This window comes from Streptomyces fungicidicus, from assembly GCF_003665435.1.
Classification (GTDB): domain Bacteria; phylum Actinomycetota; class Actinomycetes; order Streptomycetales; family Streptomycetaceae; genus Streptomyces; species Streptomyces fungicidicus.
Genome location: NZ_CP023407.1, coordinates 2946700 through 3003819 on the forward strand (window position 1 = coordinate 2946700; position 57120 = coordinate 3003819).

The window sequence follows — 57120 nt, forward strand, 5'->3', positions numbered from 1 at the left end:
TCCGTCCCCGATCCGCCCGTCCCCCCAGTCGAAGGACACCGACCATGCGCCGCGCACTGATCGTCGTTGACGTGCAGAACGACTTCTGCGAGGGGGGCAGTCTCGCCGTGGCCGGCGGTGCGGACGTGGCCGCCGCCATCACCGAGCTGATCGGGCAGGCCCCGGCCGGGTACCGGCACGTGGTGGCCACCCGGGACCACCACATCGCGCCCGGCGGGCACTTCGCCGACAACCCCGACTTCGTACGGTCCTGGCCCGCGCACTGCGTCGCCGGGACGGAGGGTGTCGGGTTCCACCCGAACTTCGCGCCCGCGGTGACCTCCGGGTCGGTCGACGCCGTGTTCAGCAAGGGCGCGTACTCGGCGGCCTACAGCGGGTTCGAGGGGGCGGACGAGAACGGGACGCCGCTGGCGGAGTGGCTGCGGGAGCGGGAGGTCGACGAGGTGGACGTGGTGGGGATCGCCACGGACCACTGCGTGCGGGCCACCGCGCTGGACGCGGCGAAGGAGGGGTTCCGGACGCGGGTGCTGCTGGGGCTGACGGCGGGGGTGGCCGGGGCCACGACCGAGCGGGCGGTGGAGGAGATGCGGGGGGCCGGGGTGGAGCTGACGGGGGCGCCCGTCGTGCGGTGAGCCTCGCGGGGGTGGCCCGGGTGGGGTTTCGGCTAGCGGCGCCCTGCCGGTGCCGCTGCGCCCACCCGTGCCGCCCTGCGGCACGACTGCCCGCAGCTAGGCCGGTCTGAGGCGACTAGGCGGGTCTGAGGAGGGCTTTTATGGGGTGCCAGAGTTCTACCGTCAGGGGGGTGGACTCGGGGGTGGTGCGCCATATGAGGCCGTCGGGATGGTGGAGCACCGCGGTGATCTCGTCGGGGGTGGGCGGGGCGGAGTTGCCCCGCAGGTAGACCGCCCGCAGGCCCAGGTTGCGCAGCCTGGTCAGGGCTCGGGCGCGGTTCTGGGCGTGGACGAGGACGCGTACTCCGGCGGGTGCGTCGGCGGCGGGACTGGGCAGGTTCAGCGCCACCACCACCGTGCCGTTCGGCAGCTTGCAGAAACCTCCTGCGGCCATGCGGTCATACCCCCGGTTCGGCCTGCGCGGAGACAGGTGTCAATAAGTGAGTCACAGGAGGCACCTAAACACGGATCGGCGGTGACCCGCCAGGGGGTCACCGCCGATCATGTGTTGACCTGCGAAGATGCTGTTTACCTGCCCGCGGGGCCAACCTGCAGCTCGATGGTCGAGCCGTCCTTGGCCTCCTTGAGGATCTTGATCTTCGTGTTGGTGTCAGTGATCTTGACACCGCCGGTCGGGTTCGACTCGTCGTAGTAGGTGCTGGTGCGGTCGTTGAAGACCGACACACCCTTCGACGAGGGGATCCACGTCGCCACGTCCGCCTTGTGCAGCGTCATGCCGTCGGTGCGGTACCGGCTGAACGGCGAGTCGTAGGCCTGGACGCGGTTGCGCATCAGCGTGCCGTCGGACCACTTCAGCGCGGTCGGGTGGGAGTCGATCGGCAGGACCAGACCGGTACCCGGGTGCTGGCTGGTGTTGTTGTCCGCCTGGGAGGTGTCCCACTTCCAGATCAGCAGGCCGTTCTGGTAGGCGTAGTGCTCCACCCAGTCCGGACGGCTGTTCGCGAAGCCGAAGTTGTACGGGCCGGTCTTCAGCGTCTTGTCGTAGGACACGTACTGACGGTTCTCGGCGATGTAGTACTGCGCGTAGTCCTTGGTGAAGGACGCGCCGACGCGGGAGAAGCCCTTCGCCGTCCACGCCTCGTCCGCGGTCTCCGCGTTGTCCGTGAAGAGCGCGGTGCCGTCCGCCGTCACCGAGATCCGGTCGGCCGTGAAGCCCTTGAGGGCCACGCCGCCGTCGCTCTGGTAGCGGAAGCGGAGGTCGATCTTCTTGCCCGCGTAGGCGTCCAGCGGGTACACCAGCGGCTTGTAGCCGTCGACCGTGCCGTGCAGGGCCGGCTTGTCGCTGCCGTCACGCGGGATCGGCTGCCCGTCCACCGTGCCGTCGAGGGCGGTCCAGTTGGCGCCGCCGTCGGTCGAGACCTCGGTGTAGAGGAAGTCGTAGTCGGCCTCGATCTCGTACCAGCCGTCCAGGGTCAGCGCGGCCGAGGACTTGCCGGTGAGGTCGACGCTGCGGGTCAGCGTGTTGCGGAGGTCGTCACCGCTGCCGCTCCACCACTGGGTGGAGCCCTCGGCCGGGGCGACGATCTCGGTCGTGACCGCCTTCTTCGGCAGCTGGACGACGAGACCCTGCTTGTGCTTGGTGTTGAACTCGGCGAGGCCCAGCTTGTGCCAGGAGTCCACGCCCGCCTTGGCGGTGTCGTAGTTCAGCCAGCCGAGCTGGAGCTTGTCCCAGGCGGTCATGTCGCCGGGCAGGTCACCGATCTCGTTCTTGCCGGTGCCGAGCCAGGAACCCGAGGACATCAGCGTCCAGAACCCGGTGGAGTTCTCGCCGCCCTGGGTGTCGTAGTGGTCCGGCAGACCGAGGTCGTGGCCGTACTCGTGGGCGAAGACGCCGAGTCCGCCGTTCTCCGGCTGGATGGTGTAGTCGCCGACCCAGATGCCGGTGTTGCCGATCTGGGTGCCGCCGAGCTTGTTCTGCTCGGGGCCGGTGGCGCCGGCGTCGGTGCCGAAGGCGTACCAGCGGTGGGCCCAGATCGCGTCCTCGCCCTGGGCGCCGCCGCCGGCGGACTCGTCCTCACCGGCGTGCACGATCTGGAAGTGGTCGATGTAGCCGTCGGGCTCGTTGAAGTCGCCGTCGCCGTCGAAGTCGTAGCGGTCCCACTGGTCGTACTGGGCGAGCTGCGTCTTGATCTGCGCGTCGGTCTTGCCGGCGGCCTTCTGCTGCGCGGCCCACGCGGTGACGCCGTCCTGCACCGCGAACCAGGCGCAGTTGTCGGGGCTGCACGCGTTGGAGCCGTAACGGGCCTCGTTGTAGGGCACCTTGACCCAGTCGGAGACCTCGCCGTCGACCGAGTAGCGGCCCGAGGACTGCTTCTCGTAGTACGTCTTCAGCGAGTCGACGCCCTTGCCGGAACCGAAGTACAGGTCCTGGAAGTGCTGCTGGTTGTAGTCCGCCTGCCAGGCCGTGGAGTTGTCCTTCTTGCGGTCCGGCTTGGCGATCTGGTTGTGCAGCGGGCCCGGGGTGCCACCGTAGCGGCTGTCGATCTGGTCGCCGAACTCGACCAGGATGGTGAAGATCTTGTCGGTCTTCTCCCGGCCCAGCTCGACGTACTTGCTGTCGCCCTTCTTGCCCTTCAGCTGGACGACCTTCGAACCGCCACGGTTCTTGACCGAGGCTTTGCCGGAGATGACCTGGTTGAGGGCCTCCTCGCGCTGCGCCGCCTGCGTCTTGGAGAACGGGCCCTCGAGGTCGTGGTCGACGTGGTTGTTCGCCGCCGGGTCGTGCCGGTCCACAGCGTTGGGTCGGTCGGCCTTGTCGGCCGAGTCCGCCTGGGCCACGGTGAACGCAGAGCAGGTGGCGGTGGCCGCCGCGAGGGCGACGCCTATCGCGGCCGCTCTGAACGTCCAGGGTCTACTGGTCACTTGAGATTCCCTCCCGCGTGCGTACGCGCGGTCAAAGGAGGTTCCGTCTATGGAAGGTCCCGCGCGCAACGTGATCGACGCGTGTAGCCAAGTGACGACATTTGACTAGAGGTTCGCCAGAAAAAACAGACCTTGACTTGAACAGTTCAATGGCACTATGCGGAGTCGGCGTCCGCTTTCCGGACACACACGTGCGAAACCCAACGGGCGCGCACAACCGTCCACTTGATGGACGTCATGAATCCGTGCGCCCCCTGTGCACCGGCCCTGTCGGTTAGGTCACGCTTACTGTCCGTTCCCCTCGGGCACTCTCGCGGTTAGAGTCGCTTGGCGGAACCGCCCTGAACCGGCGGAAAGCCAGGCGGACAACCCCCGACTTCCGAGGACACGATGGCCATGCCCCGTCCGACTGTCGCTCAGCTCGTTTACGGTTCGTGCACCGTGATCTTCTCGACCCTCGCCATGCTGCTGTTGTCCGGAGCGAGTTCGGGCGCCGGCGTCGCGATCGTCGCCGTCTCGGCGCTCGCCCTCGGACTGCTGGTCGCCATGACGGTTCCGCTCCCCCGGTCGCGCGCGGCCGCGGCGGCGCGGCCCGCCGCGGTGTCCCGGCTCCAGGCCCCGCGGCCGGTACGGGCCACCGTCGCCCCGCCGGCCCGCGAGCCGGTGCGGGAGCGTGCCGCCTCCTGACGCCCCGCCCCGTCCCGGCGTCATCCGGTGCTGACCACCACCGTCTTGGCCGCCTTGTCGTGCAGACCCTGCTTGTAGGGCCGGTCGAAGAAGCTCCAGCCGCCCGCGATCGCGGTCCACAGACAGGCGCAGCAGAACGCGAACGGCAGCCACAGCACGGCGGCGCGGGCCAGCGAGGTCTGCACGGAGGGGGTCGCCCCGTTGTCCAGGTTGGCGACCCTCATGCGCAGCCACTTCTTGCCCAGGGTCTGGCCGGTGCGGGAGATCAGGACGGTGTCGTAGGCGATGAAGAGCACCGCCGCGACGGCGGACTGCCCGAAGGAGTTGCCGACGTTGACGTTGTCGCCGTTGACGTTGTACTCGCTGACCCCGAACGGCCAGGTGAGCAGCCAGACGACGATGCCGACGAGGATCATGTCGATGATGCGGGCGAGGGTGCGCCTGGCGCTGTCGGCGAGCGGGGGCATGCCGGCCAGGGGATCGGCGGAACCGGGGGCGCCGCCGTACGGACCGCCGCCACCGCCGTAGGGCCCTCCGCCACCGCCGTACGGGTCTCCGCCCTGGGGCGGCGGGGGCGCGCCTCCCGGGGTGTCGTACGGGGAGCCCGGGCCCGGGGTTTCGGGGCCACCCGGTGGGGGGTGCTTCTTGAACGGGTCGTCGTCCGGCGGCTGCTGACCGGAGCCGGGGGGCGGTTCGGTGGTCATGCCCCCGAGTCGACCGCGAACCTCCCGGCCCCGCATCCGGCGAGCGGCCGTCCGGAGTAGCGGCGCCCGGGGAGGCGCGGGTGACGCGGGCTCAGCCGGCCACGAACGTGTGCGCGGCCTTGTCGTGCCAGCACTGGCGCCAGGGCTTGTCGAAGACGCACCACAGGACGCCGACGACACCGACGACGAGCAGCCCGGGGACGCTGTAGACCAGCCAGCGGCGCAGGGCCGCGCCGAGCTGCGGCGCCTCGTGCCCCTCGATGTCCCGGACCTCGAGGCCCATCAGCTTCTTGCCCAGCGTGCGCCCCCACTTGACCGTGGGCAGCACCTCGTAGAGGACCCCGCCGAGGAGCAGGACGGCGAGGACGACGGCGAGGTGGACGGAGGTGGTGCCGTCGAGCAGCCAGACCGTGACGGTCTCGCCGGACTGCTTGGCCGCCTCGATCTTCGCGTCGACGTGGTCCAGGGCCTTCGTGCCGAGCGGCACCGCGGCCACGGCGGTGACGGCGCCGAGGACGACGGTGTCCAGCAGCCGGGCGGCCAGTCGTCTGCCGAGCCCGGCGGGGCGGGCGGCGGACTGGCGCCGGGCGGCGGCCTGGAACACGTCCTCGACCGGCGGCTTCCAGGGCGCGACGGGCGGTTCCTCGCCGCCGGCCAGCCGGTGCACCTGCTGCGCCCAGGAGGACTGGCCGCCGCCGGGACCGCTGGTCAGCGGCGCGGAGGCGGCTGCGGCTGCGGCGGGCGGAGCCGCCGGGCCACCGGTCTGCGGGGGCACGCCCGGGGCGGCGGCGGCCTGCTGGGGTCCGGACGGGGCCGTGGCGGCGGAGGAGGCGGCGCGGGCGGCCGCCGCCTTGCCGGCGCCGAAACCGGGCCGGCCGGAGGCCGCGGGGTCCGCTCCGGACTGCCCCGTGCGCGGTTTGACGGCGCGGAAGGTCATGGTGCCCTCGTCCGCGGGGGCGGCCTCCTGCCGCGGCTTCGGCGCCGGTCTGCGGAACACGAAGGTGTTGCCGGACTCGGCCGCGGCGTCCTCGTCCGGGGTGACGGCGGGTCCGGTCTCCGGCGCGGACGCCGCCGGGGTGTGCGGCACCCTCGGGTCGGCGCCCCAGGAGATCCTGCGGTCCTGGCCGCCGCCGAAGCCGGACTGGTGGGAGCGGTCGGCGCCCCACGCCGAGGCGGGTTCGGGACGGCTGCCGTGCTGGGCCTCGGACGGGGCCGCGGGCGCCGGTTCGCCGGCCGGGTCCTCGTCGAAGAAGTGCGGTCCGGTCTCCTCCACGGAGGGCAGCGCCGGGTCGGCGCCGGGCGGCGCGGCGAGCGACTCGCCGTCCTCGGGCGCCGGACGGCTCGTGCCCGGCACCCAGGAGGCGCCGTTCCAGTACCGGACGTATCCGGGGATGGAGGGGTCCGGGTAATACCCTTCGCGGGGCCTGTCTTCGCCGGGGGCCGGGGTTGGGGCGCTCATGTCCGTCGTCCCGTATCTGCTCGGTGGGTGGGTCGGGGGGAACCACATCTATCAGACGAGCGGCCCCCTGACCGCCCGTCCGGCCGGACCCCACCCTTTCCGGGCACCTTCCCGTTCAGAACAGCTTGCCCGGGTTGAGAATGCCCAGCGGGTCGAAGACCTGCTTGACGGCCCGCTGCATCTCCAGCCCCACCGGGCCGATCTCGCGCGCCAGCCACTCCTTCTTCAGCACGCCGACGCCGTGCTCGCCGGTGATGGTGCCGCCGAGTTCCAGGCCGAGCGCCATGATCTCGTCGAACGACTCGCGGGCCCGGCGCGACTCCTCCGGGTCCGCGGCGTCGAAGCAGACCGTCGGGTGGGTGTTGCCGTCGCCGGCGTGGGCGACGACGCCGATGGTGAGCCGGTACTTCTCGGAGATCCGCTCGACGCCCTCGATGAGCTCGCCGAGCCGGGAGCGGGGCACGCACACGTCGTCGATCATCGTGGTGCCCTTGACGGCTTCGAGCGCGACCAGGGACATCCGCCGTGCCTGGAGCAGCAGTTCGGACTCGGCGGCGTCCTCGGCCGGCACCACCTGGGTGGCTCCGGCCGCCTCGCACAGGGCGCCGACGGCGGCGAGGTCGGCCGCGGGGTCGGTGGTGTCGAACGCGGCCAGCAGCAGTGCCTCGGTGGACTCCGGGAGGCCCATGCGGGCCATGTCGTTGACGGCCTTGACCGTCGTACGGTCCATGAGTTCGAGGAGTGAGGGGACGTGGCCGCCGGCCATGATGCGGCACACGGCGTCGCAGGCGGCGGCGGAGGAGGCGAACTCGGCGGCCAGCACCAGCTGCCCGGGCGGCTTGGGCCTCAGGGCGAGGACCGCGCGGACGACGACGCCGAGGGAGCCCTCGGAGCCGACGAACAGCCGTGTCAGGTCGTATCCGGCGACGCCCTTGGCGGTGCGGCGGCCGGTGGACATCAGCCGGCCGTCGGCGAGGACGACGTCCAGGCCGAGGACGTACTCGGCCGTCACGCCGTACTTCACGCAGCACAGCCCGCCGGACGCGGTGCCGATGTTGCCGCCGATGGTGCACGTCTCCCAACTGGAGGGGTCCGGCGGGTAGTAGAGGCCGTGCTCGCCGACGGCGCGGGAGAGCGCGGCGTTGACGACGCCGGGTTCGACGACGGCGATCCGGTCGACCGGGCTGATCTCCAGGATGGCGTCCATCCTGGTCAGGGAGAGCACGATGCAGCCGTCGGTGGCGTTGGCGGCGCCCGACAGGCCGGTGCGGGCGCCCTGCGGGACGACGGGGACCCGCAGCTCGGTGGCGGTGCGCATGACGTGCTGCACCTGTTCGACCGTGCGCGGCAGTACCACCACCGCGGGGCTGCCGGCCGGGCAGAAGCTCGCCATGTCGTTGGCGTAGGAGGCCGTGACGTCGGGGTCGGTGAGGACGGCCTCGGGGGGCAGGCCGCCGAGCAGCCGGTCGACGAGAGGGCCGGCCGCCACCGTGTCTTCATCGCGTCGCGCTTCGATACGGCTCATGATCACAGCGTCGCACCCGGGGCCATCGGTGTGAACCCCGTGGACCCGGCCGCGTCACACCGGGGTGTGATGATCGTACGAGCGGGGGGCGTGCCGCACAGTGTGCGCCATGGACGACAAGCCATGTGAGCCCCGCGGGCGGGTGCGCCGGCGGGCGCTGCTCGCCTCGGCGGCCGGGTGCGCGGTGCTGGGCGGGGTGCTGGTGCTGGTGCCCTGGGGGCGTCCGGCGCCGCCCCCGCCGGGGCCCGGGGGGCGGGCGCTGGCGGCGGTCACCGGCGGGGTGCCGGCCGCGCTGCCCGACCTGACGGTGCTGGCCGGGGAGCGCGAGCGCCGGGTGCGCGCGCGTCCGGGGGACGCGGAGGCCTGGGCGGTGCTCGGGGCGGCCCGGGTGGAGCTGGGGCTGCGGCTGGCGGACCCGGCGTACTGGACGCGGGCCGAGGAGGCGCTGCGCACCTCGCTGAAGCTGCGGGCGAAGGGCAACGCGCCGGCGCTGCGGGGGCTGGCGGCGCTGGCGAACGCGCGGCGGGACTTCGCCGGGGCCCGGAAGTGGGGCGAGGCGGCGCGCAAGGCGGAGCCGGAGCGGTGGACGACGTATCCGCTGCTGATCGAGGCGTCGGCGGGGCTCGGGGACGACGAGCGGACGGGGAAGCTGCTGGAGAAGCTGACCGGGCTGCGGTCGGGTCCCGCGGTGATGGCGCGGGCGGCGGCCGTGTACCGGGACCGGGGCTGGCGGGAGGACGCGGCGGCCAAGCTGGCGGACGCGGCGTCGGCCGCCGGGGAACCCGCCGAGCGGGCGGCGTATCTGGAACGGGCCGGGCAGCTGGCCTGGGAACGGGGCGACCGTCAGGACGCGCTGCGGCACTTCCAGGAGGCGGTGCGCACCGACCCCGACCAGCGGGCGGCGCAGGCCGGGCAGGGCAGGGCGCTGGCGGCGCTGGGACGGATGACGGAGGCGCTGAGCGCGTACCGGGTGGCGCTGGCGAAGCAGCCCCGGCCGGAGTACGCGCTGGAACTGGGCGAGCTGTACGAGTCGCTGAGGCTGGAGCAGGCGGCCGGGGTGCAGTACGGGGTGCTGCGCGAGCGGGTGCGGGTGGCCGCGGCGCACGGGGCGGACGAGGGGCTGGTGCTGGGGCGGTACGAGGCGGATCACGGGGACCCGGAGGCGGCCGTGCGGCGGCTCCGGCGGGAGTGGGAGCGGCGGCCGTCGACGGAGGTGGCGGACGCGCTGGGGTGGGCGTTGCACCGGGCCGGGGAGGACGAGGAGGCGCTGCCGCTCGCCGTGCGGGCGACCGAGGGGACGCACGGGGGCGGGGTGCGCAGCGCGCTGTACGTGTTCCACCGGGGGATGATCGAGCGGTCGCTGGAGCGGTACGGGGCGGCTCGGCGGCATCTGGAGGAGGCGCTGCGGATCAACCCGTACTTCTCGCCGGTGCGGGTGCCGCAGGCGAAGGCCGCGCTGGCCCGCCTGGGTGAGCCGTCTGTCCAGGCGGGGCCCGCGTCGTCCTGACAGGGTTTTACAGGTTGCCGCGCTTTTCCTGTTCGCGTTCGATGGCCTCGAAGAGGGCCTTGAAGTTGCCCTTGCCGAAGCCCATCGAGCCGTGGCGTTCGATGAGTTCGAAGAAGACCGTCGGACGGTCCTGGACCGGCTTGGTGAAGATCTGCAGCAGGTAGCCGTCCTCGTCCCGGTCGACGAGGATCTTCAGCTCGCGCAGGATCTCGACCGGCACCCGGGTCTCGCCCGCCCACTCGCCGAGCGTGTCGTAGTACGAGTCGGGCGTGTCCAGGAACTGCACGCCGGACGCGCGCATCTGGCGGACCGTGCGCACGATGTCGTTGGTGTTCAGCGCGATGTGCTGGACGCCCGCGCCGCCGTAGAACTCCAGGTACTCGTCGATCTGGGACTTCTTCTTGGCGATGGCGGGCTCGTTGATCGGGAACTTCACCTTGAGCGTGCCGTCGGCCACCACCTTCGACATCAGCGCGCTGTACTCGGTCGCGATGTCGTCGCCCACGAACTCCTTCATGTTCGTGAAGCCCATGACCTTGTTGTAGAACTCCACCCACTCGTTCATCCGGCCGAGCTCGACGTTGCCGACGCAGTGGTCGATGGCCTGGAAGGAGCGCTGCGCCGCGGGCTCGACGATCGGGTCGGCGGCGACGTAGCCGGGCAGGTAGGGGCCGTCGTAGCCGCCGCGCTCGACCAGGGTGTGGCGGGTCTTGCCGTAGGTGGCGATCGCGGCGAGGACGACGGTGCCGTGCTCGTCCTTCACCTCGTACGGCTCGGCGAGCGGGCGGGCGCCGTGCTCGACGGCGTAGGCGTACGCGGCGCGGGCGTCCGGGACCTCGATGGCGAGGTCGACGACGCCGTCGCCGTGCTCCGCCACGTGGCCGGCGAGGAAGGCGCCCCACTCCGTGGACTGCTTGATCACCGAGGTGAGCACGAAGCGGGCGGAGCCGCTCTCCAGGACGTAGCTCGCGGTCTCGCGGCTGCCGTTCTCCGGTCCGGAGTAGGCGACCAGCTTCATGCCGAAGGCGGTGGAGTAGTAGTGCGCCGCCTGCTTGGCGTTGCCCACGGCGAAGACGACCGCGTCCATTCCCTTGACCGGGAAGGGATCGGCCTGCTAGGCGGTCACGTCGGGAGTGTGGTGAGTGGTCTGCGTCATAGGGGCAGCGTGGGCCAGCTTCGCAAGGTGCGCAATGCTTTGCCTTATCACTGGGCAATATGTTTAGCCGTACGCGCCCTTCAAGGGGCTTTCTGTACAGGATGACCATCGGGGAGGCCGGTATGGCGATCGATCATCTGGACGGGCGGATCATCCTGCTGCTGGCGCGGGAGCCGCGGATCGGGGTGCTGGAGATGTCCCGGCGGCTGGGGGTGGCGCGGGGCACCGTGCAGGCCCGGCTGGACCGCCTTCAGTCGAACGGAGTCATCCGCGGATTCGGTCCCCAGGTGGATCCGGCGGCCCTCGGCTACCCGGTCACGGCGTTCGCCACGCTGCAGATCCGGCAGGGTCAAGGAGCCGACGTACGAGCCCACTTGGCGACCGTGCCGGAGGTGCTGGAGCTGCACACCACCACCGGTACCGGGGACATGATGTGCCGCCTCGTGGCGCGCTCCAACGCCGATCTCCAGCGGGTGATCGACCGCGTCGTCGGTTTTGATGGCATCGTCCGGGCCTCCACGGCGATCGTCATGGAGAACCCCGTTCCGCTGCGGATCATCCCGCTGGTGGAGCAGGCCGCGCTCGGGGAGTGAATCGACCTGGCCGAGCTGGGGTGAGCGGACGTGAACTTCTGGGAGTACCTGCAGAGCCGGCACCAGCAAATCCTCACCGACGCGTACCAGCACGCCAGCGTCGTCTTCCAGTGCATGGTGGTGGCGACCCTGCTCGGTGTGCTGATCGGTGTGGTCACCTACCGCAGCGAGTGGGCGGGCAACCTCGCCACGACCACCACCGCGGCCCTGCTGACCATCCCCTCGCTGGCCATGATCGGTCTGCTGATCCCGCTCGTGGGGCTCGGGGTGCCGCCGACGGTGATCGCCCTGACGCTGTACGGGCTGCTGCCGATCGTGCGGAACTCGATCGTGGGCCTGCGAGGGGTCGACCCCTCGCTGGTGGACGCGGCCAAGGGGATCGGGATGTCGCGCTCGGCCCGGCTGGCGCGGGTGGAGCTGCCGCTGGCCTGGCCGCCGATCCTGACCGGGATCCGGGTCTCCACGCAGATGCTGATGGGCATCGCCGCCATCGCCGCGTACGCCTCCGGGCCCGGCCTCGGCAACCTGATCTTCCGCGGGATCGCCTCCCTGGGCAGCAAGAACGCGCTGAACCAGGTCCTCGCGGGCACGCTCGGGATCATCATCCTCGCCCTGCTGTTCGACGCCGCGTACGTCCTGATCGGACGGCTGACCATCCCCGGGGGGATCCGTGCCTGATGCGTCCGCGTCCGCGCCGTCCGCGCCCGGCCCCTCCGCGCCCGGCCCGGAGACATCCGGGGGCGACTCCCCGTCGGTCGGGGCGACCATCGAGCTGGAGGGCCTCACCAAGCAGTACCCCGGCAGCGCGCTGCCGGCCGTCGACAACGTCACGATGGACTTCAAGGAGGGCGAGACGGTGATCCTCGTCGGCCCGTCCGGCTGCGGGAAGTCCACCCTCCTGAAGATGATCAACCGGCTGATCGAGCCGACGGCCGGCCGGATCCGGATCGGCGGCGAGGACGTCACCGACATGGACCCGGTGCGGCTGCGCCGCAAGATCGGGTACGCGATCCAGGCCAGCGGGCTGTTCCCGCACATGACGGTGGCGCAGAACATCGCGCTGGTGCCGAAGATGCTGCGCTGGCCCTCGGCCCGGGTGCGGGCCCGGGTGGAGGAGATGCTGGACCTGGTCGGACTGGACCCCGGCGAGTTCCACGGCCGCTACCCGCGCCAGCTGTCCGGCGGCCAGCAGCAGCGGGTGGGGGTGGCGCGGGCCCTGGCGGCGGATCCGCCGGTGCTGCTGATGGACGAGCCGTTCGGGGCGGTCGACCCGATCACCCGGGACCATCTCCAGGACGAGCTGATCCGGCTCCAGCGGGAGCTGCACAAGACGATCGTCTTCGTCACCCACGACTTCGACGAGGCGATCAAGCTGGGCGACCGGATCGCGGTGCTGCGCGAACGCTCCCACATCGCCCAGTTCGACACCCCGGAGGCGATCCTCACCAACCCCTCCGACGACTTCGTGTCCGGGTTCGTGGGCGCCGGGGCGGCGCTGAAACGGCTCAACCTCAGCCGGGTCCGGGACGTGGAGATCACCGAGTACCCCACGGTGAACGTCGACGACCCGCTGCAGGACATCTTCGACCGGCTCCGCAGCGGCGGCACCAACGAGGTCCTGGTGCTCGACAAGCAGGGGCGCCCCTACAAGTGGCTGCGGCGCGGCGACATGATGCGCGCCAAGGGGTCGCTGGCCCGCGCGGGCACCCTGGTGAACGACACGGTGACCAGGGACGCGACGCTGCGGGACGCGCTGGAGGCGGTGCTCACCGACAACACCGGGCGGGTCGCCGTCACCGGGCGGCGCGGCGCGTACGAAGGGGTCGTGGACGTGGAGACGCTGATGAACTCCGTGCACGAACTGCTGGAGGCGGACCGGCTGGAGGCCAGGGAGGCGCAGCACGATCTGCAGGAGCAGCGGGCCTCGCAGACGCACGCCGAGCAGGAGGGCTTCGGCGGGGAGGCGAAGGCGTGAGCACCTCCGCCTCCGGCTCCTTCGGACGGCGTCCCGGGAGCGGGCGCGAGGTGGAGGAGCCGCCGTACCGGGACGAGGGCGGTGAACCGCCGGAGGAGACCGCGGCCCCTCCCCCGTACCCGGGTGTGAAGCCGCCCCGGGTGACCTGGCGGAAACTGACGTTCCTGCCGGTGGCGCTGATCGTCCTGCTGCTCGCGACCTGGATCTGGTTCGAGCAGGCCGACCTGGACGCGCTGACCCGGAACGCGCTGTCCAACGGGCAGGTGTCCAAGGCGCTGTGGCAACACATCGAGCTGACCGTGATCTCGACGTTCTTCGTGCTGATCATCGCGATCCCGCTGGGCATCCTGCTGACCCGCCGGACGTTCCGCGGGGCCACCCCGGCGGCCATGGCGTTCGCCAACATGGGTCAGGCGACCCCGGCGATCGGTCTGCTGGCGCTGCTGGTGATCTGGCTGGGCATCGGCCGCAGGGCGGCCCTGATCGGCATCATCGCCTACGCCGTGCTGCCGGTGCTGGCCAACACCATCGCGGGCCTGAAGGCCAACGACCCGACGCTGCTGGAGGCGGCGCGCGGCATCGGCATGTCCCCGATGGGCGTGCTGACGCGGGTGGAGCTGCCGCTGGCCGTCCCGCTCATCCTCGCCGGTGTGCGCACGGCGCTCGTGCTGAACGTCGGCACGGCGACGCTGGCCACGTTCGGCGGGGGCGGGGGCCTGGGCGTACTGATCACGACCGGGATCACCAGTCAGCGGATGCCGGTGCTGGTGCTGGGCTCGGTCCTGACCGTGGCCCTCGCCCTGCTGGTGGACTGGCTGGCCTCGCTGGCGGAACTGCTGCTGCGGCCCCGGGGTCTGGAGGCGGGGCCATGAGGAATCCCCGGCGGCGGACGGGTCCGCTCCTGGCCGCGGTGCTGCTGGCGGCGGCGTCGGCCTGCGGGCTGACCAGCGGCTCCCCCATGGTCGACGACGTGAAGCCCGGCTCGATCGGCGAGGGGAAACCGCTGGAGGGCGCGAAGCTCACCGTGACCTCCAAGGAGTTCACCGAGCAGCTCATCCTCGGCGCGATCATGGGCATCGCCTTCCAGGCGGCCGGCGCGGAGGTCATCGACCGCACGGGCATCCAGGGCTCGGTCGGCTCCCGGGAGGCGGTCGTCAACGGGGACGCGGACGCCGCGTACGAGTACACCGGCACGGCGTGGATCACGTACCAGGGCAACAGCAAGCCGATCCCGGACCCGCGCGAGCAGTGGCGGGCGGTGCGGGACGCGGACCTCAGGAACGGGGTGACCTGGCTGGCGCCGTCCGCCCTGAACAACACCTACGCGCTCGCCATGAACCAGGCGAACTACGAGAAGTACCGCACGCGGACGCTGTCCGAGGTGGCCGCGCTGGCGAAGTCCGACCCGGGCGCGGTGACGCTGTGCGTGGAGGGCGAGTTCGCCAACCGCGCGGACGGGCTGCCGGGCATGGAGAAGGCGTACGGCATGAACATCCCGGCGGCGGACGTCACACAGATGGACACCGGGATCATCTACACCCAGACCGCCAAGGGCGCCTGCACCTACGGCGAGGTCTTCACCACCGACGGGCGGATCAAGTCCATGAACCTGGTGGTGATGAAGGACGACAAGAAGTTCTTCCCGAACTACAACGCGGCGCCGACGGTCAACACCGACACGCTCAAGAAGTGGCCGGCCATCGCGGAGGTCCTCGACCCGGTGACGGCGAAGCTCGACAACACCGTGGCGCAGGACCTCAACGCGAAGGTGGACGTCGACGGGGAGGACCCCCACCAGGTGGCGCTGGACTGGATGGTGGACGAGGGGTTCGTCAAGAAGGGCTAGCAGCCCGGCACCTCGCCGGTGCCCTTCTCCAGGGCCACGAGGGCGTCGACGGCGCTCTTGAGGGTGGTGACCGGGACCAGCCGCAGGCCGTCGGGCAGCTCGGCCCGGGCGTCGGAGCACTCGTCCTTCGGCACCAGGAAGACGGTGGCGCCGTCGCGCTTGGCGGCCTGCGTCTTCAGGGGCACGCCGCCGACCGCGCCGACGGCGCCGTTCGCGTCGATCGTGCCCGTGCCGGCGATGACCCGGCCGCCGGTGAGGTCGCCGCCGCTGCCGTCGCCGTCCAGCTTGTCGATGATGCCGAGGGAGAACAGCAGGCCGGCGCTGGGGCCGCCGACGTCGGCGAGCTCGAGGGTGACCCCGATGTTCTCGTCCTCGCGGTTCAGGTAGTCCAGTGCGGCCCGGGTGGCCTCGTCCTGGGACTCCTTCATCTGCTTGCGGTTGTACTGCTCGATCTCCTTGACGCTGTCCCCGCTGGGGTAGACGGAGTCGCGGGGCATGACCGCCTGTTCGGTGCTGAACCAGCTGTCGATCACGTCCGGGAGGCCGACGCGGGTGTCCGGCGAGGTCGCCTCGATGGTGGTCATCCGGAGCTGCCCGCTGGTCTCGCGGACCGGTGCGCCGGTGATCGTGATGACCTGGGTGCCCTTGTTCTCACCGAGCACGTTCGCGGTCAGCCCGGGCTGCGCCACGGAGAAGGGCAGCGGCGCGGCCACGGCCGTGGCGAGCAGGGCCACGACGGGGGCGGACAGGACGGCGAGGGCTTGGGGACGCGTGAGGCGGGAGAGCACAGAGCAAATCTAACGCGCCCCGGCATGGCGCCGTCCCGCCCCGGGGGGGGCGACGCAGCAGCGCGGCTACTGAGCAGCACCGCAGCTGCGGGCAGTCGTGCCGCTGGGGCGGCACGGGTGGGCGCAGCGGCACCCGGCTGTCGCCGGCGGAGCAACCCACCCCCGGCAGCGCGACGGTGCTGGTGCCGGTCGGGGGGGAGGTCACGCAGCCCGGCGTTCACGGGGTGCCGTCGCGCCCACCCGTGCCGCCCTGCGGCACGACTGCCCGCGGAGAGCGGAGGGCGTGCCCGCGGCGGGCGCGGAGGGGGTTAGCGGAGGGCTTCTGCTACTTCTCGGGCTGCGTCCATGACGCGGGTGCCGATGCGTTCCGGGACGACCTCCGCCAGCATGACGACGCCCACGCTGCCCTCGACCCCCGTGACCCCCAGCAGCGGCGCCGCCGCCCCGCACGCCCCCGCCTCCAGCTCACCGTGCGTCAGCGTGTACCCGGGATCGTCGGCCGCCCGCTGCCGCGCGGCGAGGATCGCCTTCCCCGCGGCCCCTCGGTCCAGCGGATGCCGGAACCCCGCCCGGTACGCCACGTGGTAGTCCGTCCACGACGGCTCCACCACCGCCACGGCCAGCGCCTCCGCCCCGTCCACCAGCGTCAGGTGCGCGGTCGCGCCGATGTCCTCCGCGAGCGACCGCAGCGCCGGCATCGCGGCCTCCCGCACCAGCGGATGCACCTGACGGCCCAGCCGCAGCACCCCCAGCCCGACCCGGGCGCGTCCGCCCAGGTCACGGCGTACGAGGGCGTGCTGTTCCAGCGTGGCGAGCAACCGGTACACGACGGTCCGGTTCACGCCCAGTTTGTGGGAAAGCTCGGTGACGGTCAGCCCGTGGTCCGTATCGGCCAGCAGTTTGAGGACACGCAGTCCCCTGTCGAGCGTCTGAGAGGTCTCCGCGGTCACGACGCCCACTCCTTAGTGGTGAGGTCGGCGGTCCCCCCGCGGCGGATGCGTCACCGAGTCCCGTCGGTCACGCGCCTCAGAGGCCGCCGATCGGCCGGCGGCCCGGCTGTGTCCGGGCACAGTCGCTTCACGGCTGCGCTCCGCGGCGGCGCTGCCACGGGGCGTGTGCGTAGCGGGACAGTAGCGAGCCGGGTTCGGTCAGCGGAAGGCTCCGTCCAGAATCCGGGCACTCTCACAGGGAAGTGGTGCCGTTTGTCCTCATACGTGCACGCGTGCACGCGAGGTCACCGCATGCGCGTGGCCCACTCCTGCACCTTCTCGATCCGCTGGCGCAGCTGTCCCGGCGTGGCCTCCGCGGAGGGCGGGCCGCCGCAGACCCGGCGCAGCTCGGTGTGGATGACGCCGTGCGGCTTGCCGCTCTGGTGGACGTACGCGCCGACGAGGTTGTTGAGCCGCTTGCGGAGCTCCATCATCTCCTTGTGGGAGACCACGGGCCGCCGCTCGGCGGGCATCTCGAGGAGGTCCGCCTCCTCGGCCGGCTTCTTGCGGCTGTGCGCGATCTGCCGGGCCTGCCGCTTCTGCAGCAGCATCTGCACCTGGTCGGGCTCGAGGAGTCCCGGGATGCCGAGGTAGTCCTGCTCCTCCTCGCTGCCGGGGTGCGCCTGCATGCCGAACTCGGCGCCGTTGTACATGACCCGGTCGAAGACGGCGTCGGACTCCAGCGCCTCGAAGGGCAGCATGTCCTGCTCGCCGGTGTCCTCGTCCTGCTCCCGGTTCGCCTCCTCCATCTCCTTCTCGGACTCGGCGTACGGGTCCTCCTCGGCGTCCTTCTTGGGCTTGTCGAGGACGTGGTCGCGTTCGCGCTCCATCTCGTTGGCGAAGCCGAGCAGGTCGGGAATGGTCGGCAGGAACACGGACGCGGTCTCGCCGCGCCGCCGGGACCGCACGAAACGGCCGACGGCCTGGGCGAAGAACAGCGGGGTGGAGATGGTGGTGGCGTAGACGCCGACCGCGAGACGCGGCACGTCGACGCCCTCGGACACCATGCGGACGGCGACCATCCAGCGGTCGTCGCTGCCGCTGAAGTCGTCGATCCGCTTCGACGCGCCGGTGTCGTCGGACAGCACCAGGGTGGCCTTGGCGCCGGTGATGTCGCGGATCAGCTTGGCGTAGGCGCGGGCGGACTCCTGGTCGGAGGCGATGACGAGGGCGCCGGCGTCGGGGATGGCCTTGCGGACCTCGGTGAGCCGCTGGTCGGCGGCGCGCAGCACGGCCGGCATCCACTCGCCGCGCGGGTCCAGCGCGGTGCGCCAGGCCTGGCTGACGGCGTCCTTGGTCATGGGCTCGCCGAGGCGGGCGGCGATCTCGTCGCCGGCCTTGGTGCGCCAGCGCATGTTGCCGCTGTAGGACATGAAGATGACGGGACGGACGACGTTGTCGGCGAGGGCGGAGCCGTACCCGTAGGTGTAGTCGGCGGACGACCGCCGGATCCCGTCGTCGCCCTCCTCGTACGCCACGAAGGGGATCGGGTTGGTGTCGGAGCGGAACGGCGTACCGGTGAGCGCGAGCCGCCGGGTGGCGGGCTCGAACGCCTCCAGGCAGGCCTCGCCCCAGGACTTGGAGTCACCGGCGTGGTGGATCTCGTCGAGGATGACGAGGGTCTTGCGCTGCTCGACCCGGTTGCGGTGCAGCATGGGGCGGACGCCGACACCGGCGTACGTCACGGCGACCCCGTCGTAGTCCTTGCCGAGCGGGCCCGCGCTGTACTCGGGGTCGAGCTTGATGCCTATCCGTGCGGCGGCCTCGGACCACTGCTTCTTCAGGTGCTCGGTGGGCGCGACGACGGTCACCTGCTGCACGACGTGGTGGTGCAGCAGCCAGGACGCCAGCGTCAGCGCGAAGGTCGTCTTTCCGGCGCCGGGGGTGGCCACCGCCAGGAAGTCGCGGGGCTGCGTCTGGATGTACTTGTCCATCGCCCCCTGCTGCCAGGCACGCAGCTTGCCGGCGGTGCCCCAGGGGGCACGTCCGGGGAAAGCCGGGGACAGGTGGTGCGAGTGGGACGCGGAGCTGGCGGTGGTAGTCACGATCTCCGTGGGGTGGGTCGGGCGGCACGCCTTGCGTGTGGCAACCGGGCCACCCTACCGATGGCCCGGCGCCGTCCACGCCGGTACCGGGCCGCGCCACCCGGGGGTGGGACCGACGTCACAGTCAGCGCGCGAAGCGGGGCAACTGAGCTGCGATCTTGGGGACGTCCAGTGCGCCCTGGCAGACGTCCAGCACGAACTGCTCCGCCTCGTCCACGTCGAAGTCCGGGTCGAGCGGATGCCCGTTCATATGCAGGAAGACCCAGGTCGCGTACCAGGCGAGGCGCTTGTTCCCGTCGACGAGGGCATGGTTGCGAGCGAGGGACTCCATCAGTGCCGCGGCCTTCTGCCACACGTCCGGGTAGGCGTCCTGGCCGAACACGCTCGACTGCGGACGCGCCAAGGCCGAGTCGAGCAGCCCGTAGTCGCGCACCACGTCCTCCCCGAGCCGCTTCGCGAGGTTCAGCAACTCGGGCAAGGTGAGGTAGTACATCAGGCGAGCCTCCGGTTCAGCTCTTCGCTGGCCCTCAGCACGTGGTCGGCCGCCTCGTTGAACAGCCTCGAGTGTTCGTTTATGGCCTTGATCACCGCGTCGTGCGCGAAGGTCTGCATGCTGCGCCCTTCCGCAGCCGCACGCTCACGCAGGGCATCGAGCTCTTCGTCAGTAAACCGCAGGTTCAGTCCAGCCATGCCACGACGGTACTACGTGGTACCGCACGGTGTCATGCTGATTCCGCCCGTACGCGGGTCGCCACCCACGCCCCCGCCAGGGCCACCGCCGCCATCGGCAGGAACACCACGACGAAGGCGGCCGGGTGGGAGCCGGTGGCCTCCGTCGCCGCGTGGCTGACCGTGCCGCCGCCCAGAGCCGCGAAGGCGGCGCCGCCCACGGCCAGCAGCAGGACGTTGGAGAGGCCGTCGGAGATCTGCAGGGCGGCGGAGTTGGTGCCGGCCTCCTCGGGGGCGGAGAGCTGGAGCAGCAGCACGCTGGTGGAGGAGATCACCAGACCCATGCCGAAGCAGCCGAAGGCCCAGGCGACCGCCACCGTCCAGGCCGGCACGGCCTGGATCAGCACGCTGGGGGCCGCCGCGATCGCCGCCGCCACCAGCACCATCCCGAAGGTCATCAGCCGCTCCCGGTACGGCTCGAGCCGGGGCCGGGACTGGACCCAGGAGCCCAGCGCCCAGGTGCCGCCGCCCGCCGCGAGGGAGAAGCCGGCCATGGTCGGGCTGAGTCCGCGCTGGGTGACCAGCATCAGCGGGACGAACGACTCCGCCGCGATGAAGGAGCCCGCGGCGACTCCGCGCAGCAGGACGACCGAGGGCAGGCCGCGCGCCGCCCGGTGGGTGCCGCGCGGGAGCAGACCGAGCACGGCGGGGACGAGCAGGGCCACGCCCAGCGCGCCCGGCAGCAGGGACATCCAGCGCAGGTCCTGGGCGGCGTACTGGAGGAACCCGGCGCCGAAGGAGATGGCCAGGGCCAGCCGGATGCGCCGGCGGTCGAAGGAGGCCGGGGCGTCCTTGTCGCCGTTCACCGGGCCGGAGGCCAGCCGGCGTATCTGCGGCAGCGCGAGGGCGAGCGGGAACACCACGAGCGCCGGTATGCCGAGGAACACCCAGCGCCAGCCGAGGTGTTCCGTCACCGCGCCGGAGGCGAGCGGGCCGACGATCGACGGCACCACCCAGCTCGCCGCGAACGCCGCCATGATCGCCGGCCGCAGCCGTTCCGGGTAGGCCCGCCCGACGATGACGTACAGCGCGACGATCACCAGTCCGCCGCCGAGCCCCTGCACGGCCCGCCCGAGGATGAACAGCCACATCGCCCCGGCCGTCCCGGCGAGCAGCAGCCCGGCGGCGAAGGAGGCGATGCCCCAGGCGAGCGGGCCGAGCGGGCCCCGCCGGTCCGCCCACTGGCCGGACAGCACCATGCCGAACAGGCTGGTCGTGAAGTACCCCGAGAACGCGAACGCGTACAGCGACACCCCGTCCAGCTCTCGCGCCGCGACCGGCATGGCCGTGCCCACCGCCGTCGCCTCGAAGGCGATCAGCAGCACGACGGAGACGACACCGATGCTCAGCGCACGGTAGGGGCGGCTCAGCACGGTCTCGTCGGGAGCGACGGCCGGGGAGGGGACGTCGACGGGCTCGGCGACATCGGTGTCGCGCGGGTTCAGGGCGGTCATGTCCGTCAGAGTAAGGGCCACGGCCCGGTTTGACCCCTGTCGGGGGTCGGGGCGGGCACCGGGACCTTGGTCGTAGGACCCGAGCCGCCCTTCATGAACGGCGGGGCGCCGCAAGGCGCATCGCCCCCGACACGGCCGTGTGCCCGAGTGGCCCAGGGACTCGCCTGCACTGCATCCATCAGCGAGCTCCGCTCGCGGGGAGGTACGCGGGTTCAATTCCCGCCACGGCCTCCAGTTCCTTCTTTTCCAGTCCTCGTCGAAGCGAACGGCAGTACAACCCTGTGCTGCCGTTGGTTGTCCAGGACATGTCCTGGCATCCCGCTCCGACGAGGAGAACCACCGTGCGTCAGCGCATCCGCCCCTCCGCCGCCCTGGTCGCCGCCGCCGGGCTCGGTCTCGCCGTTCCCGCGGTGGCCGCGCCCGTGGCGGTCGCGGAGGAGACCGGGCCCTCCCTCGTGGTCTCGGCCCTGCCGGACACCGCTCCCGCGCCCGGCGGGATGTACGAGGAGTCCGTCACGATCACCAACAAGGGGACCGGAGCCGCGGACGGCGTCACCTTCCGCGTACGGCTCACCCGCGGCCTCGACTTCCCCGAGCCGGTCGAGGGCTGCGCCTACTCCACCGTCGGCCACCAGGTGCGGCAGGCGCTGTGCGAGTACGACACGGTGATCGAGCCCGGCGCCTCCTTCACCGCGCCCGTGCGGTTCAAGGCGCTGTCCAAGGCCCTGATGGAGTCCGTCGAGTACGGCACCGGGCCCACCGGCGAGGCCCCGGGCGAGGGGTTCGACGACAGTCACCGGCGTCTGACGCTGACCGCGGACAACTCCGCCGACCTCGTCGCCGTCGGCGAGGAGACCGAGGGGCTGGCCGGGGACCGCCAGTCGTTCACGGTGAGCCTCCGCAACGACGGCCCCGGCTGGGTCCAGGACCAGGAGAGCGACGACGTCCCGGCGCTGCTGGTGACGATCCCGCGCGGCACGGTCGCCGTCCAGGTGCCGGAGGCCTGCGCGCCGTTCGGGGTGGACGGGCCCAGCGGGCCGTCCCAGCCGGGCAAGCCCCGCTACGTGTGCTGGCCCTCCGACGGCACCGTGGACGTCGGGCAGACACTCTCGTACACCTTCCTGGTGGCGATCGACAAGGACGCCCAGGACCCCGAGGGCCAGGTGAAGGCGACCTCCGTCTACGACATCGCCCCGGCCTACGACAGGAACCCGGCCAACAACACCGCCCGGATCCGCATCGACCTGCCCAGCGACTACGAGCCCGAGCCGAGCCCGTCGCAGAGCACCGGCGGAGGCGCCGGCGGCGGGAACGGTGACGGGGACGGGGACGGCGGCTCCGGCACGGGCGGGGGCGGCAACGAGCCGCAGGGCCAGGCCGCCGGGGGTTCGGGCACGTCCGGCTCCGTGACGCACACCTCGGCCGACCCGGTCGCCGGCGGCGGACTGGCCCACACCGGCTCCGACGGGGCCCCGCTCATCGCCGGGATCGCGGCGGCGGCCGCGGCCGCCGGCGGTCTCCTGGTCGTCGCCGTGCGCCGCCGGGCCGCCGCCAAGTCGTCCTGAGCGGCGGCCCGTCGGTTCAGAGCACCCCGCCGGCCTCGTCCTGGAACAGCTCCGTCCAGTAGTGCCAGTCGGCGTCGGTGGTGGTGCCCGTCGGGTCGATGGAGGACAGCACCTGGATCATCGTCAGCGCCAGCTGGTCGTAGGTGTCGGAGGTCAGCGCGTGGCCCGACTCCTCGTCGATGGCGTGCTCGCGGTGGAGCAGCCAGAGGGTGAAGGCGAGCGTGGAGACGTCCGTGTTCAGCGGGTGGAGCACGCCTTCCGGTTCGCTCCAGTTGAGCACCGCGCCGGTGGCGCCGTCGACGACCAGGCTGTTCTCCTCGACGAGGTGGCCCAGGCGTATCAGCCGGCCGGCGCGGGCGGGGAGCCGGCCGGGCGGGAGCTCGCCGTCGCGTTCGTCGGCGTAGTACTCGGCGAGGGTGCGCAGCGGCAGGTCGGTGTCCAGCTGGAAGAGGAAGCCGTCCTCCGGCAGGCCCGTCTCGCGCAGGAAGCGGCGGGTCGGCTCGTGGGTGAGCGTGGTCGGGAAGTCGACCTCCTCGAAGCGGACCACTCCGCCCCGGCCGAACTCGCCGTCCAGCAGGCGCAGCGGGAGGTCCAGGGCGAGTCCCGAGGCCGTGCCGGGGCCGGCCACCAGGGCCAGCGGCCGGATCAGCGCGGCCATCCTCCAGAACGGCGCCGGCTCGCCCTCCGTGCCCTCCTCGAACACCGCCATCAGCTGACGGGACGCCTCCGCGACCGCTTTCGTGCCGTAGCGGCCCGCGTAGGCGGCGAACTGGCCGCGCAGTCCCGCCAGTTCGTCCGTGGCCGCGGCGAACCGGACCAGCGTCGGGAGGGACGGGGCGAGCGGGCGCTGGTCCATCAGATCGGGGCGGTCGTGCAGGAAGAACGTCGTGGAGACCTCGCCGGTCGCGCCGTCGAGCAGCACCGACTCCGTCTCCAGACCGGCCGGGCCCAGCATCGCGCCGATGACCAGCTGGTCGCGCAGCTCCGCGGAGAGCCGGTCGCCGGGGTCGCCCGTCATGTCGCCCACGGTGCGCGGGCCGCCCTTGTGCACCAGCTCCCCGAAGCCGAACAGGGCGCTGTCGGCGGGCAGTCCGGGACCGGTCAGCCAGTCACGCGTGGACGCGTGCGTGATGTACGGGCCGAGGTCGGCGTCGTCGAGTGTGATCGCCGCGACAACAGTGTCGGTCGTGCTCATGATTCCCCCGCGATACGTGTGCTCGGCCCCGGGTTCGCGAACGCCCCGCCCGGGCAGGACGGTCGTACGGATCCTCGCGGACCCGTCGCCCGTCCCCCACTGCTCGGAACACTACGCGCCACCACTGACAACGCCCCCGGACCGAGGGCGGCGGACAGCGGCGCCCACCACTGAAGACGCTCGAGCACCCCCGGACGTTGCCCGTCCGGGGGGAATCACCGTCCACGGATTCCGTCGCCGGCCGTCGCCGCCCGCCCGGTGTCGGCCGCCGGTGTCAGCCGCCGGTCACCACCGCGGCCTGCGGGCGGATCGGCAGGCGGTTGACCGGACGGCCCGTGGCCGCCCGCACGGCGGACGCGATGGCGGCCGGGGAGGCCACCACCGGCACCGCGCTGACCGCCTTCGCGCCGAACGGCGCGACCACGTCCCGCTCCTCGACCAACTTCACGATGTGGATGTCCGGCGCGTCGAGCGCCGTCGGCAGGGCGTACCCGGTCAGGTCGGGGTGGCGGACCAGACCGCGCGGCGTGCGCAGGTTCTCGGTGAGCGCGGCCCCCAGGCCCTGGGTGACGCCCGCCTCGATCCGGGCGGCCAGCTGCGCCGGGTTCAGCACCCGGCCCACGTCCTGCGCCACCGCGAGCTCCACGACCCGTACCGAGCCGAGCTCGATGTCGACGTCGACCACCGCGCGGATCGCGCAGAACGCCATGCCGACGAAGGCGTCGCCCTGGCCGGCCTCGTCGAGGGGCTCCGTCGGGTGCGGACGGCACTGGGCGGTGGCCCACAGCTCCTTGCCGTCCAGCGCCTCGGTGACCGTCGTGGACAGCACACCGTCGTACGAGGTGATCTTGCCGTCGGTGATCTGGAGCAGCTCGGTCGACATGCCGAAATTGTGCGCGAGCGGCTGGAGGAGCTGGGTGCGGACCATCTTCGCCGCGCGCTCCACCGCGCCGCCCGACACCCAGGTGTGCCGGCCGCGGCAGCCCGGCCCGGCCGGGGGCTGGTCGGTGTCGACGGGCACCACGTGCACCTCGTCGATGCCGAGGGTCTCCTGGACGATCTGCCGGGCCAGGGTGGTGAAGCCCTGGCCGCTCTCCACGGCCGCGCAGAGCACGGTGGCCACGCCGCCCTGGACCCGCACGGTGGCGGTGGACACCTCGTCCGCGCCCTCCGCGCCGAGCATGTGCACCATGCCCAGGCCGTAGCCGACGCCCCGGCGCACCGCGCCCGGTTCGCCGGCGCCCTCGGGGCCGCCGGGCAGCAGCCACTCGTCCTCGGGGGTGTCCTTGGGCAGCGGCGGCAGCGGGAAGTCCCGCACTGCTTCGAGGAGTTCGGCGACCGGGGCCGGGCAGGTCACGGTCTGGCCGGTGGGCAGCAGGTCGCCGGTGGCCATGACGTTGCGCAGGCGCAGCTCCGCCGGGTCGACGCCGAGCTTCTTGGCCAGCTTGTCCATCTGCGCCTCGTGGGCGGCGCACACCTGCATCGCCCCCTCGCCGCGCACATGGCCGGAGGGCGGGTTGTTGGTGCGCACGGCCCAGCCCTCGATGAAGGCGTTGGGCACGACGTAGGGGCCGCAGGCGAAGGCGACGGCCGCGGCGAGGGCGTCGGAGGAGGTGTCGGCGTAGGCGCCGGCGTCGAGCAGGATCTGTGCCTCGACCTTCACCAGCCGGCCCTCGGCGTCGGCGTGGTGGCGGTAGCGCAGGAGCGTGGGGTGCCGGTGGGTGTGGCCGAGGAACGACTCCTCGCGGGTGGCGGCGAGCTTCACCGGGCAGCCGGTCTTCAGCGCCAGCAGGCCGAGGGGGAGCTGGAAGCTGCGGTCCTCGCGGTCGGCGACGGCGCCGGGGACGCCGGTGACGACGACCTTCACCCGGTCCTGTTCCAGGCCCAGCACGGCGGCGGCGGTGTCCCGGTCGCCGTGCGGGTCGGTGGACGCCAGGTACAGCTCGACGCCGCCGTCCGGGCGGGGCACGGCGAGACCGGCCTCGGCCCCTATGGGGGCGGGGTCCTGACGGCCGATGCGGTACAGCCCCTCGACGACGACGTCGCCGGCGGCCTCGGGGTCGCCGTGGCGCAGCGGGATGTGCCGGATCAGGTTGCCGTCGGGGTGCAGCGGCTCGGCCTCGAACGCCTGCTCGGGGTCGATCACCGGGTCGAGCACCTCGTACTCGACGATGACGGCGGCGGCGGCCATCCGCGCGGTGTCCGGGTGGTCGGCGGCGACGGCCGCGAGGGGCTCGCCGTGGTGGCGCACCACCTCGGAGGCGAAGACCGGCCGGTCGGGGGTGCCGCGGCCGTGCACCGGGTCGCCGGGCACGTCCTCGTGCGTGACCACCGCGCGGACGCCGGGCATCTCCCGCGCGTGGGTGGTGTCGATGGACAGGATGCGGGCGTGCGGGTGCGGCGAGCGCAGCACGGCCGCCCACAGCAGGCCCTCGGCCCACAGGTCGGCGGCGTACGGGAAGGTGCCCTCGGTCTTGGCGCGCGCGTCGGCGGCCGGGAGGGAGACGCCGAGCCCGTGCGGGAGGGGTTCCGGCTCGGGGACGGCCTCCGGGGCCTGTGCGGCCTGCGCGGTGGCTGTTTCGTTGCTCACGCCTGGCCTCCGTCCTGGCCGTGGGACTGGTCGTACGGCTGGTCCTGGGGCTGGTCACCGGGTCCGGTGACGCCGAACGCGGAGGGGTTGACGCCGCCGGCGCCGGGGCCCGCCTGGTGCGGGATGCGGGGCGGGTCCGCCTCGCCGTCCGCGTCGTCCTCGTCGTAGGCCTCGCGTTCGGCGACGACCTCCTTGACGGCGTCCACCACGCCCCGGTAGCCGGAGCAGCGGCACAGGTTGCCGCACAGGGCCTGGCGGGTCTCCAGTTCGGTGGGCGCCGGGTTGCCCTCCAGGAGGTTGTGCACGGTCATCGCCATGCCCGGTACGCAGAAGCCGCACTGCACGGCGCCGCACCGGGCGAGCGCCCGCTGCACGTCCGAGGGCCGGCCGTCCTGGGCGAGGCCCTCGACGGTACGGACCTCGTTGCCGGCCGCGGTGACGGCGGGGACCAGGCAGGACGCCACGAGGCGGCCGTCGACCTGGACGTTGCAGGCGCCGCACTCGCCCTGCGAGCAGCCGTCCTTGGCGCCGGCGAGGCCTAGGCGTTCGCGCAGCACGTAGAGCAGCGACTCGCCGATCCAGGCGTCGGTGACGGGCCGGTCGGTGCCGTTGACGCGGAGCACGTAGGAGGCGAGGGGGTGGTCGTCGTGCGGCATCGGCGGACCGTCCGCCACGTCCGTCGCGACGGGCGCACCCGTGTCGTCGGGGTCGTCCGAAGTGCCGGGCGGCGTAACGGTGTTCGAGGCGCCGTCGGTGGCGGCTCCGGCCGCCGGGTCCGGGGCGGTCTCGGAAGGGGCGTCGGAGGGCTCCGACGGGCCCTCCGCGGCCTCGGCGGCCCCGTGCGCGTCCTCCGTGACCCCGGAGGCCTCGTCGGCCCCGGAAGCGGGCCGTGCGGCGTCCTGGGCGCCGGGATGCGGGTCCTCGCGGTGTCCGGCCGGGGCGCCCTCGACGGTGTCCGCCCCGGGCTGCCACCGCGGCTCCTCGTGCCCCTCGCCGGGCAGCGGCTGCGGCACACCAACGGGCCGGGGGCCGTCCTGCGCGGGCTGCCCACCGTAACCCTCGGGGCCGTCGTCCGAACCGCCGTGCGGGTGCCGCGCGGGAGCGTGGCCGGACGCGCCGGAAGCCTCCGGCGCGACGCCGGTGCCGGACTGCCCGCCGTAGGTCTCCGGGCCCCCGTGGGGGTGGCGCGCGGAAGCGGGATCCGTGGCGGGCTGCCCGCCGTAGCCCTCGGGGCCGTCGGGGCCGTCGTCCGGGCCGCCGTGCGGGTGGCGCGTGGCGGGCCGGGCGGGGTAGCCCTCCGGGCCGAAGGCCGGGTCCTCGGGCCGGGCCGGCTCGGTGGGCGGCAGGGGTTCGGCGGCGGGCAGGGGACGGCCGCCGTAGGGGTCCCCGTCGGGGTGGGGCAGGGATCCGGGGCCGTCGGCGTAGATCGAGGGGCCGGGCTCCCGGTGGTCCGGCGCGGGTCCGTGCCCGCCGGGCCGCCGGTCGTCGCCGTCCTGCGGGACGCCGGGCACGCCGGGCCCCCACGGGCGGCCGATGTCCTGGTGGGCCCAGGGGGCGGGGGCGCCGCCCGGGAGGGTGGGCGGAGGTGTGCCGCCCCACTGCTCGACCAGGGAGGACGCGGTGAACTCGCCCGACTCGTCCGGCAGGTCGCCGTCGGCCACGGGGATCGACCACTGGCCGGTGACGTCGTGCCCCGGCGCGGGGTTCTCCGCGGCCCCGTCCTCGAAGGCCCACTGCCCGCTCGCCGCGGGGTCGTAGGTGAACCGGTCACCCGGCGCCGCGCCGGCCTGGGGGTCGTGCCACTGGGCGCCGTCGACGGGCGCGCCGGGCACTCCCCAGGAGCCGGTGGCCGCCGGGTCGGTGCCGCCGTCGCTCGTCGGGGAGACGGTGATCTGCGGCGGCACATAGCCGTGGCCGGGCGCGGCGAGCGGACTCTCCATCGCGTCCAGCAGGGCGTCGATGCCGCCCTCGGGGAGATTCACGAAGGCCGTGGCGCCGTCGTCGTAGTCGCCCTGGGGCAGCGGGTCCCAGCGGCTGCCGCCCGGGGGCGTGCCCTCTCCGTGCCGGTCGTCGGTCACGACAGCGCCCTCCCCAGTGCTCGTCGGGCCAGCGCGGCGACGGTGCGCCGCAGGTGCAGTACCGCGGGCGGAAGCGGTGGGACGGTGCCGTCCTCGCCGGGTGCGGCGTCGGGGATGCAGGCCGCGGCGACGTACTCCCCGAACGCGTTCAGTGCCTCGGGCACGATCGCGCGGTTGTTGTCCCAGTCGATGAGCTGCGCGACCCACTGCTCGGCGTCCAGCGGCCGCAGCGGCATCGGCGCGATGGCGCCCACCGCGCAGCGCACCCCGCGGCGGGCGGGGTCGAGCACGAGGGCGACGGAGGCGACGGCGCGGCCGGGTCCGGTGCGGCCGGTCGCCTTCAGGAAGACCTGGGGGGCGTGCAGCAGCGGCACGCTCACGAAGCCGATGAGTTCACCGGGGCGCAGCAGGTCCATGCCGGCCAGCAGGTGCGACACCGGGACCTCACGGCGGGCGCCGCCCGGTCCGGCGACGATCAGCGTCGCCTCCAGCGCGGCCAGCACCGGCAGCGCGTCCCCGGTGGGGGCGGCGGAGGCGATGTTGCCGCCCAGGGTGCCCGCGTTGCGGATGTGCGGCGGTCCGGCGGCCCGCGCGGAGGCGGCGAGCGCCGGGATGAGGGCGGCGAAGTCGGGGCGGCCCATGCGCGCGTGGGTGAGACCGGCGCCGAGCAGCGCCTGTCCGTCCAGGTACTGCCAGCCGCGGATCTCGCTGATCCTGCCGAGGCCGACCAGCGCGGCGGGCCTGAGCTGCCCGGAGTTGACGGCGGCCATCAGGTCGGTGCCGCCCGCGACGGGCACGGCGGCGGGCATGGCCGTGAGCGCCGCCACGGCCTCGTCGAGTGTCGTGGGCAGCGTCACGGCCTGCGCCGCCTGCGGTGCGTGCGTGCTCAAAACCGGCTGCCCCTTCCCGCTGCCCCACCTGGTCCCGCCCGTGCGCCGTACGGTACGTGCTGACAGGGCGGACGTGGCAACTCTGGCACATCTTGGCAGGCGCCGAAGACGGGGGTCCGCTAGGAGGCGTTCGCCCACCTCACCCCGGAGATGGCCGGTTTCCTCCCGGTGTCACCGATGAGTCGAGGATTGGCACTCTTCGGTGACCCTTGTTCCCGTTTCGCATGACCCGTTCGAGACACGGGCGAGGGGGCGGTGCGGGCTAGGCGCTGGGCGGCGGGCCGTCCAAGGGCCGCCCCAGGACGCCCGGACGGCGCTGCCAGGGCAGCGGCCCGGTGGGCGGCCGGTAGGCGACTCCGAGGGCGTCGAGGCGCCGGTAGTGGGCGGCCATCCGCCGTTCGAAACCGGCGTAGTCCCGGTCGGCGGGGGCGGGCAGATCGCTCCAGGCGACCTCGGCGAGCGCCGCCAGCCGGGGGAAGACCTGGTAGTCCACGCGCCCCTGGTCCTCCATCACCTCGGTCCACACGTTGGCCTGGGTGCCCAGCACCCGTGCGGACTCCTCGGGCGTCAGCTCCTGCGGCACGGGCTCGAACCGGTAGACGTCCTCCAGGGTGCGCACGTAGGCGATGGGCACCGGCTCGTCGGGGCCGGCGTCCTGACGGTAGTCCAGGTAGACCCACTGCTGGGGGCACATGACCACGTCGTGGCCCGCGCGGGCGGCGGCGACGCCGCCGGAGTAGCCGCGCCAGGAGGACACCGCGGCGCCGGGCGCCAGGCCGCCCTCCAGGATCTCGTCCCAGCCGATCAGCCGGCGCCCCCGCTCGGCGAGCCAGGAGTCGAAGTGCCGGATGAACCAGGACTGCAGCGCGTCCTCGTCGGCCAGTCCGAGCTCGCCGATCTGTTTCCGCGCGGCGTCCGACTCGCGCCACTGGTCCTTCGGGCATTCGTCGCCGCCGATGTGCACGAACGGCGAGAACGGCCCGGCGTCCGCGGGGAACAGTTCCAGGACTTCCTCGAGCACTCCTTCGTAGAAGCGCAGGGTGTCGTCGGTGGGGGCGAGTACGTTCGGATTGACGCCCCAGGTGTCCCAGACGTTCAGGGAGGCGGTGTCGACGACGTCGGAGTTGCCGAGTTCCGGATACGCGGCGATGGCTGCCTGCGAGTGCCCGGGCACGTCGATTTCGGGGACGACGCTGATATGCCGCTCGGCGGCGTAGGCGACGATCTCGCGGATGTCGTCCTGGGTGTAGTGACCGCCGTGCGGCCTGTCGTCCCACAGCGGTGAGGCGCGGTGGCCGATTTTCGTCCTGGCCCGCCAGGAGCCGGTCCCGGTGAGCTTCGGGTACTTCCGGATCTCGATGCGCCAGCCCTGGTCGTCCGTCAGATGGAAGTGGAGGACGTTGAGTTTGTGCGCGGCCATCAGATCGAGATAGCGCAGCACGCCTTCCTTGGGCATGAAGTGCCGGGCGACGTCGAGCATCAGTCCGCGCCAGCGGAAGCGGGGCGCGTCCTCGATCTCGGCTTCCGGCAGCTCCCAGCGGGTGCGTCCGAGGTGCGCCCGCCGGAAGGCGTCGGGGCCGAGCAGCTGCCGGAGCGTCTGCGCCCCGGCGAAGGCGCCGGCCGGGTCGCCGCCGGTGATCAGCGCCCGGTCGTCACGGACGGCGATGCGGTAGGCCCCGGGCGGGAGGCCGTCGTCGTGCCGCAGCTCCACGGCGTTGCGCGCGGCCCGGCCGGGCGCGCCCTCCCGCAGGGGCAGTCCGGTGGCCGCCTGGAGTGTCGTGCGCAGCCAGCGTTCGGCGCTGCCCACACCCGGCCCCGCCGTCAGCGTCGTGTCCTCGTCGAGCACGAAGACCCGCTCACCCCACGTGCTCACGCTGAGCGGCGCGGGAATCAGTTCTGTCAGTGAAGTCACGTCAGTCCTTGACCGCGCCGCCCAGTCCGGAGACCAGGCGCCGCTGCACGAGTACGAAGAAGACCAGTACCGGAATCGTCATCACCGTGGAAGCGGCCATGACGCCGCCCCAGTCGGGATCGTCGGGTTTGTAGAACACCAGCAGCGCCATCGGCAGGGTCGACTGCGAGATGTCGCTGATGATGAACGACTTGGCGAACAGGAAGTCGTTCCAGGTGGAGATGAAGGAAAACACGCTCGTGGCCACCAGGCCCGGCAGGACGAGCGGGAAAAGGATCTGCCGGAGAAAACGCGCGCGGCTCGCGCCGTCGATGTACGCGGCCTCCTCCAGCGCCTCCGGAACGCCCTTCACGAACCCCCGGAGCATCCAGATCGCGAACGGCAGGGAGAACGCGATGTGGGGCAGGATCAGCGACCACAGCGTGTTCAACTGGCCGAAGTCCCGCATCATGAAGAACAACGGGATGGTGAGCGCCTCCACGGGCACCATCTGGGCCACCAGAAACATGATCAGCAGGGTGGTCCGCAGCCGGAACCGGAATCGGGTCACGGCGGTCGCGGCGAGAAAGGCGATCAGCGCGGAGGCGATCACCACGGCGACCGCGACGACGACGCTGTTGAGGAAGTACCGGCCGAATTCCTGCTGCCCGAACACCCGCCGGAACGAGTCCAGCGTGGGCGCGGGCGTCCAGGGGCGCGGCTCGTCCGACTCGATCTCCCCGGCCGGCTTGAAGGCGCTCAGCACCATCCAGTACAGCGGGAAGGCCACCACGGCGGCGGTCAGCAGCGCCGTCGCCTCGGCCGCCGTGCGCCCCGGCCGCCGGGCGGACCGGCGCACAAGATTCACCAGGGGTTCCCCGCCCCGGCCCACAAGACTCACAGTTCCTCCCCCTGGCGGCGCAGCAGCCGCAGATACCCGAGCGTCACGGCGAGCAGGATCAGCAGCATCACCACGCCGATCGCCGCGCCGAGGCTGTACTGCGAGGACGCGAACGCCTGCTGGTAGGCGTAAACGTTCAGGACGAGGTTCTGGCCGGCGATGCCGCCGCCGCCCGTCATCACGTAGATCTGGGTGAACACCTTGAAGTCCCAGATGACCGACTGGATGGTGACCACCACCAGGATCGGTCGGAGCATCGGCGCGAGCACGGAACGCCAGACGCGCCACTGCGAGGCCCCGTCCAGGGAGGCGGCCTCCAGCACCTCGGCCGGCACGGCGCGGATGCCGGCGTAGACCGTCACCATCACGAACGGGAAGGAGCACCAGACCACTTCGAGCAGCACGAGGAAGAAGGCGCTGAACCTGCCGTACGTCCACGAGTGGTCCCCGAGGCCCAGCACCCGGTTGACGGGGCCGAAGTCGGCGTCGAAGAGGAACAGCCAGACCGTGGACCCGGTGATCGCCGGGGTCGCCCAGGCGCCGAGCGCGGCCAGCATCAGCGCCAGCCGGGGCACGGCCCGCACGCGGGTGAGCAGCACGGCGAGCGCGCATCCCACGGCCAGCGTGCAGACCACACAGGCCGCCGCGAACCCGACGGTGGCGAGCAGCACCTGCCAGAACTGCTCGTCACGGAAGAGGGCGGCGTAGTTGCCCAGCCCCTCGAACCTGGTCGGCTCACCCCCGCTGACCTGTGCCTGGGTGTAGTGGAACAGCGAGATCAGCCCGAGCTGGTAGATCGGATACCCGAGCAGCCCCCCGAGCACGACGAGTGCCGGCGCGAGATACAGCCAAGGGGTTCCGGAACGCCGCCGCCAGGGGCGCGGCGCCGTGCCCGGGTTCATGGGCACCGTCATCCGACGGCCCCGAACGCCTCGTCCATCTTCTCCGCCGCGTCCGCCGACGCGGCGGCCACGCTCTTCCTGCCGGACACGATCTCCTGGAACATCGTCGGCAGCACCAGCGACGAGTCGATCTGCGCCCACGCCGGCGACGCCGGCACGAACTTCGTGTCGGCCGCGAGCGTTTCGGCGAACGGCTTCACGAAGGGCTCCTTCGCGGCCGCCTGCTCCCGCACGTCGGAGAACGTCGGCAGGAAGCCCATGCCGTCGAAGAGGGCGCCCTGCGCCTTCTTCGACGCGAGCCGCTTCATCAGGTCGACGGCGAGGGTGCGGTGCGAGGTGGACCTGAGCACGCCGAGGTTGTTCCCGCCGGCGAACGCGGGGGCGATGGACCCGGCCTCGACCCCCGGCAGCGGCACGACGGCGTACTTGCCCCTGACCTCGCCGGCCTCCACGGCCGCGTGGCTGAAGTCGCCGCCGATCGCCATGGCGGCCTTGCCCGAGGCGAAGGCGGTCACGGTGTCGTTGCCGCCCATCCCGGCGCACTTGGCGGCCGGGCAGTTGTCGTCGCCGAAGAGCGAGGTGTAGGCCTCGATGCCCTTGCGGGCGTCGGCGCTCGCGAGGGCGGAGGCGTACGAACCGCCCTTGCCGGTGGCGAGTTCGCCGCCGTGCGCCCAGATGAAGGGCATCGCGCCGTAGGTGTAGGCGCCGCCGACCGCGATGCCGTACATCCCGGGTCTGGCGGCGTGGATCTCCTTGGCGGTGGAGATCAGTTCCGCCTGGGTCCTCGGGACGTCGAGGCCGAGTTCGCGGAAGACGTCGGTGCGGTAGTACAGGGCGCGGACGCCGACGAAGTAGGGGGCTCCGTAGACCTTGCCGTCGACGGTGACCGACTGGCGGGCGGTCGGGTCGGTGTCCTTGGCCTCGTCCCAGGCGGCGAACTCCTCGGTGACGTCGGCGAGTCCGCCGTCCCGCACGTAGCCGGCGGTGTCGGTGTTGCCGTACTCGACGAGGTCGGGGGCGGACTTCGGGTCGTTGAAGGCGGCCTTGATGCGCTGGGCGCGGGTCTCGACGGGGATGTACTCGACGGTGACGTCGGTGCCCTCGTGCTCCTTCTCGAAGGCGGCGAGGACGGAGTCGACGGCCTTCTCCTTGGGCTTGTTGCCGACCTCCTGGAACAGCCAGACGCGCAGGGTGCCGGCCTTCTCGTCCTTGTCCGAGGAGGAGTCGCCGGAGGTCTGGGGCGCGCAGGCGGCGGTGGCGAGGACGGCCGCGACGGCGACCACTCGGGCGGACAGCTTCATGGAGTCGCTCCTCCGAACGCGTTGCAACATACGCAATGGCGGTTTTGCTGTGCACAACACACCGGAGGCTAGGTACTGAGTGAGCCGTGCCACAAGAGGTCTGAACCACTTGGTGACCCGCCGACGCACCCCGTGCAACGCGCGGACAGCACAAAGGCCCCCGGGGCGCACAAAGCGCACCCCGGGGGCCTCGGGAAGTCCGGACCGACGGAAGGAGGGGGAAGGCTACTTGTCGCCCTTGCCCTTGCCCTTGTCGTCGCCGCCGGCGCCCATGGACTCGTAGATCTCCTTGCACATGGGACACACCGGGTACTTCTTCGGGTCGCGGCCGGGCACCCAGACCTTGCCGCACAGCGCCACGACGGGGGTGCCGTCGAGGGCGCTCGCCATGATCTTGTCCTTCTGGACGTAGTGGGCGTAGCGCTCGTGGTCACCGTCGCCGTGGGAGGTCTGCGGCGTCGGCTCGACGAGGGTCCCCGTACCAGTCCCGCGCTCGGGCTCAAGAGTGCTCATAACAGCCAAGGGTACTGAAGATCACACGCATCAGTTGAGCGAAGGGTCGTCCGGATACGTGGCCACCATCGCCAGTTCGCTGCGCTGGCGGCGCAGCACTTCGCGCCAGAGCCGTTCGGGTGACGGGGACGACACGTCGCCGGGCTCGGACTCCACCACGTACCAGGCGCCGTCCACCAGCTCGTCCTCCAGCTGGCCGGGGCCCCAGCCGGCGTATCCGGCGAAGATCCGCAGCGAGCCGAGCGCCGAGGCGAGCAGCTCGGGCGGTGCCTCCAGGTCGACGAGGCCGATCGCGCCGTGCACCGGGCGCCAGCCCGGCGGGGCGGCCTCCGCGGTCGTGCCGCCGGGGACGACGGCGACACCGAGGGCGGAGTCCAGCGACACCGGGCCGCCCTGGAAGACGACGCCGGGCTCGCCGGTGAGGTCCGCCCAGCCCTCGAGGATGTCGCCCACGTCCACCGGCGTCGGACGGTTGAGGACGACGCCGAGCGAGCCCTCCTCGTCGTGGTCGAGGAGGAGCACCACCGCGCGGTCGAAGTTCGGGTCCGCCAGAGCGGGAGTGGCCACGAGCAGCCGCCCTGTGAGCGAGGACACCTCGGTCATGCCAGACATGATCCCGCATCCCGCTCCCGAGTGGGGAGGCAATGCGGGTACGGGAGTGAATGCAGCTCAGGGCGGAGAGGAGCATGCCCGGCGCACGACGGCGGCGGTGACCCCGCGTGCCCGGTCCGGAACCGTTCGTGTTGTGACAGACCCATGACGGTCCCGGACCCCCCTCGGGCTTACGGAAGGGGGGTCGGGGGCGACTACGCTTTCCCTTCTGGCCCCTGCCCCCTTCCCCACGGAACGCGAGATTCATGACCGTCAACGGCGCTGATGACGTACTGCTTGTCCACGGCGGGACCCCGCTGGAGGGGGAGATCCGTGTCCGCGGTGCGAAGAACCTGGTACCGAAGGCCATGGTCGCCGCGCTGCTGGGCAGCGGTCCGAGCCGCCTGCGCAACGTCCCGGACATCCGTGACGTCCGCGTCGTACGGGGCCTGCTGCAACTGCACGGTGTGACGGTCCGTCCGGGCGAGGAGCCCGGCGAACTCGTGCTCGACCCCACGCACGTGGAGAGCGCCAACGTCGCTGACATCGATGCCCACGCCGGCTCCTCGCGCATCCCGATCCTGTTCTGCGGCCCGCTGCTGCACCGGCTCGGGCACGCGTTCATCCCGGGTCTGGGCGGCTGCGACATCGGCGGCCGGCCCATCGACTTCCACTTCGACGTGCTGCGGCAGTTCGGCGCGACCATCGAGAAGCGGGCGGACGGCCAGTACCTGGAGGCCCCGCAGCGGCTGCGCGGCACCAAGATCCGGCTGCCGTACCCGTCCGTCGGCGCGACCGAGCAGGTGCTGCTGACCGCGGTCCTCGCGGAGGGCGTCACCGTACTGTCCAACGCGGCGGTGGAGCCGGAGATCGAGGACCTGATCTGCGTCCTGCAGAAGATGGGCGCCATCATCGCGATGGACACCGACCGGACGATCCGCATCACCGGTGTGGACAAGCTCGGCGGTTACACCCACCGCGCCCTCTCCGACCGTCTGGAGGCCGCCTCCTGGGCGTCGGCCGCGCTGGCGACCGAGGGGAACGTCTACGTCCGCGGCGCGCAGCAGCGCTCGATGATGACGTTCCTGAACACCTTCCGGAAGGTGGGCGGCGCCTTCGAGATCGACGACGAGGGCATCCGCTTCTGGCACCCCGGCGGGCAGTTGAAATCCATCGCGCTGGAAACGGACGTGCACCCGGGCTTCCAGACGGACTGGCAGCAGCCGCTGGTGGTGGCCCTGACCCAGGCGACGGGCCTGTCCATCGTCCACGAGACGGTCTACGAGTCCCGGCTCGGATTCACCTCCGCGCTCAACCAGATGGGTGCGCACATCCAGCTGTACCGCGAGTGCCTGGGCGGCTCCGACTGCCGCTTCGGCCAGCGCAACTTCCTCCACTCGGCGGTCGTGTCGGGCCCGACGAAGCTCCAGGGCGCGGACCTCGTCATCCCCGACCTGCGCGGCGGCTTCTCCTACCTGATCGCGGCGCTCGCCGCCCAGGGCACCTCCCGCGTGCACGGCATCGGCCTGATCAACCGCGGCTACGAGAACTTCATGGAGAAGCTCCAGGAACTCGGCGCGAAGGTGGAACTCCCGGGCAAGGCACTCGGGTAACCGGAGGCCCCGCCCCGCGTACGCCGATGGGGCGGTCACCCGAATACCGGGTGACCGCCCCATCGGCGTTGTCGGAAGCGCCCGTCAAGAACGCGGGCCTGCGTCGGTCCGCGGCTCCGCCGCTTGGGCGGGGCCGGCCGCGACGCGCCCGCGGTCGCCCACGGCGCTCCTCCAGGTCTGGCTACTTGCCCTTGGCGGCTTCCTTGAGCTTCGAGCCCGCCGACACCTTCACGCTGTACCCCGCGGGGATCTGGATCGGCTCACCCGTCTGCGGGTTGCGCGCGGTGCGCGCGGCCCGGTGGGTGCGCTCGAAGGTCAGGAAGCCGGGGATGGTGACCTTCTCGTCGCCCTTGGAGACGATGTCGCCGACGACCTCGGCGAACGCGGCCAGCACGGCGTCGGCGTCCTTGCGAGTCACCTCGGCGCGGTCGGCCAGCGCGGCCACCAGCTCACTGCGGTTCATGTTGTTACTCCCGTGTTCTTCTTGCCGTTGAGGCGTGCATCGCGCCCAGGGACGCATCCTGCCTCTACCTGCGGCGGTAATGCCAATCCGGCACCCGCAGGAATCGTGGGAACACCCGAGGGAGTCACACGAAGAGCGCCACAGCCCGGCCGCCCACCTTAAGGGCCGCCGGGACCACCGAGTGCCCCGACGCGCCGGTTCAAACCCGCCGTGGCGATCCTCACAGCCCCGGCCCGCTCCTACAGGGCGGTCGCCCCCGCGGCCTTCGCCGCGTCCCGCACGGCGCCCGCGACGGCGCCGGCCACCTTGTCGTTGAAGACGCTGGGGATGATGTAGTTCGGGTTCAGCTCGTCCTCGGTGACCACGTCCGCGAGCGCCTGCGCGGCGGCCAGCATCATCTCGGTGTTGACGGTGCGGGACTGGGCGTCCAGCAGACCGCGGAACACGCCCGGGAACACCAGCACGTTGTTGATCTGGTTGGGGAAGTCGGAACGCCCCGTGGCCACCACGGCCGCCGTCTCACGGGCGATCGCCGGGTCCACCTCGGGGTCGGGGTTCGCGAGCGCGAACACGATCGCGCCGTCCGCCATCGCGGCCACGTCCTGGCCGTCCAGGACGTTCGGGGCGGAGACGCCGATGAAGACGTCCGCGCCGCGCACGGCCTCCTTCAGGGTGCCGGTGAGGTTCTCCGGGTTGGTGTTGTCGGCGATCCAGCGCAGCGCGGAGTCCGGGGCGGCCTCCCGCAGGTCCTCGCGCCCGGTGTGCACCACGCCGTGGATGTCGGCGACCACGGCGTTCTTCACCCCGGCGGCGAGCAGCAGCTTCAGGATGGCCGTGCCGGCCGCGCCGGCCCCGGACATGACCACGCGGATGTTCTCGATCGCCTTGCCGGTGACCCGCAGGGCGTTGGTGAGGGACGCCAGGACGACGATCGCGGTGCCGTGCTGGTCGTCGTGGAAGACCGGGATGTCCAGGGCCTCGCGCAGCCGGGCCTCGATCTCGAAGCAGCGGGGCGCGGAGATGTCTTCCAGGTTGATGCCGGCAAAGCCCGGCGCGATGGCCTTGACGATCTCGACGATCGCGTCGGTGTCCTGGGTGTCCAGGCAGATCGGCCAGGCGTCGATGCCGGCGAACCGCTTGAACAGGGCCGCCTTGCCCTCCATCACGGGCAGCGCGGCCTTCGGGCCGATGTTGCCCAGGCCCAGCACGGCCGAGCCGTCCGTCACGACCGCAACCGAGTTCCGCTTGATGGTCAGCCGGCGGGCGTCCTCGGGGTTCTCCGCGATCGCCATGCACACCCGCGCCACGCCCGGCGTGTACACCATGGACAGGTCGTCACGGTTGCGGATGGGGTGCTTCGACGCCATCTCGATCTTGCCGCCGAGGTGCATCAGGAACGTACGGTCCGAGACCTTGCCCAGGGTGACGCCCTCGATGCCCCGCAGCTCCTCGACGATCTCGTCGGCGTGGGCGGTGGAGGAGGCCGCGATGGTGACGTCGATGCGGAGCTTCTCGTGGCCGGACGCGGTCACGTCGAGGCCGGTCACCGAGCCTCCGGAGGACTCCACGGCCGTGGTGAGCTGCGATACGGCCGTTCCGCTCGCGGGCACCTCCAGCCGGATCGTCATCGAGTAGGAGACGCTGGGCGCCGTTGCCATGGCCGACTTCCTCTGCTTTACCGTGTCGCTGAAATGTGCCGTCCGATCGTCGCACCTACCCCTGAGTACGCGGTAGCCGCCTCGGATTGCGGACGTTTTGTTCACTGGCACACACCGTGTGCCGGAAGAGGTTTTCCACCCTACGAGAGCGGTGGGGGCAACAGAAGAGGCCCACGTCACATCCCGTGACGTGGGCCTCTTCGAACGGCTGAGTGACACCGACCCGCCATGCTCGCCTCGCGGCAAGTGGTCGCTCGCAGCGACTAAGGTTGGGCCCGGGGGCTTGGATCGGGCCGGTGCCACGTCAAGGCTAACAAACGGATGCCGTAAGGCCATTCCCGTCGGCGCAAGTGATTTTCCGAGCGCCCCCGGCGACCCTCGACCGCTCAGTCCCTCAGCAGATCCGGCACTCCGTCCGCGTCCGGCTCGTCGCGGTCCGTCGAGACCACCGTCAGCTGCTGCGTCGCCCGGGTCAGCGCGACGTACAGGACGCGCAGGCCGGCCGGGGACTCGTCGGCGATCTCCGCGGGCGAGACGACGATCGTCGCGTCGTACTCCAGGCCCTTGGCCTCCAGGCTGCCGAGCGCCACCACCCGGTCGCCGAGCCCGTCGAGCCAGCGCCGGGCCTCCTCACGGCGCTGCATGGCGACGACCACGCCGACGGTGCCGTCCACGCGGTCCAGCAGCCGGGCCGCCTCGGCGCGCACGGTCTCCGCCTGCGAGCCCTCCACGACGGCGAAGCGCGGCTCGACGCCGGTGGAGCGGACCGCCCTCGGGGACTCGGCGCCGGGCATGGCGAGGGCGAGCACCTTCGACGCCAGGTCGGCGATCTCCGCCGGGTTGCGGTAGTTCACGGTGAGTTCGAAGCGGCGGCGCGGGCGGGTGCCGAGGGCCTCGTCGCGGGCCTGGGCGGCCTCGTCGGGGTCGGACCAGGAGGACTGGGCCGGGTCGCCGACGATCGTCCAGGTGGCGTGCCGTCCGCGGCGGCCCACCATGCGCCACTGCATCGGGGTGAGGTCCTGGGCCTCGTCGACGATGACGTGCGCGTACTCGACGCGCTCCTGGGCGAGCCGCTCGGCCCGCTCGCGCTGGCTCTCCTCGCGCACCGGCATCAGCTCCTCCAGGCCGGTGAGCTGGTCCAGCGGGTCGAGCTCGCGCTTCCTCCGGGGGCGGGCGGGGGCGCCGAGGACGGCCCCCAGCTCGTCGAGGAGCGCGATGTCGTGCACGGAGCGCCCGTCCCGCTTCAGCGCGCGGGCGACCTTGCGGACCTCGCCCGGGTTGAGGATCCGCCGGGCCCAGCGGCCGAGGCGCCGCTCGTCGGCCATGGCGTCCAGGACGGCCGCCGGGGTCAGCTCGGGCCACCAGGCGTCGAGGAAGGCGAGGAAGTCGTCCTCGGAGGTGATGTCGTCGTCGAAGGAGGCGCGCAGTTCGGCGGCGAGCTCCGGGTCGGTGTGCCGGCCGCCGGCGCCGGAGCGCTCCCACAGGGCGTCCAGGAGCAGCTTGCGGGCGCGGGGGCGCAGCAGGTTGACCGGGGCGGTGCCGCCGAGGGCGGTGCGGCGGACCTCCGCCAGCTCCTCCGCCTCCAGTTCCAGGCGGCGCCCGAAGGCGACGACGCGCAGCCGCTGCGGTGCGCCGGCCCCCTCCAGCGCGCCCCGCGCGGCCTTCCGCAGGACTCTGAGCATGCGGTACGAGCCCTTGGCGCGGGCCACCGACGGGGAGTCGTACAGCGTGGCCTCGGCGCCGTCGACAAGCGAGCCGATGGCGCGGATGGCGACCTGCCCCTCCTCGCCGAGGGAGGGCAGCACGCCCTCGGTGTAGGCGACGAGGAGGGGGGTGGGCGAGACGATGAGGATGCCGCCCGCGTAGCGGCGCCGGTCCTGGTAGAGGAGGTAGGCGGCGCGGTGCAGGGCGACGGCGGTCTTGCCGGTGCCGGGGCCGCCCTCGACGTACGTCACGGAGGCGGCGGGGGCGCGGATCACCAGGTCCTGCTCGGCCTGGATGGACGCCACGATGTCCCGCATGGTGTGCGTACGGGCCTGGCCGAGCGCGGCCATCAGGGCGCCGTCGCCGATCACGGGCAGCTCGCGGCCGTCCAGGGACGCCGTGAGCTCGGGGCGCATCAGGTCGTCCTCGACGCTGCGGACCCGGCGGCCCTTGGAGCGGATGACGCGCCGCCGCACGACCCGGCCGGGGTCGACCGGGGTGGAGCGGTAGAAGGGCGCTGCCGCGGGGGCCCGCCAGTCGATGACCAGCGGGGCGTACTCCTCGTCCAGGACGCCCATCCGGCCGATGTGCAGGGTCTCGGCGATGTCGGCGGTGCTGTCGGGGCGGACGGCGCCCTCGGCGGGCTCGACCGCGGTGTACGCGCCGTCCGGGCCCTTCTTGCCGTCCTTGCCGAGCAGCAGGTCGATACGGCCGAAGAGGAAGTCCTCGTACTCGTTGTTCAGCCGGTTGAGGTGGACGCCGGCCCGGAAGACCTGGGCGTCCCGTTCGGCGAGGGCGCCGGGCGTGCCGACCTGGCCGCGCCGGGCGGCGTCGCGCATGAGGAACTCCGCCTCGTGGATCTTCTCCTCGAGGCGCCGGTACACCCGGTCGAGGTGTTCCTGTTCGACTCGGATCTCCCGGTCGCGAACGGAGTCGTGAACCGGATCGACCGCGGTTTCCTGTTGAGCCTGAGCGGCCACCGGGCCCCCTTCTGACGTGCTGGGCAGCCGTCAACCGTACGCGAAGGGGGCCCCTGTCGGCTACGCGTCGACCTCGACGAGCAGCTTGCCGTCGAAGGTCATGACCTGGAAATGGTCGATCTCGTTGGGCGCGAAGGCGGCGCCGCCCTGGACGTACAGCGGCTGCTTGGCCTTGTCCGTGGTGGCGTCCGGCAGTCCGTAGCCCTCGCCGGGCACCGACCAGGAGTTGACCGTCTCGCGTTCGCCGTTCTTGCCGACGGCGATCAGCGAGCACTTCTGCTCGCCCTTGACGTTCTTCAGCTCCGTGACGATCTCGGTGCCCCAGAGCTTCTTCTCCAGGGCCACGGTCGCGGTCACCTGGGTCTCGGGGTCGGTCGCCATGATCTTGTCGGAGGTCTTGTCGAACGCCTCCTTGGCGGGGTTGGCCGCGAGCGTCCGGCTGGTGCCGCTCCCGCCACCGCCCTCCTCGCCCCCGCCGCTCGCCGCGACGGCCACGAACGGGCCGCTGACGATCAGCGCGCCGGCGGCGGCCACCATGTAGAAGTTGCGGCGGCGCTTCCTGGCGCGGCGCTCGGCGACCTCGTCGACGAGCTTCTCCACCACGCGCGGTGAGGGCTTGGCGGACAGCGACTCGCCGAGGGCGGGTGTCCCGGTGCCGGGCAGGTCCGCGAGCGCGGCCAGCATCGGTTCCATGCCGGCGAGTTCGTCGAGCTGCTGGGCGCACCACTCGCAGCTCGCGAGGTGCGCCTCGAAAGCGGTTGCTTCGGCGTCGTCGAGAATGCCGAGGGCGTAGGCGCCGACGGTCTCGTGTTCGTTCGGCACCGGTGATCCCTGCATGGGACCAGTCATACCCGTACCGCCCTCTCCGTATCCCCCGTAGACACTCGTCACGCCGTCACCCCCCGCTCCTCCAGAGCCAGCTTCATCGACCGGAGGGCGTAGAAGACCCGGGAGCGGACGGTGCCGCTGGGTATGCCGAGTGTCTGCGCCGCCTCGTTGACGGTACGCCCCTTGAAGTACGTCTCGACGAGGACCTCCCGGTGGGCCGGGGTCAGGTCGTCGAGCGCGTCCGAAAGCGTCATCAGCCACAGCGCCTTGTCGATCTCGTCCTCCGCGGGGATGACCTCCAGCGGCGACGGATCGACCTCCTGCGGCCGGGCCTGCCGGCTGCGGTGGCCGTCGATGACGATGCGCCGGGCGACCGTCACCAGCCAGGGGCGTACCGAACCGGTCGCCCGATTGAGCTGACCGGCGTTCTTCCAGGCACGGATGAGCGTTTCCTGGACGACGTCCTCGGCGCGCTGCCGGTCTCCGGCGACCAGCCGCAGGACGTAGGCCAGCAGAGGTCCGGCGTGCTCGCGGTACAGGGCACGCATCAGCTCCTCGTCGGGTTCCGAGGGCTGTGAGGACATGCGATGTCGGGCCCTCGCTCCACGTTCATTGGCCACGGCCGCATCCTTGCGCACGCCCACCTCCGGTGTCCGGGGGAATCCCCCGTCGGTCGCTCGACAACCGGTACGGACAGGGGAGGTTGGGTGTTCAAAGCGAGGTGACGGTTTTCTGCGGGGTGACACGACGACCGGGACATGAACCCACAATCCCCCCGCCACTTCTTTACATTTCCGACACAACGACGGGCATGTGACGGTCGTCACAGTGCAGGGACGGTCAACGGCGTTGTGTCGGAAGTCACTTCACTGGTCAGGCCCGTGCGAGTGCCGCGCGCCGGCGGTGGCGGGCCACCCGCTCCCGGTTGCCGCAGATCTCGCTTGAGCACCAGCGCCGCCTGCGCCCGCGGGAGGTGTCCAGGTACACGATCGGGCAGTTGTCGCCCTCGCACTGCCGCAGGCTCGCCCGTGCGGCGGGGTCGGTGAGCAGGTCCACGGCGTCCCGCGCCACCGCCGCGAGCAGCGCGGCGCGGCCGGGCGGCCCGTCCAGCCGGCGCACCAGCGCGCCGTCCGCGCCGGGCACCGCGCGGGGCGCCGGGGGCGCGGCGCGGGCGAGCTCGTTGACCCGGGCGAGCGCGAGGTCGTACGAGGGGACGCCGGGCGCCGGCCGACCGCGCACCAACGGGGCGAGCAGTGCGCGCAGTTCGCGGAAGTCCGGCAGCCAGGAGGCCTCGGCGTGGGCGAGCGCCGTACCCGGGGGCACGAGTCCGGAACCGGTGATCCAGACGCGCAGCACCTCCACCGAGCCGAGCCGTTCCTCGGGATGGGTGGTCGCGAGCAGATCCAGGCAGACCCGCCCGGTGTCGAACCGCAGCTCGTGGGGCGCCGTGACCGTACCCAGTGCCATGTTCCTGCCACCGCCTAGGTTGGCCCCCGCGCGTGGGGGCCGGTGCGCGATCCGGGAAACCGTTCGCCTCCCACAGTGCCTGCCCGCACCGGGCCCCGGAACCCCTCGGTCCTGTCGCGCCGCGCTCAGGTGCCGGCGTACTTCGACTCCGCCGCAGGGTCCACGGCGAGGCGGTAGCCGCGTTTGACGACCGTCTGGATCAGCTTGGGGGCGCCTAGGGCTGAGCGGAGGCGGGCCATGGCGGTCTCCACCGCGTGCTCGTCGCGGCCCGCCCCCGGAAGGGCGCGCAGCAGCTCCGCACGCGGGACCACCCAGCCGGGCCGCCGCGACAGCGCCCGCAGCAGGGACATCCCGGCCGGCGGTACGGGCCGCAGCGCGCCGTCCACCACCACCGCGTGCCCCCGGATCTCCAGCCGGTGCCCGGCGACGGGCAACGAGCGTGCGCGGGAGGGCAGTTCCCGGCAGAGCAGCTGGACCAGCGGGCCCAGCCGGAAGCGTTCGGGCTGGACGGTGTCGATGCCGCGGGCCTGCAACGGCAGCGCGGTCACCGGGCCGACGCAGGCGGGCAGCACGTCGTGGCCGAGGGCGGCGACCAGCTCGTCGAGCAGTCCCCGCTCCCCGGCGCGGGAGAGGAGGGACGCGGCGGCGGGCGCGCTGGTGAAGGTGACGGTGTCCAGGGCGCGGGCGACGGTCGCGTCGATCAGCCGGTCCACCGGGCCGAGGTCCTCCGGCGGCAGCCACCGGTACACCGGCACCCCCACCACCTCCGCTCCCCCGGCCCGCAGCGACTCCACGAACCCGGGCAGCGGCTCCCCGTGCAACTGCACGGCGATGCGCAGTCCGTCGACGCCCTCCTCCAGGAGCCGGTCGAGCACCTCGGCCATGGACTCCGACGCCGGCGACCACTCCTCGGTCAGCCCGGCGGCCCGGATCGCGCCCTTCACCTTGGGCCCGCGGGCCAGGATCCGCACCCCGCGCAGCCGCGCCAGCAGGTCCTCGCCCAGGCCCCAGCCGTCGGCGGCCTCCACCCAGCCCCGGAACCCGATGGCGGTGGTGGCGACCGCGATGTCCGGGACCTGCCCGATGATGTCCTTGGTGGCGGCCAGCAGTTCGCTGTCGTCGGCCAGCGGCACGATCCGCAGCGCCGGGGCGTGCAGCACGACGGCCCCGCGCCGCTCCAGCAGCGCGCCCAGCTCGTCGGCCCGGCGTGCCGCGGTCACGCCCACGGTGAACCCGGCGAGGGGCCCGTGCTCCGGTGGCTGCTCTTGTTCGTCGTACATGGCTCTCGTCCCGGCTCGAGTCGGCGTCCCTGCGCGAAGGTGCGGCTCCACCTCCGTGCCGAGCGAGCCTGTCAACGGTCCATGACAGGCTCGGTTCGGCTTCATGTCACCAGTGTTACGTCATCCCGCGTCACACTTCGGCGTAGCTGAGCTGCGGCTTCTCCTCCGCGGCCGGGTTCGGGGCGTCCGCGCCGGCCGCCGGGCGGCGAAGGTATACCGCCCAGGTGACGGCGAAGCAGACCGCGTAGCAGGCGAGGAAGGCGACGAACGCGCCGGTGCCGGAGCCGTAGGAGAGGAAGGACTGGCGGAACGCCAGGTTGATGCCGACCCCGCCGAGCGCGCCCACCGCGCCGATCAGCCCCATCGACGCCCCCGAGAGCCGCCGCCCGTACGCGGCGGCCGCCTCGCCCGTGAGCCCCCTGGCCCGCGCCTTCGCCTGGAAGATGCCGGGGATCATCTTGTACGTGGACCCGTTGCCGAGGCCGGTCAGCACGAACAGCACCACGAAGGCGCCGGTGAACAGCGCCAGCGACTTCTGCATCGAGGCGACGATCAGCACCGCGGTCGCCGCGCCCATGGCGACGAAGTTCCACAGCGTGATCCGCGCGCCGCCGTACCGGTCGGCGAGCGAGCCGCCCACCGGGCGGATCAGCGAGCCGAGCAGCGGGCCGATGAAGGTGACGTAGGCGGCCTCCAGCGGCGTGCGGTCGAACTGGTTCTGCAGCACCTGCCCGAAGGCGAAGCTGTACCCGATGAACGAGCCGAAGGTGCCGATGTAGAGGAACGACATGATCCAGGTGTGCGGGTCCCGCGCGGCGTCCTTGGCGGCGCCGGTGTCGTTCTTCACCGAAGCCAGGTTGTCCATGTACAGCGCGGCGAGCACGGCGGCGACGACGATCAGCGGGATGTAGATGCCGAGCAGCACCCGCGGCCCGCCGCTCGCGCCGATGATCGCGAGGGCGGCGAGCTGGATCACCGGGACGCCGATGTTTCCGCCGCCGGCGTTGAGCCCGAGCGCCCAGCCCTTCTTCCGGAGCGGGAAGAAGGCGTTGATGTTGGTCATGGAGGAGGCGAAGTTGCCGCCGCCGATCCCCGCCAGCAGGCCGACGAGGAGGAAGGTGGAGAAGGACGTCCCCGGCTCCATCACGGTGAACGCGGCGACGGTGGGCACGAGCAGCAGCCCGGCGGAGACGATCGTCCAGTTCCGCCCGCCGAAGACGGCGACGGCGAAGGTGTACGGCACCCGGACCACGGCGCCGACCAGTGTGACCAGGGACGTCAGCAGGAACTTGTCGGCCGGGGTGAGCCCGTACTCGGGGCCCATGAAGAGCACCAGTACGGACCACATGGTCCAGACGGAGAACCCGATGTGCTCGGACAGCACGGAGAAGAGGAGATTGCGGCGTGCGGTCCTCTCTCCGGTGCGCTTCCAGAAGGTCTCGTCCTCCGGGTCCCACTGCTGGATCCAGCGGCCGCTGCGGGCTGTCATGGGGCCTCCACTGCTCTCCGGGGCGCGGACGGTGCCGCGAGGGGCTGGTCCCGAAGGTAGGGAGGGAGAGTTTCCGGTCTGTGGCACGCGATGACCGGCAGGGAACGTTGCTCTCACCTCGGGCCGGCCCGGGGTGAGAGGTCCGGCGGCCGCGCGGCCTCAGCGCTGCGGGGGCTGCCAGTGGGGGTTCTGCTGGGCGGGGTGGCCGTAGGGGCCTGGGGCTGCTGGGGCTGCGGCGGGGCGTAGGGACCCTGGGCCGCGGTGCCGTACGGGGCGGGCTGCCCGTACGGGGGCTGCTGCGGCTGCGGCTGGGCGTACGGCATCGGGGGCTGCTGGCCGTACCCGGGCGCCGGGGCGGCCGGCATCGCCGGGCCCTGGGCTCCGTACGGGCCGCCGCCGAAGGGGTTGCCGTGCCCCGGCATCTGCCCGCCCGGCGGCAGATAGCGCACCCGCCCGGTCTCGTCCGTCACCGGCATGAACCCGGCCGCCTGCAGCCGGGCCGCGAACTTGGCGTTGCGCTTGCGCGTGACGACGAAGCCGATGCCGAAGACGGCCATGAGGACCAGCCAGATCACGGCCGCGATCACGAAGTCGTCCGAGGTCCCCCCGAGCCGGTAGGCGATGAACACACAGCCGATGGAGACGCCGAGGGCGCCGTACCCCATCCGCTTCTCGGCGCTCTTTCCGGTGAGGTCGAAGTTGATGCGGGCCTTGAGCAGTTCGAAGGCGTCCGGCACCAGCGGCGGCAGCGACACCCCGTCGCCGGCGTTCGGGTACTGCGCCCAGTTCTGCGCGGCGCGGGAGCGGGCGTGCGGGCTGGGGTCGGGCACGATCAGCATCCTGAGCTGGCTGTTGTTCCCGCCGCCCTGCCGCACGTCGGCGTACTCGTACCCGAACTGCTGGGCGACGAAGGCGAGTTTGGCGAGCTTCTTCACGGAGGCCATCGGGCTGGTGAGCTCGACCGGCTCCCCGCTCGCCATCAACCGCAGCATCTTCTGGATCTGCCGCTTGCTCATCCCGCTCGCCCCCTGGCCACACCGTTCACTTCCGCAACAGAGGCAGTTTCGCACGCCCGCCCACCTCGAACCAGAGCAGCTTCCCGGCCCCCCGACCCAGGGCCGCGTCCCCGAGAGCCCAACCACCCCAGGAGTCGGCGTGCTCCTGCACCAGCCGCAGCCCACGCCCGCATTCGGCCTCCTCCGGGGCGAGCGGCGCGAGGCCCTCCCCGGCTCCGCCGAAGGGAGCCGGGACGTACGGGTGGCTGTCCCACACCCCCACCCGCAGCCGACCGTCGCTCAGCCCGGTGAGCCGCAGGGAGGCGGGCCCCTTGGTGTGCCGGTAGGCGTTGGTGACCAGCTCCGACGTCAGCAACTCCACGGAGTCGACGATGTCCCGCATGCCGTGCCCGTCGAGCGCGGCCCGCACAGTCATGCGTGCGACGCGTACGGCGCGGGGGTCATGGGGCATGCGAAGGGCGTACGCCCAGGGGTGGGGCGGGGCTACGGTGACCATGGTCGTCTCCGGGGAGTTGTAAGGGGACTTCGGTCTCGCGCTCAAGGCCGCGCGGGCGGTGGCAGTGCCTCGATTGGTGCGCTTTCGGCTGAAGAGCGCGGCGGATGAGCGATACGGCTACGGTAGAGCCCAGATGGAAGATAAATCTCCCAACTATGGGAGGTGCATCTCTGATTAGCTCGTGTGAGGGACATGCGCGCCATCTCGCGGACAGGAAGGACACACGTTGCCGCCCACGAACGATCCGACGCTGCGGCAACGGAGACTGGGTGCCGAGCTGCGCAAACTCCGTGAGAAAGCGGGGTTCACGGTCACCCGGGCCGCCGAGCACCTCGGCGTCAACCAAGGGCGCGTGAGCATGATCGAGACCGGTCGCAGCCCGGTGAGCGCCGACCTCGTACGCGGGATGGCGTCCGCCTACGACTGCTCCGACAAGTCTCTGGTCGACGCGCTGGCCGCCATGACCGGGCGCCGACGCCGGGGCTGGTGGGACGAGTACCGCGAACACCTGCCCGCCGCACTGGTCGATTTGGCGGAGCTGGAACACCACACGGCCGCGCTACGCGTGGCCCTGGTGATCCACATCCCGGCGCTGTTGCAGACCACCGATCACGCTCGCGCCCTCTTCCGGGCCGTGGTGCCGCCCATGCGTCAGTACGAGATCGAGCACCGTCTCACCTACCGCATCAAACGGCAGGGCGTCCTGCACCGGGAGGATCCGCCCTCCTACTCGGCGATCATTCACGAGTCGGCCCTCCGCATGGGGTTCGGCGGCCCTTCCGTGACTCGTGGCCAGCTCACGCACCTGCTCGACATGGGTGAGCTGCCCCATGTCACCATCCGAGTGATCCCGTTCGGCACGGCCTACTTCCCGAGCACCGGCCAGTCCTTCGACTACCTCACGGGCGCCGTACCGCAGCTCGACACGGTCCAACTGGACACACACCACGGGGGCTGCGGATTCCTGGACGCCGAGGCACAGTTGACCAAGTACCGAGCCGTGCTCAACCACATGACGTCCTGCGCACTCGATCCCATCGAGTCCCGCGACTTCATCCACAACCTCGCCCGAGAAGCCTGAGAAGGAACCCGTGCAGACCATCCGCTGGCGCAGGTCGTCCCACAGCGGCGACAGCTCGAACTGCGTGGAGATAGCCACCACCCCCGCCACCGTCCGCATACGCGACTCGAAGGACCCCTCAGGCCCCCGGCTGGGCTTCTCCCCCACCACGTGGGTCTCCTTCCTCACGCACATCACGAAGTGACCGTCGGTGTCCTTCACTTCCTTGCCAGTGTCTGCTTTCACGACCCGAAGGGTGCTGAGTTCCACTCGGTGCATGCGCGGTTCGAGATCGCTTTCCATACGGACTCCGCAAGGTGAACACCACGCTCCTGAGCAGGGCCGGCCTCCGCCCGTATCCGTTTCCACGACCTCAGGCACTCGACGGCCGCCCTACTCCTGGAAGGGCGTCGAACTCGTCGTCATCAAGAAACTCCTCGGCCACGCCCACATCGGCGTCACCGCCACCCTGGCCCGCCCTCGTCCGCTGACGTTGCCGTCAACTACTGCCGCCGCCCCACGCAGAAGCCCCGCCAGGGCACACCTGGCGGGGCTTCATTTTTGCTGACGCCAACAGATCTTCCGTTTACTCGTTTACCTCATCGCCTGTCACTCTATAAATACAGGACTAAGCCAGAGAGAAACCAGACCGCCGTTGTTGATCCCCAAGACAGTTCCGCTGGCGATTTGGACGAACGCAGCATCGGTGGCATCGTTCAGGCGAATGAAGACCCACCCGGAGGATGGATCATATGAAACGCGCCACCCATCTCCAGGGACCTCGAAAGAAACCCCCGGCTCGAAGGAATGGTCTGACGAGATGAACACCCGCCCAGGGGTAAACTGTGGAGCACTCAACTCGGCAACAAAACCCCGAACGTTCGGGAAGTACCCCCAGGCGAACAAGACTTCCCGGGACTCAATGTCGACCTCAAGTTGGAGTGTGCCGACCAGCACGCTCGCAACCCCCTCCGAGCCGAGTCTCTCACTCAGCGAGTCCCCACTCTGGGCACTGAATGAGAATCCATACTCGGACTCGTCATAGGCAAGGACACCCTCAAGGGGAGGTCCGCCTTGGATGGAGAATTTCATTTCGACGCTAGCCCTTTGTGCTCTTGAAGAGGAAGTGGACGATTCTGTTGGAATTTGCGTCGATGTTGAGCTCCCAGATCCCGTTACTTCCATTCATCGTTCCGGGCGTCCTACACTCGACAACTCCAGGAGCACCAAGGGAATCCATCCTGGGCGTGGATCCCCCCATAATTTCCCGGAGGAACAGCCCATTGTTGCCGTTCATATAAGGGCGTGCGGCCTTACCGAAGTTAGGGGCATCAACATCCCTAGTACCGGCAATGTCCCACGTGTGATTTTCGACGGTCTTGGTCATCGAAAGGTTCTCAACATCGATCTTCGACGCCAGATCCGAGACATCACAGTTCCTATTGTGAACAAGGACCGGTGTGGCCCCGCCAGCACATAGTACGTGTGCAGATCATCAACCGTGAAGCTATAGGACGGGCATGCTTAGCGAAAGCGCGGTTTCCGGTGACGATGACCGTGTCGCCGGTGTCCGTGCGCAGGGTCATGCCGGCGGCGAGTTCGCCCGCTTCGACCCAGTCCTGTTCAGACGGGGACCAGAACGGGTGCTCGTGAGTTGCGGTGAGCTTCTCGATTCCGTTGGTCGTGGCGATCGTCAGCTCGTTGAAGTGTTTGTCGTGCTCAGTGACGATAAGGCGGGTGACCTTGCGGGGTCCTGTCTCCCCGGTTTCGGGGTCTTGGCAACGGCTCCACGAGATCCTGTTGGCCGAGCTGAACGCGGCCTCACGGCTGGACTGGTCCCGCTGCGTGGTCGACTCCTCCCACGTCAGAGCGCTAAAAGGGGGCAGCACACCGTCCCGTCGCCGGTCGACCGAAGACGGGCACGGCACGTCGCTCGCGGTCCTGTTGACCGGCGGCAACCGCAACGACGTCACCCATTTTTGCGTGGCCGCACGGCTTCCGCCGTCTGCGCATCCGATGGGAAACGGCGAGCCGATATCCACGAAGCGTTCCTCGAACTCGCTTGCTGCCTCATCACCCACCGACAACTCAACTCGCTGTGTTGACCGTTGCAAGTGCCGTTGCCCTGGCAAGAATGCGACATCAATCGCGGAGCGCGAGGGTGCTGTCGTAGTTCTGCCAGCCGACCGGGGACACCGCCTGCTGAACTGTTCGCCAATGCACTGCCCATCACAGGACGGAGCTCATGTCCCCCACCACTACCAACCCAGTCGACGCCGCAGCTCTGCCGACCCCATCGCCGCTGATCGGCTGGCTGGCCGTGGTCTCGGTGATGCTGGGAATCTTCGCCATTGTCACCACTGAGATCCTGCCTATCGGTCTGCTGACCTCGATCGGCTCCAGTTTCACCATCTCAGATGGGGTGGCCGGGCTGATGATGACCATGCCCGGTTTTCTCGCGGCGGTCTCTGCTCCTCTGGTCACTGTGGCCACGGCACGCATCGACCGTCGCCTGATGCTGTGCGCCTTCATGCTCCTGCTGGCCCTGGCGAATTTCCTTGCTGCTGCAGCACCCGACTACTGGCTCGTGCTGGTCTCCAGGGTCATGGTGGGGATCACGATCGGTGGGTTCTGGTCGATAGGCGCTGGGCTGGCAGAACGGTTGGTGCCGCCGACCTCGGTCAGCAGGGCAACCGCCGTGATCTTCTCCGCTGTTCCGTTGGGATCCGTCCTCGGGGTACCGACCGGCACCCTCCTCGGGGATCTCGCTGGGTGGCGTACGGCATTCGCGGTCATGGGTGCGCTGACGGTGGGGGTACTGATCATGCTGCTCCTGGTCGTGCCCCCGTTACCTTCCGTCCAGGCCACCCGGCTGAGCGATCTCAGGGGCATGTTCCGCAGTAGCAATACCCGCTTCGCGCTCCTGCTGACGTTCCTGATCGTGCTCGCCCACTTCGGGACCTACACCTATGTGACGCCGTTCCTAAAACGGGTCACCCATGCCGGCGACGGCCTGATCACCATGTTCTTGTTGATCTATGGCGCTGCCGGTATCCTCGGCAACTTTCTCGGGGGTGCTCGGGTGGCACAGTATCCGCGGACTGTCTTCGGACTTGCGGCCGGACTCATCGCAGCGGCGACCCTTCTGCTGCCCATGGTGGGCCACTGGGAGGCTGGTGCCATTGCCCTGCTGATCGTGTGGGGCATCGGCTATGGCGCTGTGCCGGTCGCCTCGCAGACCTGGTTTTCCAAGGCGGCACCGTCTGTCCCCGAAGCGGCATCGGTTCTGTTCACGGCTTCCTTCCAAGCCACGATCTCCATCGGCGCGCTACTGGGGGGAATGGTCCTGGACCGCACCTCTCCATCCGCGGTCATGGTGCTCGGCGGCTGCACTGCGGTAATCATGGCCCTGACAGCGGGAGCCCACTTCACCAGGCGTCTCACCTGGCCAGGAAGCGCAGACGCACACGAGTAGCTCGGCGAGCACGGTCTGTCCGATCCCGCATGGCGCAAGTCCTCCTACAGCCCCGACCGGGCGGTGGGCGGAACTCCGACGGCACGGTGCGGGGTACGCCGCACGGTGGCGTGGTTGTGTCGGCTGAACGCCTCCAACTGCGTCGAACTCGCCACCACCCCGGCCACCGTCCTCATACGCGACTCGAAGGACACGTCCGGCCCCCGGCTGGGCTTCTCCCCCACCACGTGGGTCACCTTCCTCACGCACATCACGAAGTGACCGTCGGGGGCGCCTCCGGTCGTGTGGCGGTTCAGCCCCGGTGGGACCCGGTGCTCGTCCGCGGGCGGTCGGTCTTGGCGCCGTTGGGCCACAGTCTCGGCTTGCGCTTCGCCGCGATGTCCTCGACCCAGCCGACGGCCAGGACCATCAGGCCGATCAGGGGCCAGACCAGGGCGAACATCCAGATGGTGTACGCGCCGTCGAGGGCGGCGACCGCGCGTTCGCTCTGCATGAACGGGAGTTCGTAGGCCAGGTCGATGATCGGGACCGTCGCCATGATCAGCAGGTTGTGCCACAGGTAGATGGTGACCGCGCGGTTGTTGGAGAGGGTCACCAGCTTGTCCCACTTCGCCAGGCGGCCGGGGAGTTCCTGCCAGGACGGGGAGTACTGGAGCAGGATCACCACGAAGCCGAACGACCAGGTGGCCTGGGCCAGCGGGATGTCGTTGAGGTCCCAGCCGTCGGGGCCCAGGTGGTTCGAGGCCCACCACAGGCCGAAGGCCATGATCAGGGAGGCGCAGGAGACGGAGACGTATCTCGGGATCTGCTTCAGCAGGCCGTCGTGGTGGGCGAAGCCCAGCACCCAGCAGCCGCCGTAGACCGCGAAGTCGGAGACCGCGTTGCCCGTCTCGCCGGGGATGGTCACCAGGCCCGTGCCGACGATCGCCGTCAGGCCGAGCGGTGCGAGCAGTGTCGGCCAGGGTGCCTTGCGGAACAGCCAGAGCAGCAGGGGCGACGCGATGACGAACCACAGATAGGCGCGGAGGTACCACAGGACGCCCGCGGCCTGCACCGCCCAGGTGTCCTCCAGCAGTCCGGACTTCGAGCCGATCTGCCACGGGTAGGGCGGTGCGCCGATCGGGACGATGTAGTTGAACAGCTCGATCAGGCCCCAGGTGCCCCCGTGGTCCGGGTCCTCGGACGGGTTCCAGCCGTTGGCGAACATCATCGCCAGCACGACCGCGGAGAACACCCACAGGGGCGGTAGGAGCCGACGGACACGGCTGCGGATCACGCCCGCCGCCGGACGCTTCAGCGAACGCGCCATCAGCGAGCCCGCCAGCGCGAACATCACGCCCATCGACGGGAACAGCACCGTCAGCCAGGCCCAGCCGAAGAGGTGGTACACCACGACGCGGACCAGGGCGATGGACCGCAGCAGGTCCAGGTACCGGTCGCGGCCCGGCTTCTTGGGCGCCGGGGCGGGAGCCGGCTCGGGTGCGGGCTCGGTCGTACGCTGCTGGGGGACCGTGTACGGCGTTCCGTACGTGCCCGCCGGTTCCGGGTTCATGCCCGTGCCGGTCGTGTATCCGTGGGTCATGCCACGGGCCTCCGATCATCGCTGCGCTGCGCACGCTGGCGCGGCACCGCTCCGCCGACCGGCGCCTCGACGACGCCGGTGCGCCGCAGCTTCTGCCAGCGCAGGCGGCCGCCGGTGAGTGCGGTGATCCAGGACTGGAGCAGCACGACGTACATGAGTTGGCGGTAGAGGATCTGCTGCAGCGGCAGCGAGATCAGATGGGTCATGCGTTCGCGGTCGAGGCGGAAGGCGTACGCCGCGCAGACCGCCTGGATGGCCAGGACGCCCAGCCAGGCCACGATCGTCTTCTGGGTCGGGCCGAAGACGATGCCGTAGAGCAGGAAGACGTCGATCAGCGGGGCCAGCAGCGGGGCCACGACCATGAACAGGGAGACGAAGGGCAGGCCGACGCGGCCGAAGCGGCCCGAGGGGCCCTTCTCGATCACCGCGCGGCGGTGCTTCCAGATGGCCTGCATGGTGCCGTACGACCAGCGGTAGCGCTGGGACCACAGCTGCTGGACCGTCTCCGGGGCCTCGGTCCAGGCGCGGGCGTTCTCGGCGTAGACCACGCGCCAGCCGGCCCGGTGCAGCGCCATGGTGACGTCGGTGTCCTCGGCGAGGGTGTCGTCGCTCATGCCGCCGAAGGGCTCCAGGGCGGAGCGGCGGAAGGCGCCGACCGCGCCGGGGATGGTCGGCATGCAGCCGAGGATGTCGTACATGCGGCGGTCGAGGTTGAAGCCCATCACGTACTCGATGTGCTGCCAGGCGCCGATGAGGCTGTCCTTGTTGCCGACCTTCGCGTTGCCCGCGACGGCGCCGACCCGGGGGTCGCCGAAGGGCTGGACGAGTTCGCGGACGGTGGACGTCTCGAAGACCGTGTCGCCGTCCATCATCACGACGATGTCGTAACGGGCGTTCGCCAGGCCCCGGTTGAGCGCGGCCGGCTTGCCGGCGTTGAGCTGGCGGATGACCCGCACATTGGGCAGGCCCATCGCCTCGACGATGCGGGCGGTGCCGTCGGTGGAACCGTCGTCGATGACGAGCACCTCGATCGGGTGGTCGCTCGCCATCAGGGAACGGACGGTGTTCTCAATGCACTTGGCCTCGTTGTACGCCGGGACCAGCACCGTCACCGGTTCGCCGACCGGCGGGCCCCAGCGGAAGCTCTTGCGGCGGACCCGGCGGGCGTGGGCGCCAGAGAGGAGGAGCATCAGCACGAAGCGGCCGATGACCAGGGTGCCGATGATCGCGAGGCCGACCACCAGCACGTCGGTGATCTTCTCCGAGGCCTGGACCAGGAAGATCCACGCCTTGCCCTTCCAGAGTTCGGCGCCGGTGACCGGGCTGTGCGCGCTGGGCGCGTCCAGGGCCTCGGTGAGGTTGTCGAACTCGTAGCCCTTGGCCTTCAGGTCGGGCAGAAAGGTGTCGAGCGCGGCGACGGTCTGGCTGCGGTCGCCGCCGGAGTCGTGCATCAGGACGATGGCGCCCTTGCCGCCGTGCGGGGTGGCGCGGCGGATGATCTCGGCGACGCCGGGGCGCTTCCAGTCCTCGCTGTCGGTGTTGTTGACGACGGTGAGGTAGCCGCGGCTGCCGATGTACTGGGTGACCGGCCAGGACTCGTTGTCCATGGCGGCGGAGAAGGAGGAGTACGGCGGCCGGAAGAGGGAGGTGCGGATGCCGGCCGCGCCGGTGATGGCCAGCTGGTTCTGCGACAGCTCCCAGTCGATGCGCTTGGTGGACTGGAGGGCGAGGTCGGGGTGGTTGAAGGTGTGCAGGCCGATCTCGTGGCCCTCGTCGACCATGCGCTTCACGAGGTCCGGGTAGCGGGAGGCCATGGTGCCGGTGACGAAGAAGACGGCGTGCGCGTCGTGCTTCTTCAGCACGTCGAGGACCTTCGGCGTCCACTCCGGGTCCGGGCCGTCGTCGAAGGTGAGCACGAGGCGGTGGTCGGGCACGCTGAGGCTCTGCGTCGCGCCGGCGCGGGCGTCGATGACCGGGCCGCCCTCGAGGATCTTCTTCGGCACCTCGGTGGTGGGCGCGGGCTTCTGTATGCGGTGGTCGGCGAGGATCTCGCTGTGCACGTAGCCGCGCAGCATGAGCATCGCCGCCAGGGCGACGAGGACGAGCAGCGGGAGCAGCAGGCGCAGGGGCACGCGGCGGCGCGGGGCTCCGTCACGGGCCTGGCGGGCGGCCCGGTGACGGTGGGAACGGGATGCCATCAGACGACGTTCTCCGAGGACGGTGCGGTGGGGGTGGTGGACGAGTCCGGCTGCGCGGCGGAGCCGTCGGCGGCGACGACGGGCCGTTCGGCGGGGGCACCGGCGACGTCGTCGGTACCGGCGGGTTCACCGCCGCCGCCCGTCGCGGGGGCGCTGCTCACGGGGTCGGGGTCGGCGGGTACCGACGGGTCGGTGCTCGGCGTGACCGGGGTCTCGGCCGAGGGCTCGGTGGTGGCGGAGCCGCCGCCGGTGGCCGGCTGGGAGGGGTTCTGTCCGGGTGACGTCGGTGTCGGGTCGGTGTCCGGCTGCCCCCCGGCGCCGGTGCCGCCGCCGGTCGCGGGGGCGGTGGCGTCGGGCCCGGGCTCGGTGGGAGCGCCGGTGCT

At 71.4% G+C, this 57120-nt stretch carries 50 protein-coding genes, 1 tRNA gene and 4 pseudogenes (1 of these 55 only partly in view); 17 read left to right on the forward strand and 38 right to left on the reverse strand.

Annotated elements, in window-relative coordinates; translation table 11 throughout:
• Positions 1-44 precede the first annotated feature (44 nt).
• Entirely contained in the window at positions 45-632 is a 588-nt protein-coding gene (locus tag CNQ36_RS13295) for a nicotinamidase (RefSeq protein WP_004930914.1), read from the forward strand.
• Between the two features lie 115 nt (positions 633-747).
• On the opposite strand, the gene CNQ36_RS13300 is transcribed toward CNQ36_RS13295, so the two are convergent.
• Positions 748-1065, reverse strand: coding sequence for a hypothetical protein (locus CNQ36_RS13300; RefSeq protein ID WP_040907084.1), 318 nt, complete (start codon positions 1063-1065; stop codon positions 748-750).
• Between the two features lie 134 nt (positions 1066-1199).
• Complete coding sequence (locus CNQ36_RS13305; RefSeq protein WP_121546159.1) at positions 1200-3554, reverse strand: immune inhibitor A domain-containing protein; 2355 nt, start codon at positions 3552-3554, stop codon at positions 1200-1202.
• Positions 3555-3944: 390 nt separating this feature from the next.
• On the opposite strand from CNQ36_RS13305, the gene CNQ36_RS13310 reads away from it, so the two are divergent.
• Positions 3945-4241 (forward strand): hypothetical protein, encoded by a 297-nt coding sequence (locus tag CNQ36_RS13310; RefSeq protein WP_121546160.1) that lies wholly within the window; start codon positions 3945-3947, stop codon positions 4239-4241.
• 20 nt (positions 4242-4261) lie between these two features.
• Here the strand turns inward: CNQ36_RS13310 and CNQ36_RS13315 are convergent, their stop codons facing one another.
• The 3 genes from CNQ36_RS13315 to CNQ36_RS13325 form a co-directional block, all read right to left on the reverse strand.
• Positions 4262-4945 (reverse strand): RDD family protein, encoded by a 684-nt coding sequence (locus tag CNQ36_RS13315; protein ID WP_040907080.1) that lies wholly within the window; start codon positions 4943-4945, stop codon positions 4262-4264.
• Between the two features lie 91 nt (positions 4946-5036).
• On the reverse strand, positions 5037-6404 hold the full coding sequence (locus CNQ36_RS13320; RefSeq protein WP_121546161.1) for an RDD family protein: 1368 nt from the start codon (positions 6402-6404) through the stop codon (positions 5037-5039).
• A gap of 115 nt (positions 6405-6519) precedes the next feature.
• The gene (locus CNQ36_RS13325) at positions 6520-7935 is read right to left on the reverse strand and encodes an FAD-binding oxidoreductase (protein ID WP_121546162.1); all 1416 of its coding nucleotides are present in this window, start codon (positions 7933-7935) and stop codon (positions 6520-6522) included.
• A 103-nt stretch (positions 7936-8038) separates the two neighbouring features.
• Between CNQ36_RS13325 and CNQ36_RS13330 the strand changes: the two genes are divergently transcribed.
• On the forward strand, positions 8039-9436 hold the full coding sequence (locus CNQ36_RS13330; RefSeq protein ID WP_121546163.1) for a tetratricopeptide repeat protein: 1398 nt from the start codon (positions 8039-8041) through the stop codon (positions 9434-9436).
• Positions 9437-9443: 7 nt separating this feature from the next.
• On the opposite strand, the gene hppD is transcribed toward CNQ36_RS13330, so the two are convergent.
• Positions 9444-10523, reverse strand: a complete 1080-nt coding sequence (gene hppD, locus CNQ36_RS13335) for a 4-hydroxyphenylpyruvate dioxygenase (protein WP_240659427.1) — start codon at positions 10521-10523, stop codon at positions 9444-9446.
• 191 nt (positions 10524-10714) lie between these two features.
• On the opposite strand from hppD, the gene CNQ36_RS13340 reads away from it, so the two are divergent.
• Genes CNQ36_RS13340 through CNQ36_RS13360 form a run of 5 tightly spaced genes read left to right on the forward strand, consistent with a single transcriptional unit; the run spans position 10715 to position 15006 of the window.
• Positions 10715-11185 (forward strand): Lrp/AsnC family transcriptional regulator, encoded by a 471-nt coding sequence (locus CNQ36_RS13340; RefSeq protein WP_030868617.1) that lies wholly within the window; start codon positions 10715-10717, stop codon positions 11183-11185.
• 30 nt (positions 11186-11215) lie between these two features.
• Positions 11216-11863, forward strand: a complete 648-nt coding sequence (locus CNQ36_RS13345; RefSeq protein ID WP_004930888.1) for an ABC transporter permease — start codon at positions 11216-11218, stop codon at positions 11861-11863.
• Positions 11856-13160, forward strand: coding sequence for a betaine/proline/choline family ABC transporter ATP-binding protein (locus CNQ36_RS13350; RefSeq protein WP_121546164.1), 1305 nt, complete (start codon positions 11856-11858; stop codon positions 13158-13160). Before CNQ36_RS13345 ends, CNQ36_RS13350 begins: the two co-directional genes overlap by 8 nt.
• The gene (locus tag CNQ36_RS13355; protein WP_121546165.1) at positions 13157-14032 is read left to right on the forward strand and encodes an ABC transporter permease; all 876 of its coding nucleotides are present in this window, start codon (positions 13157-13159) and stop codon (positions 14030-14032) included. Before CNQ36_RS13350 ends, CNQ36_RS13355 begins: the two co-directional genes overlap by 4 nt.
• Positions 14029-15006, forward strand: coding sequence for a glycine betaine ABC transporter substrate-binding protein (locus CNQ36_RS13360; RefSeq protein WP_121546166.1), 978 nt, complete (start codon positions 14029-14031; stop codon positions 15004-15006). Before CNQ36_RS13355 ends, CNQ36_RS13360 begins: the two co-directional genes overlap by 4 nt.
• Here CNQ36_RS13360 and CNQ36_RS13365 read toward each other — a convergent pair.
• From CNQ36_RS13365 to CNQ36_RS13390, 6 genes are all read right to left on the reverse strand, one after another.
• On the reverse strand, positions 15003-15794 hold the full coding sequence (locus CNQ36_RS13365; RefSeq protein ID WP_121546167.1) for a S16 family serine protease: 792 nt from the start codon (positions 15792-15794) through the stop codon (positions 15003-15005). The genes CNQ36_RS13360 and CNQ36_RS13365 overlap by 4 nt on opposite strands.
• 308 nt (positions 15795-16102) lie before the next feature.
• Positions 16103-16744, reverse strand: coding sequence for an IclR family transcriptional regulator (locus tag CNQ36_RS13370; RefSeq protein WP_040907076.1), 642 nt, complete (start codon positions 16742-16744; stop codon positions 16103-16105).
• Between the two features lie 284 nt (positions 16745-17028).
• A complete protein-coding gene (locus CNQ36_RS13375; protein WP_004930870.1) occupies positions 17029-18828 on the reverse strand; it encodes a DEAD/DEAH box helicase in 1800 nt (599 codons plus the stop codon).
• Between the two features lie 124 nt (positions 18829-18952).
• Complete coding sequence (locus CNQ36_RS13380; RefSeq protein WP_121546168.1) at positions 18953-19321, reverse strand: type II toxin-antitoxin system death-on-curing family toxin; 369 nt, start codon at positions 19319-19321, stop codon at positions 18953-18955.
• The gene (locus CNQ36_RS13385) at positions 19321-19518 is read right to left on the reverse strand and encodes a hypothetical protein (RefSeq protein ID WP_121546169.1); all 198 of its coding nucleotides are present in this window, start codon (positions 19516-19518) and stop codon (positions 19321-19323) included. The genes CNQ36_RS13380 and CNQ36_RS13385 overlap by 1 nt, the downstream gene beginning before the upstream one ends.
• Before the next feature lie 32 nt (positions 19519-19550).
• A complete protein-coding gene (locus CNQ36_RS13390) occupies positions 19551-21011 on the reverse strand; it encodes an MFS transporter (protein WP_121546170.1) in 1461 nt (486 codons plus the stop codon).
• A 133-nt stretch (positions 21012-21144) separates the two neighbouring features.
• On the opposite strand from CNQ36_RS13390, the gene CNQ36_RS34685 reads away from it, so the two are divergent.
• Together CNQ36_RS34685 and CNQ36_RS13395 are read left to right on the forward strand one after the other, a co-directional pair.
• A tRNA-OTHER gene (locus tag CNQ36_RS34685) sits at positions 21145-21245 on the forward strand.
• Positions 21246-21352: 107 nt separating this feature from the next.
• Entirely contained in the window at positions 21353-22576 is a 1224-nt protein-coding gene (locus tag CNQ36_RS13395) for a COG1361 family protein (RefSeq protein WP_228312966.1), read from the forward strand.
• 16 nt (positions 22577-22592) lie between these two features.
• Here the strand turns inward: CNQ36_RS13395 and CNQ36_RS13400 are convergent, their stop codons facing one another.
• The 10 genes from CNQ36_RS13400 to CNQ36_RS13445 form a co-directional block, all read right to left on the reverse strand.
• Positions 22593-23771: an SUKH-4 family immunity protein gene (locus CNQ36_RS13400; RefSeq protein WP_121546172.1), complete on the reverse strand. Its 1179-nt coding sequence runs from the start codon at positions 23769-23771 to the stop codon at positions 22593-22595.
• 274 nt (positions 23772-24045) lie between these two features.
• Positions 24046-26361 (reverse strand): xanthine dehydrogenase family protein molybdopterin-binding subunit, encoded by a 2316-nt coding sequence (locus CNQ36_RS13405; protein ID WP_121546173.1) that lies wholly within the window; start codon positions 26359-26361, stop codon positions 24046-24048.
• Positions 26358-28439: a 2Fe-2S iron-sulfur cluster-binding protein gene (locus tag CNQ36_RS13410; protein WP_121546174.1), complete on the reverse strand. Its 2082-nt coding sequence runs from the start codon at positions 28437-28439 to the stop codon at positions 26358-26360. Before CNQ36_RS13410 ends, CNQ36_RS13405 begins: the two co-directional genes overlap by 4 nt.
• Complete coding sequence (locus tag CNQ36_RS13415; RefSeq protein ID WP_121546175.1) at positions 28436-29329, reverse strand: FAD binding domain-containing protein; 894 nt, start codon at positions 29327-29329, stop codon at positions 28436-28438. The genes CNQ36_RS13410 and CNQ36_RS13415 overlap by 4 nt, the downstream gene beginning before the upstream one ends.
• A 262-nt stretch (positions 29330-29591) precedes the next feature.
• On the reverse strand, positions 29592-31241 hold the full coding sequence (locus tag CNQ36_RS13420; protein WP_121546176.1) for a beta-N-acetylhexosaminidase: 1650 nt from the start codon (positions 31239-31241) through the stop codon (positions 29592-29594).
• A 1-nt stretch (position 31242) separates the two neighbouring features.
• A complete protein-coding gene (locus CNQ36_RS13425; protein ID WP_121548448.1) occupies positions 31243-32088 on the reverse strand; it encodes a carbohydrate ABC transporter permease in 846 nt (281 codons plus the stop codon).
• A 29-nt stretch (positions 32089-32117) separates the two neighbouring features.
• Positions 32118-33023 carry a carbohydrate ABC transporter permease gene (locus CNQ36_RS13430; RefSeq protein WP_228312967.1) on the reverse strand — a complete coding sequence of 302 codons (906 nt, stop codon included), beginning with the start codon at positions 33021-33023 and terminating at the stop codon, positions 32118-32120.
• Positions 33024-33031: 8 nt separating this feature from the next.
• Positions 33032-34324, reverse strand: coding sequence for an extracellular solute-binding protein (locus CNQ36_RS13435; RefSeq protein WP_121546178.1), 1293 nt, complete (start codon positions 34322-34324; stop codon positions 33032-33034).
• A 225-nt stretch (positions 34325-34549) separates the two neighbouring features.
• Positions 34550-34837: a DUF3039 domain-containing protein gene (locus CNQ36_RS13440; RefSeq protein ID WP_004930822.1), complete on the reverse strand. Its 288-nt coding sequence runs from the start codon at positions 34835-34837 to the stop codon at positions 34550-34552.
• Positions 34838-34867: 30 nt separating this feature from the next.
• The gene (locus CNQ36_RS13445; RefSeq protein WP_163013259.1) at positions 34868-35440 is read right to left on the reverse strand and encodes a YqgE/AlgH family protein; all 573 of its coding nucleotides are present in this window, start codon (positions 35438-35440) and stop codon (positions 34868-34870) included.
• Positions 35441-35694: 254 nt separating this feature from the next.
• Here CNQ36_RS13445 and murA point away from each other — a divergent pair, with 254 nt between their 5' ends.
• A complete protein-coding gene (murA, locus tag CNQ36_RS13450) occupies positions 35695-37041 on the forward strand; it encodes a UDP-N-acetylglucosamine 1-carboxyvinyltransferase (RefSeq protein WP_004930815.1) in 1347 nt (448 codons plus the stop codon).
• 181 nt (positions 37042-37222) lie between these two features.
• On the opposite strand, the gene CNQ36_RS13455 is transcribed toward murA, so the two are convergent.
• The 10 genes and pseudogenes from CNQ36_RS13455 to CNQ36_RS13500 form a co-directional block, all read right to left on the reverse strand.
• Entirely contained in the window at positions 37223-37504 is a 282-nt protein-coding gene (locus CNQ36_RS13455) for an HU family DNA-binding protein (protein ID WP_003950507.1), read from the reverse strand.
• A gap of 239 nt (positions 37505-37743) precedes the next feature.
• Positions 37744-39162 (reverse strand): NAD-dependent malic enzyme, encoded by a 1419-nt coding sequence (locus tag CNQ36_RS13460; protein ID WP_004930809.1) that lies wholly within the window; start codon positions 39160-39162, stop codon positions 37744-37746.
• A 386-nt stretch (positions 39163-39548) separates the two neighbouring features.
• A complete protein-coding gene (locus tag CNQ36_RS13465; protein ID WP_121546180.1) occupies positions 39549-41846 on the reverse strand; it encodes a HelD family protein in 2298 nt (765 codons plus the stop codon).
• A gap of 60 nt (positions 41847-41906) precedes the next feature.
• The gene (locus CNQ36_RS13470) at positions 41907-42683 is read right to left on the reverse strand and encodes an anti-sigma factor family protein (RefSeq protein WP_040907046.1); all 777 of its coding nucleotides are present in this window, start codon (positions 42681-42683) and stop codon (positions 41907-41909) included.
• A 50-nt stretch (positions 42684-42733) separates the two neighbouring features.
• On the reverse strand, positions 42734-43318 hold the full coding sequence (locus CNQ36_RS13475) for a sigma-70 family RNA polymerase sigma factor (protein WP_004930798.1): 585 nt from the start codon (positions 43316-43318) through the stop codon (positions 42734-42736).
• 229 nt (positions 43319-43547) lie between these two features.
• Positions 43548-44141 (reverse strand): CGNR zinc finger domain-containing protein, encoded by a 594-nt coding sequence (locus tag CNQ36_RS13480; RefSeq protein WP_121546181.1) that lies wholly within the window; start codon positions 44139-44141, stop codon positions 43548-43550.
• Between the two features lie 125 nt (positions 44142-44266).
• On the reverse strand, positions 44267-45421 hold the full coding sequence (locus CNQ36_RS13485; RefSeq protein WP_121546182.1) for a uroporphyrinogen-III synthase: 1155 nt from the start codon (positions 45419-45421) through the stop codon (positions 44267-44269).
• Between the two features lie 130 nt (positions 45422-45551).
• Positions 45552-46910, reverse strand: coding sequence for a nitrate/nitrite transporter (locus CNQ36_RS13490; RefSeq protein ID WP_121546183.1), 1359 nt, complete (start codon positions 46908-46910; stop codon positions 45552-45554).
• A 159-nt stretch (positions 46911-47069) separates the two neighbouring features.
• A pseudogene (locus tag CNQ36_RS13495) lies at positions 47070-47926 on the reverse strand (hypothetical protein).
• Positions 47927-47951: 25 nt separating this feature from the next.
• Entirely contained in the window at positions 47952-48422 is a 471-nt protein-coding gene (locus tag CNQ36_RS13500; protein WP_121546185.1) for an ATP-binding protein, read from the reverse strand.
• A gap of 226 nt (positions 48423-48648) precedes the next feature.
• Between CNQ36_RS13500 and CNQ36_RS13505 the strand changes: the two genes are divergently transcribed.
• From CNQ36_RS13505 to CNQ36_RS35840, 3 genes and pseudogenes are all read left to right on the forward strand, one after another.
• Positions 48649-49503, forward strand: coding sequence for a helix-turn-helix domain-containing protein (locus tag CNQ36_RS13505; RefSeq protein ID WP_121546186.1), 855 nt, complete (start codon positions 48649-48651; stop codon positions 49501-49503).
• 10 nt (positions 49504-49513) lie between these two features.
• A complete protein-coding gene (locus CNQ36_RS13510; RefSeq protein WP_121546187.1) occupies positions 49514-49687 on the forward strand; it encodes a DUF397 domain-containing protein in 174 nt (57 codons plus the stop codon).
• A gap of 121 nt (positions 49688-49808) precedes the next feature.
• Positions 49809-50050, forward strand: a pseudogene (locus tag CNQ36_RS35840) (tyrosine-type recombinase/integrase); the annotation flags it as partial.
• A gap of 41 nt (positions 50051-50091) precedes the next feature.
• Here CNQ36_RS35840 and CNQ36_RS34690 read toward each other — a convergent pair.
• The 3 genes and pseudogenes from CNQ36_RS34690 to CNQ36_RS35845 form a co-directional block, all read right to left on the reverse strand.
• Positions 50092-50574 carry a hypothetical protein gene (locus tag CNQ36_RS34690; protein ID WP_163013260.1) on the reverse strand — a complete coding sequence of 161 codons (483 nt, stop codon included), beginning with the start codon at positions 50572-50574 and terminating at the stop codon, positions 50092-50094.
• Positions 50575-50581: 7 nt separating this feature from the next.
• Positions 50582-50869 (reverse strand): hypothetical protein, encoded by a 288-nt coding sequence (locus CNQ36_RS34695; protein WP_163013148.1) that lies wholly within the window; start codon positions 50867-50869, stop codon positions 50582-50584.
• Between the two features lie 45 nt (positions 50870-50914).
• A pseudogene (locus CNQ36_RS35845) lies at positions 50915-51257 on the reverse strand (polymorphic toxin-type HINT domain-containing protein); the annotation flags it as partial.
• Here CNQ36_RS35845 and CNQ36_RS13525 point away from each other — a divergent pair.
• The 3 genes and pseudogenes from CNQ36_RS13525 to CNQ36_RS13535 all read left to right on the forward strand — a co-directional run.
• Positions 51250-51587: pseudogene (locus CNQ36_RS13525) on the forward strand (hypothetical protein); the annotation flags it as partial. The pseudogenes CNQ36_RS35845 and CNQ36_RS13525 sit on opposite strands and share 8 nt — an antisense overlap.
• Positions 51588-51727: 140 nt before the next feature.
• Entirely contained in the window at positions 51728-52957 is a 1230-nt protein-coding gene (locus CNQ36_RS13530) for an MFS transporter (protein ID WP_206278451.1), read from the forward strand.
• A gap of 105 nt (positions 52958-53062) precedes the next feature.
• A complete protein-coding gene (locus CNQ36_RS13535; RefSeq protein WP_121546188.1) occupies positions 53063-53218 on the forward strand; it encodes a DUF397 domain-containing protein in 156 nt (51 codons plus the stop codon).
• A 31-nt stretch (positions 53219-53249) separates the two neighbouring features.
• Here the strand turns inward: CNQ36_RS13535 and CNQ36_RS13540 are convergent, their stop codons facing one another.
• The 3 genes in view from CNQ36_RS13540 to CNQ36_RS13550 are tightly spaced (each overlapping or abutting the next) and all read right to left on the reverse strand, a layout consistent with a single transcriptional unit that may run on beyond the window.
• Entirely contained in the window at positions 53250-54539 is a 1290-nt protein-coding gene (locus CNQ36_RS13540; RefSeq protein WP_121546189.1) for an acyltransferase family protein, read from the reverse strand.
• Positions 54536-56737 carry a bifunctional polysaccharide deacetylase/glycosyltransferase family 2 protein gene (locus CNQ36_RS13545; RefSeq protein ID WP_121546190.1) on the reverse strand — a complete coding sequence of 734 codons (2202 nt, stop codon included), beginning with the start codon at positions 56735-56737 and terminating at the stop codon, positions 54536-54538. Before CNQ36_RS13545 ends, CNQ36_RS13540 begins: the two co-directional genes overlap by 4 nt.
• Positions 56737-57120, reverse strand: partial view of a hypothetical protein gene (locus tag CNQ36_RS13550; RefSeq protein WP_121546191.1) — the end only. Its footprint extends 1131 nt past the window's final position; only the last 384 of its 1515 coding nucleotides appear in the window; its start codon lies off the right edge, out of view; the stop codon is at positions 56737-56739. The genes CNQ36_RS13545 and CNQ36_RS13550 overlap by 1 nt, the downstream gene beginning before the upstream one ends.

Coding starts and splice junctions, on each gene's coding strand:
- CNQ36_RS13295 (WP_004930914.1), top strand. CDS start 45: ATGCGCCGCGCACTGATCGTCGTTGACGTGCAGAACGACTTCTGCGAG.
- CNQ36_RS13300 (WP_040907084.1), bottom strand. CDS start 1,065: ATGGCCGCAGGAGGTTTCTGCAAGCTGCCGAACGGCACGGTGGTGGTG.
- CNQ36_RS13310 (WP_121546160.1), top strand. CDS start 3,945: ATGGCCATGCCCCGTCCGACTGTCGCTCAGCTCGTTTACGGTTCGTGC.
- CNQ36_RS13315 (WP_040907080.1), bottom strand. CDS start 4,945: ATGACCACCGAACCGCCCCCCGGCTCCGGTCAGCAGCCGCCGGACGAC.
- CNQ36_RS13320 (WP_121546161.1), bottom strand. CDS start 6,404: ATGAGCGCCCCAACCCCGGCCCCCGGCGAAGACAGGCCCCGCGAAGGG.
- CNQ36_RS13330 (WP_121546163.1), top strand. CDS start 8,039: ATGGACGACAAGCCATGTGAGCCCCGCGGGCGGGTGCGCCGGCGGGCG.
- hppD (WP_240659427.1), bottom strand. CDS start 10,523: ATGGACGCGGTCGTCTTCGCCGTGGGCAACGCCAAGCAGGCGGCGCAC.
- CNQ36_RS13340 (WP_030868617.1), top strand. CDS start 10,715: ATGGCGATCGATCATCTGGACGGGCGGATCATCCTGCTGCTGGCGCGG.
- CNQ36_RS13360 (WP_121546166.1), top strand. CDS start 14,029: ATGAGGAATCCCCGGCGGCGGACGGGTCCGCTCCTGGCCGCGGTGCTG.
- CNQ36_RS13380 (WP_121546168.1), bottom strand. CDS start 19,321: ATGTACTACCTCACCTTGCCCGAGTTGCTGAACCTCGCGAAGCGGCTC.
- CNQ36_RS13385 (WP_121546169.1), bottom strand. CDS start 19,518: ATGGCTGGACTGAACCTGCGGTTTACTGACGAAGAGCTCGATGCCCTG.
- CNQ36_RS13390 (WP_121546170.1), bottom strand. CDS start 21,011: ATGACCGCCCTGAACCCGCGCGACACCGATGTCGCCGAGCCCGTCGAC.
- CNQ36_RS13400 (WP_121546172.1), bottom strand. CDS start 23,771: ATGAGCACGACCGACACTGTTGTCGCGGCGATCACACTCGACGACGCC.
- CNQ36_RS13430 (WP_228312967.1), bottom strand. CDS start 33,023: ATGAACCCGGGCACGGCGCCGCGCCCCTGGCGGCGGCGTTCCGGAACC.
- CNQ36_RS13435 (WP_121546178.1), bottom strand. CDS start 34,324: ATGAAGCTGTCCGCCCGAGTGGTCGCCGTCGCGGCCGTCCTCGCCACC.
- CNQ36_RS13440 (WP_004930822.1), bottom strand. CDS start 34,837: ATGAGCACTCTTGAGCCCGAGCGCGGGACTGGTACGGGGACCCTCGTC.
- CNQ36_RS13445 (WP_163013259.1), bottom strand. CDS start 35,440: ATGACCGAGGTGTCCTCGCTCACAGGGCGGCTGCTCGTGGCCACTCCC.
- murA (WP_004930815.1), top strand. CDS start 35,695: ATGACCGTCAACGGCGCTGATGACGTACTGCTTGTCCACGGCGGGACC.
- CNQ36_RS13455 (WP_003950507.1), bottom strand. CDS start 37,504: ATGAACCGCAGTGAGCTGGTGGCCGCGCTGGCCGACCGCGCCGAGGTG.
- CNQ36_RS13460 (WP_004930809.1), bottom strand. CDS start 39,162: ATGGCAACGGCGCCCAGCGTCTCCTACTCGATGACGATCCGGCTGGAG.
- CNQ36_RS13470 (WP_040907046.1), bottom strand. CDS start 42,683: ATGCAGGGATCACCGGTGCCGAACGAACACGAGACCGTCGGCGCCTAC.
- CNQ36_RS13480 (WP_121546181.1), bottom strand. CDS start 44,141: ATGGCACTGGGTACGGTCACGGCGCCCCACGAGCTGCGGTTCGACACC.
- CNQ36_RS13485 (WP_121546182.1), bottom strand. CDS start 45,421: ATGTACGACGAACAAGAGCAGCCACCGGAGCACGGGCCCCTCGCCGGG.
- CNQ36_RS13490 (WP_121546183.1), bottom strand. CDS start 46,910: ATGACAGCCCGCAGCGGCCGCTGGATCCAGCAGTGGGACCCGGAGGAC.
- CNQ36_RS13500 (WP_121546185.1), bottom strand. CDS start 48,422: ATGGTCACCGTAGCCCCGCCCCACCCCTGGGCGTACGCCCTTCGCATG.
- CNQ36_RS34690 (WP_163013260.1), bottom strand. CDS start 50,574: ATGAAATTCTCCATCCAAGGCGGACCTCCCCTTGAGGGTGTCCTTGCC.
- CNQ36_RS34695 (WP_163013148.1), bottom strand. CDS start 50,869: ATGACCAAGACCGTCGAAAATCACACGTGGGACATTGCCGGTACTAGG.
- CNQ36_RS13530 (WP_206278451.1), top strand. CDS start 51,728: ATGTCCCCCACCACTACCAACCCAGTCGACGCCGCAGCTCTGCCGACC.
- CNQ36_RS13540 (WP_121546189.1), bottom strand. CDS start 54,539: ATGACCCACGGATACACGACCGGCACGGGCATGAACCCGGAACCGGCG.
- CNQ36_RS13545 (WP_121546190.1), bottom strand. CDS start 56,737: ATGGCATCCCGTTCCCACCGTCACCGGGCCGCCCGCCAGGCCCGTGAC.